Genomic DNA, 56,175 nt, shown 5'->3' with positions numbered 1-56,175 from the left:
GGCTGCGCGACCTGGCCGACCTCGCCTGGACCGCCTGCCCCGGCCGGCAGGCCCCGCCGCTCGGCGGGCGCCGCGAGCCGGACGCCGACGAGGTCAGGCGGCCCACCCTGTTCGAGTCCACGCTGGTCACGCTCATGTCGCGGCCGTTCGCCTGGCTGGTGGTGGCCGAGCGGACCGACCTGCTGGACGCCGAGGTGGCGCACCTGCGCACCCAGCTCAACGTGCTGCGCCAGTACGGCGACGCCTCCGAGCGCTCCCGCTACGACGCCGAGCGCGCCGAGCGGCGCATGCAGGAGCTGGACGCCTTCCGCGAGGCCGGGCTGTGGAGCGTGCGGGTGCTGGCCGGGGCCGCGGGGCCCGAGGAGCTGCGGCAGATCGCGCCGGTCCTGGTCGGCTCGGCCGAGATGAGCCACCACCCCTACCGGCTGCGCAGCGCCCTTTCCGGCCCGGTGTACGGCTTCGCCGAGGCTTTGTCGGTGACCCTCCAGGACCCGGCCGACGGCAGCGCCGCGCCGTTCGCCGCGACCGCGGGGGCGCTGGCCGCGCTCGCCGGGCTGCCGCGCCGGGAGGTGCCGGGGGTCCGGGTGCTCGACGCGGGCTTCTTCGACGTCACCAGCGAGGCGGAGGTCGCCCCCGGGGCCGGGACCGTCGAGCTGGGGGCGATCCTGGACGGCCAGAACCGCGCGGTCGGCTCGTTCCGGGTGCCGCTCGCCACCCTCAACCGGCACGCCTTCGTCACCGGAGCCACCGGTTCCGGCAAGTCGCAGACCGTACGGCACCTGCTGGAGCAGCTCACCGGCGCGGGCATCCCGTGGCTGGCGATCGAGCCCGCGAAGTCGGAGTACGCCGCGATGGGCGGCCGGGTCGAGCACCTCGCCCCGGTGACGGTGATCAACCCGTCGGCCCCCGAGGCGGTGCCGTTCAGCGTCAACCCGCTCGCGCCCGAGCCGGGTTATCCGGTCCAGGCGCACATCGACATGGTGCGGGCGCTGTTCATGGCGGCCTTCGACGCCGAGGAGCCGTTCCCGCAGATCATGTCGCTGGCCCTGCAGCGCGTCTACGAGGCCAACGGCTGGGACGTGGTGACCGGCTGGGCCGCGCCCGGCGCCGCCGTACGGCCGGCCGTGCCGACCCTCGCGCAGCTCCAGCAGCACGCCATGGACGTCATCCAGGAGATCGGCTACGGCCGGGAGGTGCAGGCCGACGTCGAGGGTTTCATCTCGCTGCGGCTGCGGTCGCTGCGGGTCGGCTCGGCGGGCCGGTTCTTCGAGGGCGGCCATCCCGCCGACATCGGCGACCTGCTCCGGCGCAACGTGGTGCTGGCCATCGAGGACGTCGCCAACGACGAGGACAAGGCGTTCCTGATGGGCACGCTGATCATCCGGATCGTGGAGCACCTGCGGATGCGGGCCAGGACCGAGCGGAGCAGCGGCCTGCGGCACGTCATCGTGATCGAGGAGGCGCACCGGCTGCTGCGCGACCGCGGCGCCGGGCGGGCCAGCACCCACGCCGTCGAGCTGCTGGCCGGCATGCTCGCCGAGATCCGCGCGTACGGCGAGGGCATCGTGGTGGCCGAGCAGATCCCCACCAAGCTGGTCTCCGACGTGGTGAAGAACACCGCGCTGAAGGTGGTGCACCGCCTGCCGGCCGAGGACGACCGGCAGCTCGTCGGGGCCGCGATGAACCTCAGCGAGGAGCAGTCGCGGCAGGTCGTCTCCCTCCAGCCGGGGGTCGCGGCGGTCTTCGCCGACGGGATGGACCGGCCGCTGCGGATCAGGGTTCCGCTGGGGGAGGAGCGCGAGCGGGCCGTCCCCGGAGTCCTGGGTCACACGCCGCCGATCAACGGCCGCCGCTCGGCGGCCTGCGGCCAGGAGTGCCGGACCGGCCGGGCCTGCACGCTCGTGGAGCTGCGCGAGGCCGACCTGCTCGCCGACGCCCCCGAGTGGGCATGGTTGCGCATCTGGGCCGACACGCTGGTGCTGGCCTTCTGCGCCGACCGGCCGCTGCCGGGGGTGCCGCGGGCCCTCGCGGACCTGTGGGCGGAGCTGCCGCTGCGGCGCCGCGAGTGCCTGCTGGCCACGGCGGTGGAGCGCGCCGTGGCCCCCAGGGCGTGGTCGCTGCGGACCGTCGCCGACCCGGCGAGGCTGACCGAGCGGGTGGCCGCCACCGCGACCCGGCTGCTCGGCCCGGAACGGGAGGGCACGGAGCGGCCCGGCCCCGAGTGGGTCATCCCGCAGGTCCGCTGGCTGCACGAGGTGGACCGGCTGTTCCCGCACGACCGGCCCGCGCCCGACCCGCGCTCGCCCGCCCCGGCCCTGGACTACCCACTGGTCACGCCTCCGCCGGGCGGCGCCGAGCTGCTCGGGCACCGGGCCAGGGCGCTGCGCCACCACCCGCTGTCCATGGAGGCCGACCGCAACCGGGCGCTGGCCTGGCGGGTCATCCTCGGCGACGACGAGCGCGAGAGCGTGGAGCGGGACATGCAGACGGTGACGATCGGCGTCGATCCCGCCGACCGGCTCCGGCACGTCGCCCAGACGATGGGCGCGGGGTGGCTGGAGACCGTGCTGTCGTGGCCGCGCCGGTTCGTGCTGCCGTTCGACGCCGCCGCGCCGGAGGACGTCGAGCTCGCCTTCACCGACTGACCGCCGCGCGCCGTACGGGGCCTGCGGACGAGGCGCGTCCGGGGGCCCGAAGGGTCCGGCGGCCCGGGCGTCCGGGCGGTCCGGGTGGCTCAGGTGGTTCGGGCGGTCCGGATCGAGTCCCGGCCGGGAGGAGGCGAACCGGACGTGCCGTACGAACGGGACGGACGGTGCGACCTTCGTGATCGGCCCTTTCGCGGGCGTTGCCGGACCGTGACCATGCCGAACCCCGGCTAGGATCGCGGCATGAACGATTCGGCGGACCAGCCCCGGATGCCGAGTCCTCCCGCGACGGGGCCGCTTGGCGAGGAGAGGCGATGACACAGCTTCCGCTGCGGGCTCAGCTCGCGAGCGCTCTCGGACGGACGGCCGCGACCCTGTCCAGGGCCACCGGCCGCGGCGACGGCTCGGTGATCGGTGGCCGGATCGGCCTGGCGCTGGAGCCCGGCCTGCTGAGCCAGCTCGCCCGGGACCGCAGGCTCGCCCTGGTGAGTGCGACCAACGGCAAGACCACCACGACCCGCCTGATCACCTCCGCCCTCCAGGAGCTCGGCGACGTCGCCACCAACGCCTTCGGCGCCAACATGCCCGCCGGGCACGTGTCGGCGCTGGCGTCGGCCAAGGACGCTCCGTACGGCGTGCTGGAGGTCGACGAGAAGTACCTCCCCGCGGTGATCGACGCCACCGGCGCGGGTGTGATCGCCCTGATGAACCTCAGCCGCGACCAGATGGACCGGGCGGGCGAGATCTGGCTGCTCGCCCAGAAGTGGCGGCGGGCCCTGGCCGGCAAGAACACCCACGTGATCGCCAACGCCGACGACCCGCTGGTCGCCTGGGGAGCATCCACCGCCGCCCGGGTGACCTGGGTGGCGGCGGGACAGCCCTGGAAGGAGGACTCCTGGTGCTGCCCCGAGTGCGGCGGCCCGCTCGACCGCAAGGGCGTCGACTACACCCCGCCGGGCGGCCACGTCGCCGGCGCGGCCCCCCTGGCGATGGTCCCGCGCCCGGCCGAGGACGACTGGGCCTGTCGTGAGTGCTCCTTCCGGCGGCCCCAGCCCTCCTGGTTCCTCGACGACGACGCGGTGATCGACCCGCGCGGGCAGCGCTGGGTCCTGGACCTCCAGCTTCCCGGCCGTGCCAACCGGGCGAACGCCGCGATCGCCCTGGCCGTCGCCGAGGCGTTCGGCCTGCCGGTCCAGGCGGCGCTGCCCCGGCTGCGCGAGGTCAGGTCCGTCGCCGGCCGCTACACCACGGTGGAGCGCGACGGCCGCCGCGCCCGGCTGCTGCTGGCCAAGAACCCCGCCGGGTGGCTGGAGGCGTTCGACGTGCTCGACCGCTCGCTGCCGGTCATCCTCTCGGTGAACGCCCAGGGGCCCGACGGCCGCGACACCTCCTGGCTGTGGGACGTCGACTACCGCGTCCTGCGCGGCAGGCCGGTCTTCGTGACCGGGGAGCGGATGCTCGACCTCGCGCTCCGGCTGGACGTGGCGAACGTGCCGTTCCAGCTCGTGGCGTCCTTCGAGCAGGCGCTCGCCGCGCAGCCGCCGGGCAAGGTCGACGTGATCGCCAACTACACCGCCTTCCAGCAGATCCGAGCGGAGTTCGACCGTGCAGTCTGACAGCGTCCTGCGGCTCGTCTGGATCTACCCAGACCTGCTGAGCACCTACGGCGACCAGGGCAACGTCCTGGTCCTGGAACAGCGTGCCCAGCGCCGCGGCATCCCGGTCCAGACCATCCACGTCCGCTCGGCGGACCCGGTGCCGGACAGCGGCGACATCTACCTCATCGGCGGCGGCGAGGACCGGCCGCAGATCCTGGCGGCCGAACGGCTGCGCCGCGACGGCGGCCTGCACCGGGCCATGGCGCGCGGCGCGGCCCTGCTGGCGGTCTGCGCGGGCTACCAGATCATGGGCAGCACGTTCGGCGGCGAGGAGGGGCAGCCGGTCCAGGGCATCGGCCTGCTCGACATCGCCAGCGGCCGGGGCACCGGCCGGGCGGTCGGCGAGCTGGCCGGGGAGGCCGACCCCGCGCTCGGCATCCCGATGCTCACCGGCTTCGAGAACCACATGGGCGTCACCCGGCTGGGACCGGGCGTCCGCCCGCTGGCGCGCACGGCGGTCGGCGTCGGCAACGGCGACGGCACCGAGGGCTGCTACGCCGGGAAGGCCGTCGGCACCTACCTCCACGGCCCGGCGCTCGCCCGCAACCCGGGCCTGGCCGACCTCCTGCTCACCTGGGCGGTCGGCGCGCAGCTCCCGCCGATCGACGACTCGTGGTACGACCGGCTCCGCCAGGAGCGGCTGACCGCGGTCCTGCCCCAGCAGGCCTGACGATCCTCCCTCGGGACGGGCATCGGCCGCCTCCGGTGCCCGTCCTCCTGGGCGGCCCGCTAGTAGACCAGCGCCTGGACACCCTCGGCGAGGACCTCCTCGACGAAGGTGGGGGCGCCCGCGATGCGCACGCCGTCGATCAGGTCGTCCGCCGTCATGTCCCGCCGGGCCGCGCATTGGGTGCACAGCGTCACCCGGCCCCCGGCGAGAACGGCGTCGAGCAGGTCGCCGAGCTGCGCCGCGTGCGGCAGCGCGAACTCCTTGGCCCGGCCGGGCAGGGCGAACCACGACGCCTCGCCGGTCAGCCACAGCGAGACGGGGACCCCGCTCGCCAGCGCCGCCGCGGCCACCGTGAACGCCTGGTTGCAGCGCTCGGGGGCGTCCGCGCCGGCGGTCACCTTTATCACCAGTGAACGTGCCATGGTAGGCAGCCTAATGCGGGCGGGAACCGCGGGCACGGGCCGTACCGGGGCGGTCTCGACGCGCGGCCCGGCGCGGGGGGAACCGGGGGCGCGAGCCGTGTGGGGACGGCCTTAGGCTCGTGTGCATGGACGTTCCCGAGCTGCATCCCGGCCTTGAGCCGATCGCCTTCCTCCTGGGCCGGTGGGAGGGCGCCGGAGTGGGCGGATATCCGACGATCGAGAGCTTCAACTTCGGGCAGGAGATCGTCTTCGGTCACAACGGCAAGCCGTTCCTGACCTACACCAGCCGCACCTGGCTCCTGAACGACGCGGGCGAGCGGGTCCGCGAGCTGGCCACCGAGACCGGCTACTGGCGGCAGCTTCCCGACCGCCAGCTGGAGGTGTGCCTGACGCACCCCACCGGGATCGTGGAGATCTACGTCGGCGAGGTCGTCTTCCACAAGATCGAGCTGCGGACCGACGTGGTCGCCCGTACCGCCACCGCCAAGGAGTACACCGCGGGCCACCGCCTGTACGGCCTGGTCAACGGCAACCTGATGTGGGCCTACGACATGGCGGCCGAGGGGCAGCCGCTCCAGTCGCACATCTCCGCCGAGCTCAAGAAGGTGGCCGACTTCGTGCCGGAGGCAGGATAGGACCGGCTTCGCGCCGGAGGGCAGGAAAAGAAAAGAACCCCGGGCCTGCTCCCGCCGCTCGCGGCGGGGCCGGATGGACCAAAGACGGGATCTTCGTGTCCCGCCCTCCGGCGGCCCGGGGTTCCGGTGATTGCCATGGATTCGCCGAACGTCGCGAGACGTCCGGACAGAGTCCGGAGTCGCGGCGTCCTAGCGGACAGCCACCTCGCTAGCCCTAGAACTGTCAACCATTGTCTGGACCACCTCCTTTCTGCGTGCCCCAAAGCTATGCGGCCGGGTCAGCTCAAGGCAAACGTTTTTCCACCCGTCCCGCCCGGCTACCCGAACAGCTCCCGGCCCCAGTAGTCGCCGGCGTCCCGGACTCCGGGCGGGCAGGCGAACAGGCCGCTGGAGACGTGCTTGATGTACTCGTTGAGCGAGTCGGCCTTGGCGAGACTCGTCTGGATCGGCACGAACTGCTTGCGCGGGTCGCGCTGGTAGGCGATGAAGAACAGCCCGGCGTCCAGCCGCCCCAGCCCGTCGGAGCCGTCGACGTAGTTGTAACCGCGTCTCAGCAGATGCGCGTTGCCGTGCGCCGAGGGGTGGGCGAGCCGTACGTGCGCGTCGGGTTTCATCGCGGTGAGGTCCACCGGGTCGAACTCCTGCTTCCTGCCGACCGGTGCGCCCTCGCCCTTGTCGCGGCCGAAGATGTCCTCCTGCTCCCGCAGGGGGGCGCGGTCCCAGGTCTCGATCATCATGCGGATCTTGCGGGTGACCAGATAGCTGCCGCCCGCCATCCAGCCGGGCCCGTCCGTCGCGGTGGCCCAGAGCTGGTCGCGCACCAGCGCGGTGTCCTCCAGCTTCATGTTGTTGGTGCCGTCCTTGAACCCCATCAGGTTGCGCGGGGTGGCCTGGGCGCGCGAGGTGGAGGAGGTACGGCCGAAGCCGAGCTGGGACCAGCGCACCGACACCCGCCCGAACCCGATGCGCGCCAGGTTCCGGATGGCGTGCACCGCGACCTGGGGATCGTGCGCGCAGGCCTGCACGCAGATGTCGCCGCCGGAGATCTCGGGGATCAGATGCTCACCGGGGAACCTCGGCAGGTCGGCCAGGGCGGCGGGCCGGCGGTCGGCCAGCCCGAAGCGGTCGTCGAACAGCGTGGAGCCGAAGCCGACCGTCAGCGTGAGTCCGGAGGCGGGCAGGCCGAGCGCCTCGCCGGTGTCGTCGGGCGCGCCCTCGGCCGGTCCCCCGACGGCGCCGAACGCCCCGGCCTCCTTGCCCTGGGTGAGGCGGGCGGCGGCGGCCGTCCACTCCTGCAGCAGGTCGACGAGTTCGGACTTCTTGTCGGTGGTGACGTCGAAGGCCACGAAGTGCAGCCGGTCCTGGGCCGGAGTGACGATGCCCGCCTGGTGCTCGCCGTAGAAGGGGAACGGGTCGGAGGCGGATGAGACATGTGCGACCGGTGGGTCGGTCCTGAGCGAGCGGGTGGCGACGGCGGTGGTCCCCGCCGCCGCCACGCCGGCCGCGCCCAGGCCCAGCACCGCTCTCCGGCTCATGCGCTGGTTCATGGCAGAGCCCCTACCCGGCCACGACAGGCGCGATCTTGCTGATCGGCTCGGCCAGCGCGTTGATCACATCCGACAGGCTCTTCAGCTCCTCCTTGGACAGCTCGTTGTGCAGCCTCCAGCCGTTGCCCTTCTGGTGCTTGCCCAGTTCGGCCTCGGCGGCGGCGAACTTCTCGTCCAGGATCTTGACCAGGTCGGGGGAGCGCTCCTCCAGAACGGGACGCAGTGACTGCACCGCCGCCTCGGAACCGGCCAGGTTGGCGGCGAAGTCCCACAGGTCGGTGTGCGACCAGATGTCCTCCTCACCGGTGATCTTGCCTGTGGCGACCTCGTCGAGCAGTTCCTTGGCGCCGTTGGCCAGGTTGAGCGGGGTCAGCTCCGCGGCGTTGGCCTTCTCCACGATGGTCTTGACGTCGGCGATCAGCTTGTCGGCGACCGGGCCGTCCTTGCTGATGTCCTTGGTGACCCACAGATCCTTCTCGATCTTGTGGAAGCCGGTCCACTCCTCACCCTCGGCCAGGTCCGCCTCGCGGGCGTCGATGGCCGGGTCGAGGTCGCCGAAGATCTCCGCGACCGGCTCGATGCGCTCCCAGTAGGTGCGCGCCACCGGGAACAGCTCCTTGGCCTCGTCGATCCGGCCGGCCTTCACCGCGTCCACGAACTCCTGCGTCTTGACCAGCAGCGTGTCGCTCTGGCTCTTGACGTACCGCTTGTAGCCGGCGGTCGCCTCGGCGAGCTTGGCGTCCGCGTTCAGCGGCTTGTGCTCGCCGGTGACCTTCAGCGGGTTGCGGATGCCCTTGCCGGTCATGCCGGGCTTGCACACCGTCTCGTAGCTGCCCGCCGGCAACTCGGCGATCAACTCACGGGTCAGGCCCGGCACGATGTTCTCCACCTCGGCCATCACCCGGTCGCCCGGTGCGTAGACGTAGAACTCGGTGACCTTGCTGCCGCCGTTGGTGATGGAGAACGTGCTGGCGCCGGCGGCGACCTCGGAGACGGCGACCTTGCACTCGGTGTCGCTGGCGGCGACCGTGACCTTCGCGGGCTTGGCCGCCGCGCCGGGGCCGCCGGTGGCAGGGGTCTCGGCCGCACAGGCGGTCAGCGAGGCCAGAGCCAGGGCGCCGACGGCGAGACGGATGATGGCGGACATGATGCTCCTGTTCAGGCCGCGTGCGCGGGAGCGAGCTGCGTGCGTGAAGGACGCAGGAAGAAATAGAGGGAGGGGATCACGTAGGCGGCCCAGGCGATGGTCTCCAGGACGCTGGGCTGCGGGGTGATGTTGAGCATTCCCGACAGCAGCGCGCCGTACCACGAGTCGGCGGGCAGGACGGCGCTGATGTCGAAGGCGTAGGTGTTCAGGCCGGGCAGGACGCCGGCCTCCTGCAGATCGTGCACGCCGTACTTGAAGATTCCGCCCGCCACCAGGATGAGCAGGAGGCCCGTCCAGGTGAAGAAGCGGGTGAGGTTGACGCGCACCGCGGACCTGTACAGGCCGTAGCCGAGCGCGACCGCGGTGAGCAGGCCGAGGGCGATGCCGATCAGCGGCTGGGAGGAGGCGGTGGCGCCCTGCACGGAGGCGAAGAACAGCAGCGCCGTCTCCAGCCCTTCACGCGCCACGGCCAGGAACGCCATGATGACGACGGCCAGGGAGCCCAGCGCCAGCGCTTCGGAGAGCTTGCCGCGTAGTTCGCCGGACAGGGCGCGGGCGGCCCGTCTCATCCAGAAGATCATCCAGGTGACGAACACGACGGCGAGCAGCGAGGTGATCGCCTCGAACAGCTCCCGCTGCTGGAAACCGAGCTGCGCGGCGGTGAAGGTCAGGACCGCTCCGAAGCCGACCGAAAGAGCCACGGCGGTGAGCACACCGACCCAGACGTGCGGAAGCTTGTCCCTGCGGTCGCTCTTGACCAGGAAGGCGACCAGGACCGAGACGACGAGCGTCGCCTCGAGCCCTTCACGCAGGCCGATGAGATAGCTGGCGAACACTGTTGCTCCAACTCCGAGGGTGATGAGCGCGAAATGGCGTTACGGCGTGGCAGGCGATCCGCCTGCGGGGCCCGGATCGCGCGCGGCGATGTTCATGACGGCGAGCACAGCATGCTCCTCAGAGTCGTCGGAGGAGAGCCCGGCCACGGCTCCGCTACTTGCCGTAAAAGTTAACATAGCCTCACCTAACTAACCAGGCGGCCCCCCGGTCGCGCGAGAAGGCCGGCACGCCGGAGCGGTTCCGGCGGATCCCGGGCCGCTTCCCCGCTCCGGCGACCGTTCCGGCCGCCGCCCATCCCGACCTGGGTCGCCGTCTCCTCTCCGGGAGTGTGCGGCCCCGGTCCGCCGGGGTTGCTCCTAGACTCTGGGCATGTCCGAGACGTCGTGGCACGAGCAACTACGGGCGCACGGTTACCGGGTCACCCCCCAGCGCCAGCTGGTGCTGGAGGCCGTCAAGGCCGCCGGGCACGCCACCCCCGAGGAGATCTGCGCCAAGGTGCGGGAGACCGCGCGCGGGGTGAACATCTCGACCGTCTACCGCACCCTCGAACTGCTCGAACAGCTCGGCCTGGTCACCCACACCCACCTCGGGCACGGCGCCCCGACCTACCACCTGGCCGCCGACGCCGACCACGTGCACCTGGTCTGCCACGAGTGCGGTGAGATCGACGAGGTCGAGCCCGAGCTGGTGCGCGACCTCGTGACCAGGTTCGACGAGGAGCTGGGGTTCGCGGTCAACGTCCACCACCTGACGGTGTTCGGGCGTTGCCGTAAGTGCCGCTGAGGGCTCGTAGGCTTGGGACCATGCGAAGCCCTCTGCTGGACACTCCCGGCGCGGTCGCGGCCGAGGCCCCCGACGCCGACGTCGCCGGACACTACGGCGACCCGTTCGCCGAGCAGCGCGCGTTCCTCGCGGGCGAGGCGATGGTCGACCGGAGCAACCGGGAGGTCGTACGGATCTCCGGGCCCGACCGGCTGAGCTGGCTCAACGACCTGACGTCGCAGAAGCTCGACGGCCTGGCGCCCGGCGTGCCGACCCAGACGCTGTTCCTGGACGCCCAGGGCCGCGTGGAGCACCACCTGACGCTCGTCGACGACGGCGAGGCCGTGTGGGCGCACGTCGAGCCGGGCACGTCGGCCGGGCTGGTCGCGTTCCTGGAGAAGATGCGGTTCATGCTCCGGGTCGAGATCGCCGACGTGACCGGTGACCACGCGGTCGTCTCCGTCGCCGAGGGGACGCCGGTCGCCCCGCCCGAGGGGTCCGTCGTCATCGGGGGCGACGTGCTGCTGCCGCGGGCGCTGCTGGCCGACCGGCTGGGCGGCATGGCCCTGGCCGGGTTGTGGGCCTACGAGGCGCTGCGGATCGAGGGGCACCGCCCCCGCCTGGGCTTCGAGACCGACCACAAGACGATCCCGCACGAGGTGGGATGGATCGGCCCGGCGCTGCACCTGAGCAAGGGCTGCTACCGGGGCCAGGAGACCGTGGCCCGGGTGCACAACCTCGGCCACCCGCCGCGCCGCCTGGTCTTCCTGCACCTGGACGGCAGCGTGGACACCCTGCCCCGGCACGGTGACCCGGTGACCTGCGACGGCGCGGAGGTCGGCTTCGTCGGCAGCGCCGCCCGGCACCACGAGCTCGGTCCGGTCGCGCTGGCCGTGGTCAAGCGGACCGTGCCGGTGGACGCCACGCTCCAGGCCGGGGGGGTGGCCGCGGCTCAGGAGGTCGTCGTGCCGCCGGACGCCGGCCGCAACGTCACCATCGACCCCTCCCTGCGCCGCCGCATCCGCTGACACGACCCCGCCCTCCGGCGGCGGGCCCTGAGAGGCGAGCGGCCCGGCCCTCGGCGAAGGGGCCGGACCGCTCGCCGGCCCAGGTCACCGGAAAGGCCCAGGTCACCGGAAAGGCCCAGGTCACCGGAAAGGCCCAGGTCACCGGAAAGGCCCAGGTCACCGGAAAGGTTCCGGCCGCCGGAAGACGGCCGCCGCAGGTCAGAAGGCCAGGGTGTGCAGAAGCGCGGCGGTCAGGGCGGCGCGCTCCACCATGCCGTCCACGCTGATGTGCTCGTGCCGGGCGTGCGCGCCGGCGCCGACCGCGCCGAGCCCGTCGAGGACCGGCAGGCCGAGCGCGGCGGCGAAGTTTCCGTCGCTGGCCCCGCCGACCGACCGCTCGCCCAGGTCGAGGCCGAGCCGGGCGGCCACATCCCGGGCCTGCCCGAACAGCCGGGCGGTGCCCTCGCTCCGCTCCATGACAGGGCGGTTCCACCCGCCGGTGATCTCGATCGAGGCGCGGGGGTCGTGCGGGCGCAGGGCGGCGAGGGCGGCGTCCACCCGGGCCGCCTCACCCTGGCTGGCGACGCGGACGTCCACCTCGGCGCGGGCCGCCCCGGCGACGACGTTGGAGCCCGTTCCGCCCGAGACGACGCCGACGTTGACGGTCGTCCCGGCGTCGAGATCGGTGAGGTCGTGCAGCAGCCGTACGGCCCGCGCCAGCTCGTCGATCGCACTGGCGCCCTTGGCCGGTTCGAGGCCGGCGTGCGCCTCGACCCCGGTGAACTCCAGGCGGAAGATGCCGACGCCCTTGCGTTCGGTCTTCAGCGCCCCGTCCACGCTCGCCTCGAACACCAGCGCCGCGGCGGCGTCGCCGGCCGCCTCCTCGATCAGCGGCCGGGAGGCGGGGCTGCCGATCTCCTCGTCGCCGTTGAGCAGCAGCCGCAGCGGCGGCCGGGGAAGCCCGGCGGCGTCCAGCGCGCGCAGCGCCCAGACGAGCTGGACCAGCCCCGCCTTCATGTCGAAGACGCCGGGGCCGCTCGCCCGGTCCCCCTCGACGGTGAACGGCCAGGCGGCGAGGGTGCCGGCCGGCCACACCGTGTCGTAGTGGGCGAGCAGCAGGATCGGCGCGGTCCCCCGGCCCGGGTAGTCGTTCACCCGGATGTCGCCGTACGGGCCGCCGTCGGCGCGCCGGGTGGCCACGGGGGCGCCCAGCCGTTCGGCCAGGTAACCGTCGAGCCACGCGAGGCCGGTGTCGAGCAGCGCCCTGTCGTTGCTGGGGGTCTCCAGCGAGACGTACTCCGACAGGTCGGCGAGCAGGTCGGCGCGGTGCCGGGAGATCCAGGCGTGCAGCGCCCGCGCGTCCGTCGTGCTCCCCGCGCCTCCCGCGCTCCCCGCGCCTCCCGCGCTCCCCGCGCTTCCCGTGTTCCCCGCGCTCCCCGTGTCCTTCGTGTCCCGCACGTCGCTCACGCCCTCCGCGTCCGCGTCTCCCGCTCCGCTCATGTCCGTGAAGCCTCCCGCATTCATCGGGTGGCCTCCAGGTCGCGCAGGTGGTCCTCGCTCATCGGGACGCGCCCGGCCTCGACGTCGGCGAGGCGGGCGAGCACGCCGCGGGTCAGCGGGGTGGCGACCCCGGCCGCGTCCGCCTCGGCGAAGACGGCCCCGTAGTGGTCGTGCACCTCGACGGGGCGGCGCCGTACGGCGATGTCGCGCCAGATTCCGCTGCGGTCCTTGGGCTGGGTGCGCAGCCAGGCGGTGAGCCGGTCGGTCGCCGCCTCGCGGGCGTCCTCCGGTGCACCGGGCAGGTACGCCCCGGGATCGAACGCGTCGAACGGCTCCAGCCGGTGGCCCAGCCGCGCGGCGACCGCGAACACCTCGGCCACCAGGGCGTACATCAACGGGCGGTGCCGGTCGATCAGGCCGGCCATCGGCGCGTCGGCCAGCGCGGTCGCGGTCAGCATGATCCCGAAGCCCAGCTTGGACCACAGGTAGCCGTTGATGTTCCCGGTGGCCTTGGCGCCCAGCCCGGCGAGGTCGGAGACGACCCGGTCGACCCGGGGGCTCGACTCGCCCGACAGTTCGCCGACCACGAAGGCGCCGGGTCCGCCGTCACGGATGACGCCCGGCTCCACCACGTCGGCGAAGAGGTTGACGAACGCGCCCACGACGCGGTCCGCTCCGACGTGCTCGGCGATGAGCCGCTCGTTGAGCCCGTTCTGCACCGAGACGACGAAGCCGCCGGGGGCGAGCCGGGGCGCGATCCAGCCGGCCGCGCCTCCGGTGGCCTGGGCCTTGACGCACAGCAGGACGTGCCGCAGCGGGCCGTCCACCTCCTCGGGGGTCGCGGCGCGGACCCGCGTGGTCTCGTCGCCCGCCGCCCCCCGGAGCACCAGCCCGTCGCGGCGGACCGCGGCGACGTGCGCGGGGTCGGCGTCGACGAGCAGCACGTCGTGCCCTCCCCGGGCGAGGTGGAAGGCGACGCTCCCGCCGATGGCCCCGCCGCCGACGATCGTGTACGGCGCGCCCGGGGAGACTCCCGCGGCCCCGGTGGTCGCTCCGGCCTCGGCAGTCCCGGCGGCCTCGGCGGTCCCGGTGGTCGCCGCGGTGGCGGGCGCGTGACGTGGCCCGGTCATCAGGTCAGCTCCTTTCCCCTGGTCTCGGGCATGGTGGTGTAGACGATCACGCCGATGAGGGCCGCGGCGACCACGTAGAGCCACACCTGCTCGCGGTAGCCGTTCGAGCTGAGCCAGGTGGTGACGTACGGGGCGGTGCCCCCGAAGACCGCGACGGACAGGGCGTACGGCAGGCCGATGCCGGTGGTGCGGACCTCGGCGGGGAACTGCTCGGCCATGACGACGGCGCAGTTGGCGGAGTAGCCGACCAGGAAGACCATGCCGACGATCTCGATGACGAGCAGGGCCCCGAAGCCGCCGTCGAGGAAGTGGAAGGCGGGCCAGGCGATGACGAGGAAGCCCAGCGCGAAGGCGGTCATCGTGGGCTTGCGGCCGATCCGGTCGGAGAGCAGGCCGCCGAACGGCAGCAGGACCAGGAAGACGACCACCGCGATGGTGTTGGCGAGCAGGGCCTGGTTCAGCGGGATGCCGGTGTCGACGTGGGCGTAGGTCGGCATGTAGCTGACCCAGATGTAGTAGAGCAGGGTTCCGGCGATGGTCACGCCGATGACGCGGAGCGCGGCCCGCGGGTGCTCCCGGAACATCGCGGTGAGCGGGTTGGCGCGGGTCCGGCCGGACGCCTCGGCCTTGGAGAACGCCTCGGTCTCGGGGACCGAGACGCGCAGCCACAGGCCGATCAGGCCGAGCAGGCCGCCGATGGCGAAGGCGATGCGCCAGCCCCAGCTCCCCAGCGCGGCCTCGTCGAGGAAGGAGGTGAGGACGGTGCCGAGCGCCGAGGCGATCAGCACGCCGCCGCCGACCGAGACCTGCTGCCAGGACCCGGCGAACGCGCGCCGCCCGCTCGCGGCCGACTCGATGAGGAAGGCCGACGAGGTGCCGAACTCGCCGCCGGCGGAGAAGCCCTGGACCAGGCGGGCGAGCACCAGGACGATCGGCGCGGCGATGCCGATGACCTCGTAGCCGGGGCAGATCGCGATCACGAAGGACGCCGCCGCCATCAGCGTGATGGTCAGCGTCATGCCCTTCTTGCGGCCGTGCCGGTCACCGTACACGCCGAGGATCGCGCCGCCGATGGGGCGCATGAGGAAGCCCACGGCGAAGACCGCCAGGGTGGACAGCAGGCTCACGGTGGGGTCGCCGGAGGGGAAGAACTGGCGGGAGAACACCGACGCGAAGGTGGTGTAGATGGCCCAGTCGACCCACTCGACGGTGTTGCCGATCGCGCCCGCGACGATCGCCCTGCGCTGTGCCGGGGTGAGGCGCGTGGCGGGCGCTCCGGTGGGTGTCTCGACGCTCATGGTGGTTCCTTCGGTGCGCTCTCGGCCGTCCGGGCCGTCCGGGCCGTTCGGGTCGTCCGGGCCGTTCGGGTCGTCCGGGCCGTTCGGGCCGGCCGTACGGCGGGCGGGGGCGGGGCTCGTCACGTGGGCTCCGGCCGGCGGGCGGGGGCGGGGTCCACGGGGGACTCCCGCAGGACGTACCGGGCGACGTCGGCGTGGGTGGCGTACCAGACGCCGTCGTGCCCGGCGATGTGGTCGAGCAGCTCGGAGAGCGCCGCCATCCGGGAGCGGTGCCCGATGATGTGCGGGTGCATGGTGAGCTGGAACAGCCCGCCCTCGGCGTAGGCGGCGTCGAACTCGTCGCGCCAGATGCCGGCGACGTCCCGCGGCGGAGTGTACGGCCGGAGTCCGCCGTAGCGCTCCATCATCAGGTACGGCGCGTCGTCCCTGATCCACTCGACCGGGATCTCCACGACGCCGGTCGGCTCGCCGTCGGCCAGCAGCTCGTACGGCTCGTCGTCGGCCATCAGCGAGGAGTCGTAGACCAGGCCGAGCTCCCGGGTGATGGCGAGGGTGTGGTCGGAGAAGTCCCAGGAGGGGGTGCGGATGCCGACCGGACGGGTGCCGCTGAGTCGCTCCAGCGTGTCGGCGGCACGGAAGGCGAGCTCCCGCTCGTCGGCCGGGTCGAGCAGCATGTTGCGCTCGTGGATCCAGCCGTGCATGGCGACCTCGTGGCCGGCGGCGACGTAGTCGCGCACCTCGCCGGGGTGCAGCAGCGCGGACACCGCCGGCATGAAGAACGACGCCGGGATGCCGTGACGGTCCAGCAGGCGCAGGACGCGGGGCGTGCCCGCGCGGGCGCCGTACTCCCCCTGGGAGAGCTTGCCGGGCCGGGTCTCGCCCTCGCGCAGCGGGATCGTCTCGTGGTCGGAGTCGAAGGAGAGCGCGACGGCGACCCGGGCGCCGCCGGGCCAGGAGCCGGGGGTGAGACCACGCCCGGCGCGCACCCGGTCGACGTGGCCGCGCCAGGTCTGCTCGGACCACTGCCAGGGCTGCTGCCCGGGGGCTTCGGTGGGGTCGGGGACACAGGCGGTCATGGCGGTCACGGTTCCTTCCGGTCCGGTCGGGCGGCGGGGGTGGGGACCCAGGCCCGCTTGAAGGTGGTGAGCTGGAGGGTGACGTCGGCGGCCCGCAGGCCGGGCAGCGAGCCGACGTCGTCGGTCATGTAGCGGAACAGGTCGCCGTAGTGGCGCAGCGCCACCTGGGCGGCGAGGTTGAAGCGCCCCGTGGTCGCCGACAGGTAGCGGGTCAGGGGGTGCGCGGCGAGCTGCTGGCCCGCGGTCTCCAGCCGGCCGGGCTCGACCTCCAGCCAGAGCATGAACTCCACGGCGTAGCCGAGCACCTCGGGTTCGGCGAGCGTGCGGAACCGCAGGCAGCCCCGCCGGACGAGCGACTCGACCCGCCGCTTCGCCGTCGACTCGCTGCTGCCGACGGCCGCGGCGAGGGCCTTGTACGGCATCCGCCCGTCCCGGCCGAGGGCCTGGACGATCGCCTGCTCCAGCTCGTCGAGCCGTTCCGGGGGGCCGTCCCGGAACCGGTCCTCGAAGGGGAGCTCGGCCGCGTCCCGCAGCTCGGCGGCGGCCTCCGGGGTGAGGACGCCGGGGTTCCAGTCGTGGTTGGAGACGAAGGTCCGGATGACCGCGTGCGTCTCGCTCTCGATGACCCGGTCGCCGCCGGGCACGTCGGCGACCAGCACGCGGCCGAGCGCGGCGTGGTCGGGCACGACGAACTCGGCGACGCAGTCGGCGGCGCCGGACACCACCGCCACGAACCTCGCCTCGGGGCGGGCCGCGATCGCGCCGGCGACGTCGTAGGTGGCGCCGGGCCGGCAGCGGAACCGGGTGAGGACCGGCACGCCGAGACCGCAGCGCAGCACGTCCACCACGCCGATGACGCGGAGCATGCCGCTCTCGCCGAGGACGGCGGCGCGGCGGACCACGGTGGACTCGCTCGCGCCGACGAGGCGGGCGACGAGGCTCCAGGGGGCCCGCCCGTTCAGCTGGAGGGCCGCGACGATCGCGCGGTCGAGTTCGTCGACGGGGACGCCGGGTTGCATGCGACCCAGGATTGCTGACGGAATCCCCCAAAAGCAACCCTAAACTGACGCTATCCACGATTCATGGGTAAAATCTGATGGATAAGGCATGGCGGACAGGGGGTGCGACCGCCCGGGGCCGCCGGTCAGATGTCCAGCACCAGGGTGATGGGCCCGTCGTTGACCAGGGTGACCTTCATGTCGGCGCCGAACACCCCGGTCTCCACCCGGGCGCCCAGCGCGCGCAGCTCGGCGCACACCGCCTCCACCAGCGGCTCGGCCACCGGGCCGGGCGCGGCGGCCTGCCACGTGGGGCGGCGGCCCTTGCGGGCGTCGCCGTACAGGGTGAACTGGCTGACCACGAGCAGCGGCGCGCCCACGTCGGAGCAGGACTTCTCGCCGGACAGGATCCGCAGGCCCCACAGCTTGGCGGCGAGCCTCGCGGCCTCGGCCGGGGTGTCGGTGTGCGTCACCCCCACCAGCACCAGGAGGCCGGGCTCGTCGATCGCCCCGGCCGTCACGCCGTCCACCGTCACAGAAGCGGAACTCACCCGCTGCACCACCGCACGCATCCCCCCATCATCTCGCGCATCCGGTGACCCTAGAATCCACGCGAAAGGAGACAAAGGTGTCTGCTGAGTCGTTGGTTGTCGAAGTCGTCCGTTCGGGGTTCGTGGAGTCCACCCACCGGGCGCGGATGCTGGCCGTCGAGGCCGGCGGGTCCCCGGTGAGGGTGCACGGCGCGGTCGACGCCCTGGTGTCGCCGCGCTCGTCGATGAAGCCGCTCCAGGCGCTGGCCATGGTGCGCCACGGCCTCGCCCTGGAGGGCGAGCTGCTCGCGCTGGCCTGCGCCAGCCACTCCGGGGAGCCGTTCCACGTGGAGGGGGCCAGGAAGATCCTCTCCGGGGCCGGCCTGGACGAGAGCGCGCTGCGCTGCCCGGAGGACCTGCCCGCGGACGACGCCGCCCGCGACGAGCTGCTGCGGTCGGGCGGCGGGCCGTCCCGCGTTCACATGAACTGCTCCGGCAAGCACTCGGCGATGCTCGCCACCTGCGTCGCCAACGGCTGGCCCGTGGAGACCTACCTCGACCCGGCGCACCCGCTGCAGCGGGCCATCCGCGAGGTGGTCGAGGAGCTGACCGGCGAGCGCGTCGCCGCCACCGGCGTGGACGGCTGCGGCGCCCCGCTGTTCTTCGTCTCGATGGTGGGCGTGACCCGGGCGTTCCGCGCGTTCGTGCTGGCCGAGCCCGGAACCCCCGAGCGCCGTGTCGCCGACGCCTTCCGCGCCCACCCCGAGTGGACGTCCGGCACCCGGCGGCCCGAGGCCCGGCTGATGCGCGCGGTGCCCGGCCTGATGCTCAAGGCGGGCGCCGAGGCGTTCGACGCGTTCGCCTTCGGCGACGGGCGCGCCGGAACCGTCAAGATCGAGGACGGCGGCCAGCGGGCGCGGACGCCCGTAACGGTCGAGGCGCTGCGCGCGCTGGGCTTCTCCGGTGACGACCTCGACGAGCTGGCGGCCGGGGTGCTGTACGGCGGCGGCCGTCCGGTCGGCGAGGTCCGGGTGCGCCGCCCCTGACCGCTCGCGATCAGGAGATCCGCCTGCGCCGTCCCTGACCGCTCGCGATCAGGCCGCCCCGGTGGTCACGCGCCGCCGGGGCGGTCAGCTCTCGCGGAGTTCCTCGGCCACCAGGCTGGTCCCGATGCCCAGCAGCCAGACATCCTTGACGATGCCGAGCCCCTCGGGGGTGGGGCGCAGGCTGCCCTGCCGCCGCAGGCCCGGGGTCCGCAGGTACAGGCCCATCAGTCCGCCGGCGAAGGCCGCGAGGGCGGCGCCGGCCAACGCCGACGGCACCACGGGGAGCAGGAGCGCCGCGCCGAGGGCGATCTCCGACCTGGCGAGCCAGCGGGTGAACTCCTGCGGGTCCAGGTCCTTGAGGAACGGGTAGGTTCCGGCGGCCATGCCGTGGGTCTGCCGGGCGCGCTCGTCGTTCGCGGCGGCCATGGACAGCCCGGACTCCAGGATGACGAGCCCGGCGGCGACGCGGGCCGGAAGCTGGTGCGGTCGGGCGGTGATCCTCATGGCGGCTCCTCCCATCGCCGGTGAGACGGGCGGGGGACCGTGGTCCTTCCCCCGCCCGCGAGGCGCACGCCCGATTTGTCCTTTCTTGGCGAGGAGCCGCCCACGGTCCTCCTGACGGGAGGCCGTCCACGGTCCGCCCGGCACGCTCCGGGAGAGGCATGGCCCGGGAGAGGTGCCGCCCGGGAACGGCCTACAGGGAGCGGAGCTGCCGGGTCGCGGAGATCGCACCCGACGTCGTCGTGGTGAACGTCCGCATCGAGTCGGCGAACTTCGACAGGTCCCACTCGGCGGGGCCGTGATACCAGTACAGGTTGTCGGCCTGCTGCCCGTTGCCGGTGACCGAGGAGACCACGCGGGCCCAGCGGTCCACGCTGTCGAAGATCACCGCGTACGGCAGGTAGCGGGAGAACAGCTCCACCCGCTGCGCCGGGGGCACCTCGGAGCCGAGCTCGCCCCGGGCGAGGTACTCCCGGAAGCCGAGGGTGTGGGCCAGGGCCGCGGACCCCCTGGCGGTCTTGGCCGGCATGTACTGCCCGCCCACGGCCAGCGCCGCGCCCGCGATGATCAGGGCCAGGCCGAGCACGCCGTACGTGGTGAACCAGGCGAGCGCGACGGTGGCGAGCACACCGGCGAAGGTGAGCACCACGCCGACGGTCGTCCAGCGGGTGCGGACGGTGTCGGGGCGGCGCGCGAACCAGCCCTGGGTGACCACGTCCCGGTAGAGCGCGTCGCGGACCTTGCCGAGGTTCGCCGCGAACGTTCCCTTGAGCTGGGAGAGCGGCACCGCGTCGCGGCCGTCGAAGATCGCGTCGTAGAGCGCCCGCTCGTACGGCATGAGAGAGCCGACCTGGGCGCCCGGCAGCCGCACGAGCGTCCAGTCGGGGGCGTCGTAGGTCTGGCGCGGCTGCTCGTCGATGCGGAGGTAGCCGCGGACGGCCAGGTCCACGATGGTGGCGGTCACGTCGACCACGTCGGCCTGCTCGTCCACGAGCGTGCCGATCTGGCCGGGGCGCACGCCGTCCGGCGGGGCGAAGTGGCCGTTCTGCACCGCGTCGAGCGCGCCGGCCTCGTGGCCGACCACGCGGGCGTCGCGGCCCCGCGTCCAGTAGAGCAGGCCGATGCCGCCGAGCAGCAGGACCAGCAGGCCCGCCAGCGCGCCGCCGGTGACGGCGTCCAGCGTGAAGGCGTTGGACAGCTCGAAGCGGCGCTCCAGGATCGGCGCGCCCTTGGTGGCGCCCGCCGGGTAGCCGACGACGACGGTCAGCACCTCGTTCGCCCCGAGCTCCTGCTGCTCGAAGTCCGCGGTGGTCCCGGTGTGGTCGGGGGAGGCGGCGGTGCAGCCGATCGCGGAGGTCAGCACGCCCGCGAAGCAGGACAGGCTCTGCAACTGGGCGGGCCCGGTCACCTTCACCGTGGCCAGGTCCACCGGGACCGGCCAGCCGCCCACGGCGTACCAGCGCAGCTCCTGGGCGTCGCCCAGCGGGGTCACCGCGCCCTTGACGTCGTACTCCAGCGTGGCGGGGCTCCGGCCGGTGACGGTGAGGGAGTCGCCCTGCAGGGTGCCGCCCCGCAGGCCGGTGATCTGGTAGATCCGGTCGTGGCCGTCGTCGTAGCGGGTCCGGGTGACCAGCTTGCGGGTCGGTCCGGTCCCCTGGAACTCCAGGGTCTCCTTGACGTGCAGGACGCCGTCCGGCCGCAGCTGGAGCTCGACGGCGTCCTTCGTCACCTTCCCGTCGCGCGCGCTCCGCTCGTTCAGTGTCCCCCGCGCGGCGCGTCCGGGTGCGGCGAGCGGCGCGGTCACCGCGGCCCGCCCGGTCTGTCCGGCCCGGGCTGCCCGCCCGGCCTCCGCGGTCCGTCCGGCCGGTACGGTCGCCGCGCCTGCCACGTCCGTCGCGAGGGCCGGGTCCGCCGCGCCCGCCGTGTCCGTCGCGAGGGCCGGAGAGGCGCCCAGGGTGAGTGCGAGGGTGGCGGCAACGGCCAGGCCCCTCGCCGCTCGGTGCATCAGAGATCCCGCCATGGCTCGGGAGCCTATCGAGAACCGCCCATCCGTGGCGGCCAGGCCATAACCAATTTTTCAGTCCTTAAACGTCTATATAGGGATATCCGCTAGATTGCCGGACGGAGATCATTCGTCGGGAAGGCGGTCACATGCGGTCGCGCGGGTCGAGCCCCCTGGCCTTCGGCGTTCTCGGGCTCCTCGCCACGGCCTTCACCGCGGTCGTGGTCGTCGCCGGTCTGGCGGGCGGGGACGACGCCGAGGCCCCGGCCGCCCCCGGGTCGGGCCCCGTGGCGACCGAGAGCCCCGTCCCCGAGCGGGTCGAGGGCGCCGAGGTCGCCCCGCCCAGCTTCCGGCCCCCGCAGCGGCTGAACCTCGGCTCCGCCTCCGGCTCCCGCGTCGCGCCGGTCGCGGCCCGCCGCCCGGTCGTGGACCTGCGCACCATGCGGCGGGCCGACACCGCCGCCCGCCTCAAGCGCAACCCCCTGTACGGCACCGGCGTGATGCTCCCCACGTCCTGCCGCGCCCCGCGCCCCTCGGTCCGGTCGCAGGACATGCTCGCCTACCTCAACGCCGTCACCGCGTGCCTGGACCGGGCGTGGGAGGGGAAGTTCTCGCAGGCCGGGGCGGTGTTCCAGGCTCCCCGCCGGGTCTACTGGTCCCGTCCGGGCCGCGGCCCCTGCGGCACCTACCCCGCCCCGAACGCCGCCGCCTACTACTGCCCCTCCAACCGGGGCATGTACATCGGCCTGAGCCACGTGATCGAGCAGACAGGCCGGCAGAACCCGGCCGGGAACCACGTGCCCTACCTGACGGTCCTCGCCCACGAGTACGGCCATCACGTGCAGTCCATGGCGGGCATCGGCGGCGCCTGGTGGTGGGAGGTCTCCAACCGGTCCAAGGCCGCCCAGAACGCCTACAGCCGCCGGTCGGAGCTCCAGGCGCAGTGCCTGGCCGGGGTATTCGCCCGCAGCGTCCGCACCCCGCTCGCCATCACCGGCTCACGCTGGCAGGAGGTGCTGGAGTCGGAGTACGGCCGCGGCGACGACCAGAACGGCGCGGGCCTGCGCGACCACGGCAGCGGCGAGCATTTCGCCGCCTGGATCCACCAGGGCTGGCGGTACGCCAAGATCGGCTACTGCAACACCTGGGTCGTCCCCGCCTCGCAGGTCAGCTGACCGATCGCCGGCCCCCTCCGGGACCGTCCCCGTTCCTCATCGTTCCTCACCGGGCGAGCGTGGAGGAGACCACCCGGGGCTTTCCCGACCCGAGGAAGAAGACACCCGGGTAGCCCTCGGTCTCGAACCGGGCGCTGCGGTTGCCCCGCAGGGTGGACCGCTCGACGGTCAGGGTGCCGGTGCGGTCGTTGCTGACGAAGAACACGGCCCCGCCGCCCTCGTTGGCGGCGTTGTCCCGGATGACCGAGCCCGCGATCCGGGTGGTGAACCGGTCGCCGTCGTTGTAGATCGCTCCGCCGCTGCCGCCGCCGGGCGTGCCGCCGCGCGCGGGGTTGGCGCCTCTCCCGACCGCCCGGTTGCCGCTCATGACGCTGTTGAGGACGACCCAGGAGACGCCGATGCTGCTCAGCGCGCCGCCGTTGGAGCACACGCCGCCGGTGAAGGTGCTGCCGACGACGTAGACCGGCAGGTCGCGCGACTGGTCGAGCACCCTGATGGCCGCGCCGCCGAGGTCGGGTCCCGTGGTGTCGCAGCGGTTGCGGACGAAGGAGGAGCCGACGACCTTGAACCGGCCGCCGCGCACGAACACCGCGCCGCCGCCTCCGCCGTCGGTCCGCTGCCCGGTGGCGTCGCCGTCGGCGAACGTCAGGTTCTGGACGGTCAGCCGGGGCGTCTCCTGGTCCTGGCAGTGCGACGTGGTCCACTTCTGGGCCCTGTCGCAGGTGTTCATGTAGAGGATCCGCCGTCTTCCCTCGCCGCTGAGGGTGACCTTTCCGCCGCCGTCGAGGACGACCTGGGCGCTGGTGTTGACCACCTTCGCGGTCGCCTTCATCCTGATCGTCACCGGTTTCGGGCCGCAGGAGAACGTGATGATCCCGCCCGCGGCGACCGCCCGGACCACGGCCTCGGAGGTGCAGCTCGCCGGGGTCCCCCTGCCCACGACCCGGGTCGGGCGGGAGGTGTTCACGGCGCGCGCCTCGGCGGGGACGGGGACCCGGCCTGCGGGGTCGCCCGGGGCGAGGCGTGCCGCGGCGGCGGGCGCTCCGCCGGAGGCGACGCGATCCACGGCCGCCGTCGCGGGAGCGCCGGTCATCCCCGCGGTGAGGAGGGCGGCGGACGACGTCAGGGAAACGGCGCCGATGAATCCGTATGAGGAGCGCATGGCGGGACATTACTGCGTTTCCACCCGGCCGGGCGGGGCTTCGCCGTACTCGGCCGGTGGGGCGGCCATGCCGTACGGTGCCTCCCTGAGGCGGCGACCGTTTTGTACGGCTTCGTACGGCGCGACGGCCGTACCGGATGCTCGACGACGGCCCCGTACGGCGCGGTGGCCGTTCCGGGACAGAGCGGACCCGGCGGGTGTGGGCGGACGACGCGGCGGGCATGCCGCCGGGGGACGAGTACGGAGATCGTCGAATGCGAGGGACGGCATGCTGAAGGTGATCGGCGCGGGGTTCCCGCGCACCGGGACCAGTTCCACGAAGGCCGCTCTGGAACGGCTGGGGTTCGGCCCCTGCTACCACATGTTCGAGATCCTCTCGAACCCGGACCACGTCGACCGGTGGCTGCCCGCCGCCTCCGGCGAGCCGATGGACTGGGAGCGGGTGTTCGAGGGCTATCGGTCGACCCAGGACTGGCCGGCCAGCTTCTTCTGGCGCGAGCAGGCGGAGGCGTATCCGGACGCCAAGGTCGTCCTGACCGTGCGCGACCCCCACCGCTGGTACGACAGCATGGGCAACCTGCTCGCCAACGGACCCGGCAGGGAACTGCCGCCGGGCATGCCGGAGAGGGCCGTCGCCGTGTTCGAGGGGATGGCCAGGCTCCGCCCGGTCCTGGACATGATCGGGGGATCCGTCTTCGGCGAGCGCTGGGGTTTCGGGGAGGGACTGCCGAGCGAGGAGATCGCCGTGGCGGCGTTCCACCGCCACGTGGACGCGGTGCGGGAGAGCCTGCCCGCCGACCGGCTGCTGGTCTTCGACGTCCGCGAGGGCTGGGAGCCGCTGTGCCGGTTCCTGGAGGTCGACGTCCCCGAGGGGGAGCCGTTCCCGCACCTGAACGACTCCGACACCATGCGGCGGATGATGGAACGCCTGGTGACCGAGGGAAGGGTCGAGAGCCCCTTCGGGGGAGGCCGCCGCGGCTGAACCGGCCTCCGGAACGCGGGGCGTACGGCGGGCCGGGCTGGGGAGCGGCGCGGGCGGACCGGACGGGCGCGTCGCCGGCGGGGCGGAGTTGGACGGGCCGCCCTACCGGTACTACGGGGTGGCGGTGACCACGACACGAGGCTGGGATAGGGGGCCCGTAATGCCAGATATTGCCTATTTAGGATCCCTTGGGCAAGGCCCAACCTGCAATATTTCAAAAATCTACCCCTAGCGGCAGATCAGGTGAGGCGTGGGTGAACGGAAGGGACTCGGGAGGCGGTCTCCCTCCGGAGATCGTCCCCCCGGGCATCCGCGGCTCGGAGCCCGGCGGCCCGGTGCCCCGGCGGCCGGGCCCGCGCCGGGGAATTCCCCGATCAGCGGACCGGCGCTCCCGGCCCCGGTTAGGATTCCGGTCTGCTCATGACGGTCCCGCCGGGCAGCGCGAGCCGCCGCGCCCGCAGGACCGGCACTCCCGCCGGCGTCCGTGCCGGCACCCCTGTCGGCAGCCCTGAGACCCCCGAGGTGGCATGCGCGGGCCCGTGCCTGGACGACCCCGAGCATGGATACTCGCCCTACTTGTCGGGATTTACTGTCTTATTTCGGGATGTGCGCTCGGGGAAAACCGGGCCGTCGGACCGCCGGGGACACCGGGAACGCTGAGGACACAGAGGGGGCCGGGGGACGGCCCCGGGCCCGGCCGGGCGGCGGCCCCGCTGGTCATGATCCTCGGCGACAGCTTCACCGCCGGCTCCGGACCGGTGAAGCCGTGGCAGACCTACGCCGCCGAGACGGCCCGCGAGCTGGGCTGGCAGCTCGTCACCGCCGGGGCGCCCGGGACGGGCTACGTCAACCCCGGCAGGGTGGGGCGCACGTTCTTCGACTCCTTCGTCCTGGAGCTCTCCTGGCGGCCGGCCCCCGACCTGCTGATCGTCTCCGGCGGGCACAACGATCGAGGGGCCTTCCGTGACCAGGCCGGTCAGGCGGCCAGGGCCCTGCTGGAGACGGTCCGGGCCCGCTGGCCGGGCACCAGGATCGCCGTGGTCGGCCCCATCTGGATGACCCCGGCGCCCCCGTGGGCCTACGGGGTGCGCGACGCCGTCGCGGCCGTCGCCGCGGGGGAGCGGGCGCCCTTCCTGGACCCGATCGACCGGCGCTGGGGCGATGACGCGCTGCTGCCCGACGGGGTCCACCCCACCCGCGAGGGCCACGTCCGCCTCGCCCACTGGCTCGTCGCCGCGCTTCGCGAGCACGGGATCGGCCGGGACGTCTACTGACGTCCCCGCACACGCCGGACCGCCGCGCTCCCCATCCTCCGGCCCCGGACCCCGGACCCCGGACCCCGGACCCTTGGGCTCCTGGCCCCTCCGGACCCGCGGGTCCGGAGGGCGGGGGCGGCCGGTCCGCCGGGCCAGGACGCAAGCCGCGTGCAAACCGATCCCAGCTCCTCCGCAAGTCGCCGCCGTGAGGATGGGCGGCGCGAAAGAAGAGGAGAGATCATGACATTCGGGGACGACCTGCGACGCACGATCAGAGGACGGGTGCTGGTCGCCGGGGACGAGGGGTTCGAACAGGCCGGGAAGGCGTGGAACCTCTCGGTGGACCAGCGGGTCAGGGCCGTGGTGGAGGCGGAGGACGCCGACGATGTGGCCGCGCTGGCCGCCCACGCCCACCGGGCGGGACTGTCGGTGGCCGCCCAGCCGAGCGGTCACGGCGCGTCCGGTGACACGGACGGGGTGATCCTGCTGCGTACCCGGCGGCTCGGCGGCGTGGAGGTGCGGCCGGAGCGGCGCACCGCCCGGGTCGGGGCGGGCGTGGCGTGGGGCGAGGTGCTGGCGGCGACGAGCCCGTACGGCCTGACCGGTCTGGCGGGCAGCTCACCCGCGCCCAACGTGGTGGCCTACACCCTCGGCGGCGGCCTGAGCTGGTTCAGCCGCAGGTACGGCTTCGCCGCCGACGGCGTCCGCGCCTTCGAGGTCGTCGACGCCGAGGGCCGCCGGGGCACCGTGACCGCCGACTCCGACGCCGAGCTGTTCTGGGCGCTGCGCGGCGGCGGCGGGGACTTCGCGCTGGTCACCGCCATCGAGTTCGACCTGCACCCGGCGCCCGCCCTGTACGGCGGGCGCGTCATGTGGCCGGCCGAGCGGGCCCCCGAGGTGCTGGCCGCCTTCCGGGAGATCACCGGGGACGCCCCCGAGGAACTGACCGTGTGGTTCCAGCTGCTGAACCTCCCGCCGCTCCCGGAGCTCCCGGAGTTCCTGCGGGGCCGGTCGGTGGTGACCGTGGACACCACGTTCCTGGGTGAGGCGGATGAGGCCCAGGCGCTGCTGCGCCGCCTCGACAAGATCGACGGTTCGATCATGGACGGCCGGGGGACGCTCCCGGTGGCCGAGCTGGGCGGCGTCTGCGCCGAGCCCACCGCCCCGTCGCCCACCCTCTCCCGGGGGGAACTGCTGACCGCCCTGGACGACACGGTGGCCGGGGCGCTGCTGGCCGAGCCCACCGCCCCGCTGTCCGTCGTGCAGCTCCGCCACCTGGGCGGGGCGCTGGCCCGCCCGGCCGAGGGCGGCGGCGCCTGCGGCCACCTCGCCGAGCCGTACATCCTCGGCCTGATCGGTGTCGTGCCGGATCCCGGGCTGGCGCCCGCGGTGGCGGACCGGCGGGAGGCCATCGTGGCCCGTCTCGGGCGGTACGTCAGCGGGCGCAAGCCGTTCACCTATCTCGGGAGCGGGGAGCGGGCGGCGGCGGCCTTCCCGGACGACGTCCTGGCCCGGCTCCGCGACGTCAAGCGGGCCCGCGACCCGCGCGGGGTGTTCCGGAGCAACCACCCGGTCCTGGGCTGAGGCCGGAAGAACGCGCCCGGCGCGGTCGTCTCCGCGGGAGGCGGTGGCGGCCGCGCCGGGGCTCAGCGGGGGGACATCAGGAGAAGGTGGGCACGGGCGGGGTGCCGGTGCCGTTCCAGGAGCCGATGTAGCCGAAGGTCGTGGAGCCTCCGGCGGGGATCGTGCCGTTCCAGTCGGCGTTGGCGAAGGTGTAGGCGGACCCGGCGGCGGTCATCCTGGCGCTCCAGACCTGGGTGACGCCGACCCCGGAGGGGTAGGTCAGCGTGGTCTTCCAGGAGGTGACGGCGCTCGTGCACCTGATCGTGATCTCGCCCTGGAAGCCGCCCTGCCAGGAGTTGACCAGCTTGTAGGAGGGCGTGCAGCCGCTCGCCTGGCCGGCCAGGGTGGTGAAGCCCACCGTTCCGGACGCCGGGGAGGTGTTGCCCGCGGCGTCGCGGGCGACGACGTGGACGGTGTAGGCGGTGCTCGGGGAGAGACCCGTGAGGGTGAGGGTGGTTCCGGTGGCCGAGCCGAGTTTGGTGGTTCCGGAGTAGACGTCGTAGCCGGTGACGCCGACGTTGTCGGTCGCGGCGGTCCAGGTCAGCGCCGCTCCGGAGGAGGTGACGGACGACACCGACGGCGTGCCCGGCGCGGTCGGCGGCGTGGTGTCGGAGGGGTCGGGACCGCCGGCGGCCAGCGCGTCGTGGATCGCGGTGTAGGCGGGCTTCCTGCCGTAGTTCTCGTCGTACGGCAGGGCCGCGCCCTCCCCCGGGAAGGTATCGGGCACCCAGGAGTACTTGTCGGTGAAGCCCCAGATCGTGACCCCCACGCACCGGCTCACCGCGAGGCAGGCGTCCATGATGTTGCGGTAGTAGGTGGCCTGCTGGGCGTCCTTGGACGAGTCGCGGGGGGTCTTCATCCGGATGTCGATCTCGGTGAACCGGACGTCGACCCCGAGGTCGGCGAAGCGCTGGACGTTCTCCTTGACCTGGCCGGGGAAGCCGTACTGCAGGGAGAGGTGGCCCTGGAAGCCGACGCAGTCGATCGGGACGCCCTGCCCGCGCAGTGTCTTGACCAGGTTGTACATTCCGGTGCTCTTGGAGTTGACGCCTTCGACGTTGTAGTCGTTGATGCACAGCTTGGCGTCGGGGTCGGCGGCGCGGGCGGCGCGGAAGGCGTCGGCGATGTAGCCGCTGCCGAGCTTCCGGTACCAGAACGAGTCGCGCATCGTCCCGTCCTCGTTGAACGCCTCGTTCACGACGTCCCAGGACTTGACGACGGGGTTGTCGGCGTAGCGTCCGACGACCTTGGCGATGTGGTTGTTCATCGCCGAGCGCATGCCGGTGGCGTCGAGGTTCTCCACCCAGCTCGGTGTCTGGCTGTGCCAGACCAGGGTGTGCCCGTGCACCTGCTGGCCGTTCTGCTCGGCGAAGGCGACGACGGCGTCCGCGCCGGAGAAGGTGAACTGGTTCGGGTTCGGCTCGGTGGACTCCCACTTCATGGCGTTCTCGGCCGTGATCTGGTTGAACTCGGTGGCCGCGATGGTCCGGTAGGACGGCTCGTTCGCCAGCTGGCCGGTGGCCACCGCCGTGCCGATGAACCTGCCGCGCGCCTCGGCGTGCGCGCGCAGCGGCTGTGAGGCGTGGGCGGGGGACGCCGTGACGACGGCCGCGACGAGGGCCGGGGCGATCGGCAGGAGGGCGATCGCTCCGGCTGTGATCGCCCTGCGCGTTCGTGACATGGGTGTTCCTTCCTGGGGGGAGACGGGTCCGGGACCCACGGATCGGAAACTTGTGGCACGCCGCCGAAACTTTCAGAATCGGCGTGAGGTGAGGGGGTACGGCCGGGGCCGTACCCCCTCACCGGAGGGAGCCCGTCGGCGGTGGTCAGGGACCGCCGGGGGCCGTCAGGGACCTTGAGGGGCCGTCAGGGACCTTCAAGGGTTTGAGAGCCTTCAGGGGAAGGTGGGCGCGGGCGGGGTGCCGGTGCCGTTCCAGGAGCCGATGTAGCCGAAGGTGACCGACCCGCCGGTGGGGACCGAGCCGTTGTAGCCGACGTTGGCGAAGGCGTAGGTGGACCCGGCGGCGGTCATCGTGGCGTTCCAGACCTGGGTGACGCCGACCCCGGAGGGGTAGGTCAGGCTGGTCTTCCAGGAGGTGACGGCGCTCGTGCACTTGAGGGTGATCTCGGCCTGGAAGCCGCCCTGCCAGGAGTTGACCAGCTTGTAGGAGGGCGTGCAGCCGCTCGCCTGCCCGGCCAGGGTGGTGAACGAGGCGCTGTCGGAGGCGTCGGAGACGTTCCCGGCGGCGTCGCGGGCGACGACGTGGACGGTGTAGGCGGTGCTCGGGGAGAGACCCGTGAGGGTGAGGGTGGTGGTCGTGGCCGAGCCGAGCTTCGTGGTGCCGGAGTAGACGTCGTAGCCGGTGACGCCGACGTTGTCGGTCGCGGCGGTCCAGGTCAGCGTGGCGCCGGAGGAGGTGATCCCGGAGACCGCGGGCTTGCCGGGCTTGCCGGGCTTCTGGGTGTCGGGGTCGGGGTTCGGGCCGCCGTAGATCGTGGCCTCGCGGGAGGTCGACGCGATGCCGTCGGCCCCGTTGAAGAGGCGCTGGCCCCAGCTCGTCAGGCTGGCGGAGTTGAAGTTGTTGACCTGGTCGAGATACTCGACGCCGCCGCCGTTGCCGCTCCAGGACCAGCCGAGGTAGCCGAGGCCCCGGGACTGCGCCTGGGCCATGATCGTGTCCTCGTCGGGGTTGCCGTCGGAGTGGTTGAACCCGAACTCACCGATCACCAACGGCAGGTTCGCCGTCTGGAAGCGCTGCATGTAGTCGGTGACCTCGGAGGCGGTGTCGAACACGCCGTACATGTGGACGGAGAAGACGGTGTTGCGCTGCGGGTCGGCGGCGAACACGGTCGCCGCGTTGTCGCGCATGGTGAAGCTCCAGTCCTGGCCCCAGTTGGGGGCGTCGACCATGAGCAGGTGCTGGAACCCGGCATCCCGCATCCGCTTGACCGCGGCGGAGGTCGCCTGGGTCCAGCCGGGGGTGGTGGCGGTGTTGCCGAACGGCTCGTTGCCGATGTTGATGACGACGTAGTCCTCCTGGCCGGTGACCGCGCTCTTCACACTGACCCAGTAGTCGACGGCCTGGTCGAGGGTGTAGGCGCCGCTCTGCTCGCCGTACCCGGTGGTGTCGTGGTTCTCCAGCACGCAGATCAGCTTGTTCTGCTTGCACAGCGAGACGACATTGGCCACGTCGGAGGCGGCGTTGGGGGTCCAGCGCCCGCCGCTCAGCACCACGCGGACGGTGTTTGCGCCGTGGGACTTGATGCCGGCGAAGGAGCCGGTCTGGGCCGGGTACCAGGTGTGCGCGTGGCTGGTGCCGCGCATGACGAACGGGGTGCCGTTCCCCTCAAGGATCTTGGTGCCGCTCACGTGGAGCCCGGTGGCGGCGTGGGCGGCGGGGGGCGCCCAGACGAAGAACGATGCCAGGAGCGCGACGAGGAATGCGAGTCGTATTCTCATACCTGCCTCTTCCGGGATGACCCGGAGGTCGTGCGAGGGTGGGGGTGTCGTAGGGGCCGGGGGAGAGGGGCCCGGCCGGACGGAGGGGTCCGTCACGTCCGGCCGGGGGCCCGGGGCCGCGCCCGCGGCGAGAGTGGGAGAACCGGGGCACGGCGGTCAGGGGTGGATCCGCCGCGCGGTGCGGGAAGGACTCACCGCGCGGCGGGCTCACGGGGTCAGTTCGCGGTGCAGGTGACCGCGGGGACCGCGTTGGTGCCGTTCTGGGTCCCGGTGAACCCGAAGGCGGCCGTGGCGCCGGGCGCCAGGTTGCCGTTCCAGGAGATGTTCCTGACGGTCACGTCCGCCCCGCTCTGGGTGTGGGAGCCGTTCCAGAGCTGGGTGATCGTCTGGCCGTTCGCGAACTTCCAGTTCAGGGTCCAGCCGCTGATGGCCGAGGCGCCCTCGTTCTTGACCGTCACGTCGGCCTGGAAGCCGCCGCCCCAGGAGCTGGTGATCTTGTAGGCGGCGGTGCAGCCGCCGGCCGGGGGCGCCGTCGTGGTGAACGACGTGGTGGCGGACGCGGGGGAGACGTTTCCGGCGGCGTCGCGGGCGATGACGTGGACGGTGTAGGCGGTGCTCGGGGTCAGGCCGGTGAGGGTGAGGGTGGTGGTCGTGGCCGAGCCGAGTTTGGTGGTGCCGGAGTAGACGTCGTAGCCGGTGACGCCGACGTTGTCGGTCGCGGCGGTCCAGGTCAGCGCCGCTCCGGAGGAGGTGACGGACGACACCGACGGCTTGCCGGGCGCGGTCGGCGCGTCCTTGTCCTCCGCGGGGGCGGGGGACGTGGTGAACGACGTGGTGGCGGACGCGGGGGAGGCGTTCCCGGCGGCGTCGCGGGCGATGACGTGGACGGTGTAGGCGGTGCTCGGGGTCAGGCCGGTGAGGGTGAGGGTGGTGGTCGTGGCCGAGCCGAGTTTGGTGGTGCCGGAGTAGACGTCGTAGCCGGTGACGCCGACGTTGTCGGTCGCGGCGGTCCAGGTCAGCGCCGCTCCGGAGGAGGTGACGGCGGAGACGGCGGGCTTGCCGGGCGCGGTCGGCGCGGTCGTGTCCGGCACCGGCGGCGGCTCGTCACCGGGCGGGTCGCCCCACACCTTGGCCGTCCCCGCGTACAGGGTGATGTTCGACGTGCGGACCGGCGTCGCGCCCGGGGTGGTCGGGATGTTCTTGTACGACCAGTCGTTGGACGGGTCCCACGTGCCGGTGCTGGCGATGCGGAACTGCACCTCGCGCCGGTGCTGCGACTGGCCCGCCGGGGCGATCGAGGTGCCCGAGCAGTCCACGGTGACGTAGTAGGTCTTCCCCGACAGCAGGGTCGGCCCGGTGGGCGCCTTGCACTGGTTGTAGGCCGAGGTGACCGTGACCTGGCTCGCGGTGGTGTCGCCGTCGAGGGTGAAGTAGTAGCGGAACGAGCCGTTGTCCAGGACGCGGGCCGGCCAGGCGGACTGGTTCCTGACGATGGCCTTGATCTCGGTGAACGTCGTGCCGGAGGCGTTCACCCCGGCCTCCACGAACATCTCCGGGCCGTCGGGCGTCTCGGCCTTGGGGAAGCCGGCCGACGGGGCTCCGCCGTACTCGGAGTACAGGCGGGCGAGCGCGCTGGTGAAGCCGGCGTTGTAGTCGGTGGCGACCTCGTTCATCACGTAGTCGTCGCGCTTGTCGCTGTAGGCGTCGTCGGGGTCGGGCGGGCCGCCGACGAGCGCGCCGTACAGGGTGTGGCGGGTCTCGACCGGGTTGGTCATCTGGTCGGTCCACGAGCCGTGCGCGGTGCGGTGGTGCGGGTTCTTCGGCGGGTTGTTGCCGAAACCGATCACGTAGGAGGAGTTGCGCGGGTTGTCGCCGAGCGCGTAGTCGATCTGGCGCTTGGCGAAGTCGTGGTAGCGCGCCTTGCGGGTCGGGTCGGTGATCGTGTCGGCGTGGACCAGCGCCGCGAACGAGGTGTTGGCGGCGTAGCGCAGCGACCCCCACCGGTCGAGTACGGCCTGGCCGCCCGGCGAGTACTTCACCCGCTGGCCGTTGACGCCGACCGTCCAGTAGTCGAGCCAGCGGTTGGCGTCGTCGAGGTAGCGCTGCTTGCCGGTCAGCTTGTTCAGCAGCACGTAGGCGCCGTACGACTTGTCGTCCCAGGCGATCGTCCACTTGTACGACTTCGTTGTGGACTGCGGCTCGGTGCCGAGGTTGTCGTAGTAGGACTCGGCCTTGGCGAGGTAGGAGGCGTCCTTGGTGGCCCGGTACAGCCAGATGGCGCCCCAGACCAGCTCGTCGTTGTAGCCGCTCCAGGAGTTGTAGTAGCCCTGGGCGTCGGAGATGCAGTCGCTGTACTTCTTCCGCACGGTGTCGGCGAAGGTGTACAGCTGCTTGGCGTGCGTCAGCAGCGTGTCGGCGTAGGACGGGTTCGTCGGGCGGAAGACCATCGAGGAGGCGGCCATCGCGGCCGCGGTCTCCCCGGCGAGGTCGGATCCGCCGCAGGAGGCGTCGATCTTGTAGGCGGGTCGCTCCATCTGCATCGCCTCGGCCGGACCCCACCAGGCGTGGTCCTTGCCGCCGTTGCCGACCTGCCCGTAGAGCACGTTCGGCGACGGGTGGGCCTTGATGAAGTAGTCGTTGACGAACTTCAGGTTGTTCAGCAGGTGGGTGAGCTGCCCGGAGGAGTCGTAGGCGTCGCGGTACTCCACCGCCCCCCAGGCCAGCATCGTCGTGCTGGCCGCCATGGGCAGGCCGAACTTGACGTGGTCGCCGGCGTCGTACCAGCCGCCGGTCAGGTCGAGCCCGGCGTCCTTGCCGTCGTTGAGGGCCGAGTCGCCGCGCCAGCCGACGCGGTTCCAGCTCGGCAGCTTGCCGGACTGCTGGGCCTCGTAGAACCAGATGGACTTCTGCAGGGCGTCGCCGTAGGCGAACGCCGGGGCGGCGCTCGCCGGCGCCGCCTGGACCACGGCGGGCAGCGGGGCGGCGACCACGGCCGCCAGGCCGAGTGCCGCCAGGTGTTTCCTCATCGGGGGGTGCCTCTCGGGAGACGAGACGGTGCTTGCGGATGAGACGGGGCCGCGGGCCGGCCGGCGCCGGGGGTACGGCGGGCCGGTGTCGGGTGGGACACGGCCGGGCGGGGGAGCGGGGGAAGGGTGCGGCGTGTCCGCCGATGGATGGTGCTCGGGGCGTGACAGCAGGTCAGGGGTGCCGTCACGCCCCGAGGTCTATGGGGAGTACGGCCGGCCGGGAGCCGGCCGTACTCCGTCGGGGCGGGGAGCGGGCCGGCCGGGGCGCCGGCCCGCTCCCTCAGGGAGGTCAGCCGAAGAGCCGGCCGTACTCCGCCAGGGCGACGGCCACGTCGACCTGGGCCCAGAACCGGTGGTAGTTGAAGGTCGGCGCGGGACCGGTGCCCTTCAGGAAGGCGTCCACCTTCGGCCAGCTCGGGTCGTTCTTGTAGAAGGACCGGATCGACATGAAGGTGGAGTTGGAGTCGATCACGTCGCCGTTCGGCATCTTGCCGGTCCAGCCGGCCGGGACGTAGACCGGGTCGTTGAGGCGGCTGTAGTCGGCCTTGGTCTCCGGGGTGGAGACGCCCTTGGCGTCCTGGTCGTTCTTCCACATGCCGTCGAGCAGCGCCTTGGCGATGCCCTGGGCCTTGGTGTCGCCCGCCTTGGCCGCGTAGTACATCAGCACCTTGGCGTAGGAGCCGGCCACGCCGACGTCCGAGGTGTAGTCGCGGATGCTGACGTGCAGCTTGGTGTTGTCACGCGGGTTGTTCGGGTCCCAGGTCTCCGGCTGGCCGGTCCACACCAGGGTCGAGGGGATCTGGTAGGTCCCGTCGGCGTTGATCGTGGTGTTGTCGGTCGCCCACTTGACCCACTTGTCCAGGACGAGCTTGGCGTCGGCGTTGCCGGTCGCGTAGTACAGCTCCGCGACGCGCTCCATGGACCAGGCCTGGAAGCCGAACCACTGGTTGGACGGCGGGTCGTGGTAGACCGGCTGCCAGTCGTAGGCCATGCCGTAGAAGGTCGGCAGGGTCGACGGCGGGGCGGCGTAGTGGCCCTGCCAGCTGTTGGTGGCGCCACCGGCGATCGCGCCCTCGGTCGACTGCAGCCAGCGGTAGAACTCCATCTGCCGCTTGGTGCTGGTGGTCCAGTCCTGTACGGCGGTCGCGCCCTTGGGCTTGAGGGCGTCCACGCTGGACAGGGCCCAGGCGGCCATCGGGTTCTGGTAGCCGGAGTGGTTGTGGCTGGAGCCGATCCGCCAGGCCCAGCCGGCGGAGGTGTCGAGCGCGCCGCCCCAGGCGTAGTACCAGCTCAGCAGGTACGCGGAGCTGTCCTTGCCGGTGCCGGCCGCGCAGGAGGTGCTGGTGCAGCCCTGCTTCTTGAAGTACTTGTCGTACATCGCGTAGCGCAGGTAGTCACCCATCTTCGCGGCCTTGGTGACCGAGCCGGCGACCTGCGACTCCTTGCCCTGCTCCTTGGCCCAGGTGTGCGCCCAGTAGGCGACCTGGACGGCGCGGGCGTCGGCGTCGGGGGCGTTGGTGTACTTCCACTGCTTGGCGTAGCTGCTGTCCCCGGTGAACAGGTCGAGGAAGCCGTTCTTGCCGCCGTGCTTGAAGGTGTCGCAGGACGGCTGCGGGATGGTCTCGAAGACCGACTCCTCCGGGCCGCGCTGGTAGGTGTTGATGTAGGCGGGCTTGGTGGTGCCGTCACCGCAGCGGCCGAAGCCGTAGGTGTTGTCGACGTCCAGCAGCCAGTGCATGCCGTAGATGTCGCTGGTGCCGTAGGCGCTCTTCAGCTCGTTCGCGAGCGGGTCGACGCCGACGCTCACACCGCCGTCCAGCTTGGACGGGTACTGCTTGATGTCGTCCCACTCGCCGGCGTAGGTGGCGGGCTTGGACGGGTTGTAGAAGGAGTTGGTCGGCTGGTCCGCGGTGGCGGGGATGATGTACTTCTCCATCGAGGCCCAGGCGGCGTTGAACTTGGTCCAGTCGCCGGTCACCCTGCCGTAGGCGGCCTCCAGCCACAGGTAGTAGCTGTAGGCCTCGGAGGTGGTCTCGTGCCCGTGGTCGGGCGCCTCGACCATGAAGGTCTCCACCGAGTGGTACGGCACGCCCTCCGGCGAGAAGTAGCCGTTGGCCGGGTCCTTGAGCTTGTTGTACATCGTGGTGAAGCGCTGGATGTACTCGTTGTCGCCGCCGGCGGTGTCGTTGTCCACCTCGGTGACGGTCGCCTTGGCCGAGGTGTGGCCGGCGGCGGTCGAGGTGAACTCGGCGGTGCCGGAGGTCTTGTCGGCGTCCTCGGCTGCGGCGATCTTCACCGTCTGGGCGGTGTTCCAGTTGGCCGGGGTGAAGGTGAGCGTCCCGCCGGAGGCGACCGTCAGGTCGGTGTCGCCGCTGGTCCTGGTGGTCGTCACGGTGACGTTCGAGGCCGGGGCCTTGGAGAGCTTGACCGACAGGTTCGCGCTGCCGCCCTCGGGGACGGCGAGGGTCGCCGGGCTCAGGACGACCGCGGGGGCGCTGTCGGCCCGCACGCTGATCCCCACGGGATCGGAGGTGCCGGAGGCGCCCTTGTCGTCGGTCGCCTTCGCGGTGATCGAGTAGTCGCCCGCCGCCACGCCGGTCCAGCTGTAGGAGTACGGCGCGGTCGTGTCGGTGCCCAGCAGGGTGTTGCCGTTGTAGAACTCGACCTTGGAGACCGTGCCGTCGGAGTCGGCCGCGTCGGCGGTGATGTCCACCGTGGCGGGCGCGGTGAAGCTGGCGCCCGCGACCGGCTTGGTGACCTTCGCGGTGGGCGCCTGGTTGACGGGGCCGGAACCGCCGCAGGTGGCGCCGTTGATCGAGAAGCTGGTCGGCTTGGGGTTGGACCCGGACCAGGTGCCGTTGAAGCCGATGTTGGTCGAGGCTCCGGTGGCGAGGCCGCCGTTCCAGTCGAGGTTCTTCGCGGTGACGTTCTGGCCGCTCTGCGACCAGGTGGCGCTCCAGCCCTGCTGGATCTTCTGCGCGGCGTTCGGGAAGGCGAACCCGAGAGTCCAGCCGTTCAGTGCGTCACCGAGGTTCTTGATCGTTATACTGGCGGTGAAGCCGCCCTGCCAGTCGTTGGTGGTGTAGGTGACCTCACAGGCGACGGCCGCCTGCGCGGGCGCGGCGGCCAGCGCGGTGGTCATCCCGGCCGCCACGCTGAGCAGCGCCAGTCCGGCGATCCGTCTCCGGAAGCGTGGGAGCGCTCCCGTTCTACGCGGGGATTGAGGCATCGGGAAGGTCCTCCAGGGGGTGGGTCGGCGCAAAACCGCTGGTTGCGGTCACGCACCGGTTGGAGCCGGGGGAAAGGGGGGTGGGAGCGCTCCCAAAAGGGATTTTTTGAGGCTGGGTGTCCGGATGTCAATGGGATGGATTCCGGGTTACACCCGTGTTTCACGCCGCGGGCCGTCAGGCTGCTGAGATCCCTGCGGGGAATTTCCCGCCGGGTGAAACTTTCATGCGCCCGAGACGGCCGACGGGGGCCCGTTCCTCCGGGACGGAGCCGGCCCGCGGGCTCGGAAGGAGCGCGCGGGCCGAGGGCCGAGAAGGCCGGAGAGGCCGGGGAAACCAGGGGACGGAGAGTCGAGGCCGAGGGAACCGGGGCCCGGGAGCCGGAGAGACGGGGGAGGCCGGAGAGCCGGGGGAGCCGGGGAGGCCGGAGGGTCGGGCGTCCGGCTCCCCGGGACACAGCCGGCCCGCGGGGGCCCGGTCGCCGGGGAAGGACGGGACGCCGGGCCCCGGGAAGCCGCCCCGGGGCCCGGCGTCTCCGGGAAGGGATCAGGAACCGGAGCAGGTGACGCCGGACGGCTGGCCCGCCGTGCCGTTGGCGGTGAAGCCGACGGTGACCGACTGCCCGGCGCCCAGGTTCCGCGCCCAGTCGGGGCCCTGCGCCGTCCAGGTCGTGCCGGAGGCCGTGACGACGGCGTTCCACGCGCTGGCGAGCGTCACGCCCGAGGGCATCGTCCAGGTGGCCTTCCAGCCGTTCAGCGCCGAACCGCCGGAGTTCTTGATGGTCAGCTCGCCCTGGAAGCCGCCCTGCCAGGAGTTGACGAGCTTGTACGACGAGGTGCACGAGGACGGGTTCCCCGTGGGGGTGGCGGTGGGGTCGCCGGACGGGGAGGGCCCCGGGGTCCCGCCGTTCCCGCCCGACGGCGGGATCAGGTACGGCTGGAGGATGGACTGCTTGGCCTGGTCGACCGTGGTCCAGTCGTCCTTGAGGATGCCCCCGGTGTCACCGGAGTTGGGGTTCCACGACCAGTAGGTGAACGACATGCCGTTCACCCCGGTCCCGGTGTACTTCATCAGCTCCTGGAGCCAGACCTTGTCGATCGGGGACTGCAGGGTGGTGCCGAACTCGCCCATCATGATCGGCGCGATGTTCTGCTTGTAGAGGTAGCCCCAGTACCTGTCCCAGATCGCGGGCATGTTCGCCGGGTAGGACGGGTCGTCGAACCACGCCTGGTGGTAGACGGACGTGGCGTACTCGTGCGGCGAGTAGACCAGCCGGTTCGGCACGCTGAGCCGTACCGGGAACTGCCCTGCCTTGGACAGGTTGCCGCCCCACCAGCCGCAGTCCTCGTCGTTGCTCGGGTCGTTGTCCCAGATGTTGGACATGCCGCCGCTCGGGCAGCTCACGCCCTCGACGAAGATCAGCCAGTCGGGGTTGACCGACAGGACCGCGTTGCCCGCCCGCTCGGCGGCCAGCCGCCAGTCGCGCGCGGGGTCGCCGCAGCCCCAGCAGGACCCGGTGGCCGCCGGATTGGTGCCCTCGGCGTGGGGCTCGTTGTGCAGGTCGGCGCCGATCACCGTGGTGTTGCCCGCGTAGCGCCGGGCGAGCGTCTTCCAGTCGTCGATCCACGTGCTCTCCGGCGTCGCGGAGACGTACCACAGGGCCGACTGTCCGGCGGAGGTCGGGCGGTGCCGGTCGAGGATGACCCGCATGCCCTTGCCGCCCGCGTAGGCGATGACCTTGTCGAGGATCTGCAGCGGGCTGTTCCCGACCAGGTCGGGGTTGACGAAGTCGTTGATGCCGGTGGCCGTCGCACCGGCCTTGAGCGCGTCGTTGGAGAACGGCACGCGCAGGGTGTTGTAGCCGAGCGAGGCCATCTTGTCGATCTGGCTCCGCCACGGGTTGCTCGACCACAGGCCGTGGAAGGTCCTGTTGTCGGTCTCCATGCCGAACCAGTTGATGCCGGTCAGCCGGACGGTCGCCCCCGTACTGTCGACGATCTTGTTGCCGGAGGTGTGCAGGTAGCCGGTGCCGGTGCCGCCCGCCGCGCCTGCGGGGGAGGAGACGAACGCGACCGCCAGCGCCGAGGTGACGACGAGCGCCGCCAGCGCCGCCATCCACCTGCGAACACGCAGGACTCTCATCGGGTGCCCTTCGAGGAGTCGAGGACGGATCTGCCCGCGGGGGGATCCCCGCGAGGGAGGGTGGAGGGTGCGGCCGGTCGCGTCGTCATGCTTGGACGCCCGGCGGACGCGCGTCAACCGCCCGCCACCGGCTCCGTCTCCCCCGCGGACCGTGTGACCTGCGCCGTCCCGGCCCCGTACGGCTCCCGCCTTCCCTCCGGTTCCGTGAAAGTTTCACCGGCCGCGCCCCGCGGGACGCGGTGCGGACCGGTCCCGATGCCCGCGGCACCGGTCCGCGCCCCCGGTACGGCGGGACGCGGCCGGTGGTGGCGCCCGCGCCGGACGTCACGGGCCGGAGCCGCGCCCCGGGCGGTCACCGGCGGGACGCGGCCGGCCGGTCAGCCGACCAGCGCCAGTGCCACGTACCGGAGCTGGGCCTTCAGCGCGTCACGGAACTCGTCCGACAGGGCGCCCTCCCGGTACCGGGTGTCGATCTTCTCCCGGACCGCGGTGAGCTCACCGGAGCAGCAGACGACGTTGTCCAGCACCTGGCGCAGGTCCAGCGCCACATCCGGACGTATGCCGCCCCTGCTCTCCCCCTCGGCGAGCAGCGCGTTGAAGCCGCGCACGCTCCCTTCCAGGTCCGGCAGTCGCGACACCTCCGCCACGGGGGCGGTCTCCAGCGACCCGCGGTCCGGCGGCGACCGCCGCGCGTGGGTCTTCCGGTCCGCATGCTGCGGCTCCCCCGAGGATCGCTCGGGGGAGCCGACGGGTCCGTCCCCGCCGTCCGCGGACCGGTCAGGGGGGTCCGCGGACGGCGTGGAAAGGTCCGCGGGCTGGTCAGGGGAGCCCGCGGACCGGTCTGGAGAGACAGGGGAGGAGGGGTCGGGGGAACGGGCCCGGCCCGGGGTGGGAGAGGCGCCGAGACGCGGGGTCGCGGACGGGGCGGGCCGGGTGGCGGGGCCGAGCGCCGTGCCCGGTCCGTGCCGCTGGCTTCCCGGGCCGAACATCTGGTGCCACGTCAGCGCGCCCGCCGCCAGCAGCACCGCGGCCGCCACCAGCGTCCATCGCACGATCACGGTCCGCGCCGTCGTACGGATCGTGGACGGCAGCCGGGCGAGCCGGTCGGCCACCTCGCGCGCCTTCGGCCGCTTCGCCGGATCGGCCGACAGGCAGCTCCGGCAGAGCGCGGCGACCTCGGGCGGCAGGCCCGGCGCCTGGACCTCCGGCGGGGGTCCCTCCCGTCTCGCGTTCTCGATCTCCTCCCAGGTCCGCTCCGGGTACGGCGGGCCGCCGGTGAGCATCTCGAACAGCAGCACGCCGAGCGCGTACACGTCGCCGGCCGGGTCGGCCGTCGTGCCGGTCAGCCGCTCCGGCGCGACGTAGGGAGGGGTGCCGTAGTCGGAGGTGTGGTCGTCGTCGTCCTCGCCGATGAACGCGGCGATGCCGAAGTCGAGCAGCTTGGCGCCGTCCGCGGTCAGCAGCACGTTCTCGGCGGTCACATCGCGGTGGACGATGCCGCGGGCATGGGCGGTGGCCAGCACGGCGGCCAGCCGGGCGGCGATGGCCGCCGCCTCCCGCCACGGCAGCGGCCCCTCGGCGATCCGGTCGGCCAGCGGCCGGCCCTCCAGCAGGCGCATGACCACGTAGGCGGCGAGACGGCCCCGGGTGGTGACCGTCTCGCCGTAGTCGTACACCTCGATCGCGTCCGGGTGGATGAGACGCGCGGTGGCGCGGGCCTCCCGGCGGATCAGCTCCCGGTCTCCCCGGTCGGAGCCGATCTCGCCGTCCAGCACCTTGACCGCCACCTGCCGCTGCAGGGACCGGTCGAAGGCACGCCAGATGACGCTCATGCCACCGGCCGCGATCGGCTCCACCAGGTCGTAGCGGCGGGCGAGGACGTCTCCCGCCCGGAGTCCGACGGGCTCAGGCGGACTCACGGACCACCAGCTCGGTGGGCAGGACCGGGTTGTTGCCCGCGCCGCCGGCCGTGGACGGCGACGACATGGCCAGCAGCAGCAGGCGGGCGGCCAGGGCGGCGAACTCCTCCACGGGTTGACGCACGGTGGTCAGCGGGGGAGAGGTCCGCCGGGCGATGGGGGCGTCGTCGAAGCCGATCACGGCCACGTCGTCCGGCACCCTTCGTCCGGCCCGCCGGAGCGTCTGGACGGCCGCGGCGGCCATCACGTCGGAGGCCGCGAACACCGCGTCCACGTTCGGCATCCGGCGCAGCAGCCACTGTGTGCCGTGCACGCCCGAGTTGTGGCTGAAGTCGCCGTAGGCCACCGGCACCCCGGTCATCCCGGCGAGGGCGAGTGTCTGCAGGAAGCCGTCGAGCCGGTCCCGCGCCGCCGGAAGGCCGGGCGGGCCCGCGATGACGGCGATGGACTTGCGTCCGCCGAGCAGCAGGTGCTCGGCGGCCTGCCGTCCGCCATCGCGGTTGTCCATGTCGACGTGCGGGAGTTCGATGCCCTCCGGCGGCTTGCCCAGGCACCGCACCGGTACTCCGGAGGCCGCCAGGGTGACCGCGAGCGGGTGCCGCTCCCTCGCGCCGATGAGGAGGACGCCGTCGACGCCGCCCGAGACCAGCGGTGGGGTGGCGATGGTCGAGGTGGCGGCGGTGGCCGTCATCATCGCGAGGGGGACGCCGTGGCGGGTGAGCACCTCCTCCGCCGCGGTGATCAGTCTGGCGTAGAACGGCTCGGTGAACAGACGATGCACCGGTTCGCAGAGCACCACGGCCACCATGTGGTCGCACCGGCGTCCGGCTCCGCCCCGGGGGGCGCGGTGCCGTACGTAACCGAGACGTGAGATCGCGTCGTGCACCTGCCTGCGGGTCGACGTGCTGACCCGCACCGATCCGGTGAGTACCCGGGACGCCGTGGCGGGGGAGACCCCCGCTTCAGCCGCGACCTGGGCAAGTGTGGGTAGATCTGACATAACTTCCTCCACACCAAGGTTCCGCACAGGTGGGAGCGCTCCCAGTGAACGTAGCATTGTTTCGGAAGTGTCAAAAGATGTTTCCAAAAAATCACTACATGTATGTCAATCTTCCCTGACTCGCCAGTCAGGGGCGAGTACCGCCATGGCGATCGAGTCATGCCAACCCCCGTCCCAGCGCAGGGCGTCGCGGTGCACGCCCTCCTGGACGAACCCGGCTTTCTTGTACACGTGCAGGGCCCGCTCGTTGAAGGCGAAGACCTCCAGGTGGATCCTGTGAAGCGGCGTGGTGGTGAAGGCGTGGCCGAGCACCAGCCGGATCGCCTCGCCGCCATACCCCCTGCCGAACACCTTGGGCCCGATCAGGGCGATGCGCAGGTTGCAGGAGAGGTTGTCGGTGTCGAGGTCGTTGAGGACGACCTCCCCGACATAGGCGCCGTCCTGGTCGTTGGCGCAGATCGCCAGGTCCAGCCGGTCGCCGTGCTCACCGCGGGTGGCGTACCAGCGCTTCGTCGCCTCGTGGTTGGGCGTCGCGTGCGAGCCGGTCAGCCGGCGGGTCTCCGGATCGTTGACCAGCTCCCACAGCCCCTCGACGTGCTCGGGCCCGACGGGGCGGAGCGTCACGCGGTCCCCGGGCAGGGTGGGTTTGTCGGCGAACATCATCCGGAATGTCTACCGGGCACGTCACCCGCCGGACAAGGGGGTTACGGCCAAGAGCCGTCAGGGGTTGGGGACAGGGATCACCAGGGGCCGCGGGTCCGGGTCGTGCCGGCGGGGCCGGCGACGCGGGCGCACGGCCGGACGGCCGGGGGTCGCGGGGCCCCGGCCGCGTCGCCGGCGAGCCCGGCGGCGCGCGCCCGGGTCACCAGGGGCCGTAGGGGCCCGAGTTGCCGCCCCGGCCGACCTCGCCGACGGCGGGCTTCACGTCCGCGAGGTAGATGCCGGCCGCGATCACCGCGGCGATGGCGAAGATGTTGAGCTGGCCGAGGCCGATCCCGAAGTAGCCCACCGCCGAGGCGAACGAGAAGAGGGCGGCCAGGCCCAGCACGATCAGCCAGAACTTCTTGCTCTTCTTGCCGGCGACCGCGAACGCTCGCGCCGACGTCCGTACGGCGTGGAAGAGGGCCCAGGCCGACATGGCGAACGCGGCGATGGAAAGCACCCAGAAGATCAGGTCCAGCACGCCGTGGATCTGAAACATCGCCTCTCCTAAACGCTCGCCTTGCCGCTGCATCTCAGACTAGTGCCGCCGGAACGCGCGTGCGGCACGCGAACAGAGATGGACAGAGGCGCATGGACAGAGGCGCCCGCCCCGCGTCCCCGCCGCGAGGAGCGGGCGGGGACGCGGGGCGGGCGCGGTGCCGGCGTCAGGAGCGCGCGGCGTTGTTCGGCTTGGTGGTGCGGGTGGTCTTCCTGGGCGAGGCGTTGGTGGCCGACGCGGCGATCGCCGGCTCGGCGGCCTCGGAGACCTCCTCCAGCTCCAGCGCGGCCTCGCCGGTCGTCCGGGAGACGACCTTGCGGCCCCGGGTGGCGAACTCCTCGTAGAGGCCGGTCGCCATGCTGGTGAACTGGTCGGCGTAGACGCGGGCCTTCTCCGGGAAGTCCTTGGCGTAGACCTCGGCCTTGCCGGCGAACGTCCTGGCCCGGTCGGGCAGGTCCTTGGCGGCCTCGCGGATCTCCTCGCGGCGACCCTGGAGCCGCTGCAGCTGGTCGGGGAGCTCGCGGAGCTTCTCGACCGCGAAGTCGCCCGCGCCCGCCACGGCGTAGAACGGCTTGGAGTCAGCCAGCTTCTTGACCTCGGTGGTGAACGTCATTGATCGGTCCTCCTGGTTTTCCGGTTCGATGTCCTGGGTTTCGCCGCCGCCTTCGGAGACCCGCCGTCCTCCGGCGTGGCCGGGCGGTCCCCCGGTGAGGGGACGGTCGCGGGACCTCCCGGAGAGGGAGTGGTCACGCGGTCCTCCGGCGAGGGCGTGCCGTCGGGCGAGGAGTCCGCGGCGCCCCCCGGAGACTCCGCCGCCGGGTGCGCGTCCCGCTCGGCACGCGCTCCCTCGGCCGGCGCCTCCGCCCGGTTCTCCTTGCGAAACGACTCGTAGATGTCGATCAGCACCTGGCGTTGCCGCTCGGTGATGCTGTGATCGGCTCTTATGGCGGTCAGCACGTCACTGTCGGGCACACGGTCCTCGATGAGGCCGGCCTGAACGTAAAGTGCCTGGGAGGAGATCTGCAGGCCCTTGGCGATCTGGTTGAGGATCTCCGCGCTGGGCTTGCGCAGGCCCCGCTCGATCTGGCTGAGGTAGGGGTTGGAGACCCCGGCCGAGGCGGCCAGCTGGCGCAGAGAGATCTTCGCCTGCGTGCGCTGCTCCCGGATGTACTCGCCGATCGAACCGACCTTCGGTAATGCCATGCCTCCAGTGTGCATCACACTGCTTGCAAATGCAAACACGATGGCTAACACCAGCAAACGGGGCCGGTGCGGTCTAGTGCGGGAGCAGCCAGAGCAGCGGGGCCGAGGAGGTCAGCGTGACCGAGAAGACGACGATGGCATAGCGGATCCGCCGGGGCAGGTCCGGAGCCGGGGTGACCAGGCGCTGCACCCGGGCCATCACCGCGTCGCAGGTGCCCGCCGCGCCGAGCGTGCCCTGCGGGGCCGGGACGCTGCCGGCCGTGCCGAAGCGCAGCAGGGCCGTGGCCAGGCGGCGGGGAGAGCAGTAGCGGCGGGCGGCGTCGTCGGCGGCCATCTCCACCAGCAGCCCGACCTCGCTCTGTATCCGCCTGACCAGCCGGGACCAGGGCAGCGCCCGGTGCAGGGCGGCGAACGGCAGCAGCACCAGGTCGTGGCGCTCACGGACGTGCGCGCTCTCGTGGGCGAGCACCGCGGTCAGCTCGTCGGGGGACAGCAGCTTCAGGGTGCCGGCGCTGACGACGACCTGGGAACGCAGGCCGGGCACGCAGTAGGCGGTGGCGCCGGGATGGTCGAGGACCCGCACCCCCGGGACGCCGGGATCGTCATGGGAGACGAGCGCCAGCAGGACGCGGTGGCGGCGCCGGGCGCGGAGCGTCTGGGAGGCCGCGGTGAGCAGCACGACGACCAGCACGGCCAGCGCGGTCAGCCCCGTGATGAGGGCGAGGATCCTCGGCACGTCGTAGGGGCCGGGGGCGTCGTAGCCGCCGTCGAAGGCCGAGCGGACGAAGGAGAGGAGGCCGTGCAGCACTCCCTGCCGGTAGGGCTCCAGGGCGTAGGCCAGCAGGGCGCCCGTCCCCGCCAGGCCCCAGGTCACTCCGAGCGCCTGCCACAGGACGATGGCCACATGGGGGGCGCGGTAGGTCCACCGCGCGTGGGTGAACCGCCAGGCTCCGACCGCGCAGACCACGGCGAGTATCGCCAGGGCTGCAGCGGTTATCACTCGTCCTCCAGCTCCGAAAGGGCTCTGAGCAGGATCTCCGCCTCGCTGCCGGAAACGGCCTGGGCGAACCTGGTGAGCGCGGCGGACCGGTCTCCGGTCATGTCCAACGCCTCAAGCATAAGCTCCGCGACGTACGCGTCGCGGCTCTCCGCCGGTTCGTAGCGCCAGGCGCGCCCGGAACGGGTGCGCACGAGGAAGCCCTTGCGGGTCAGTCGGTCGAGGACGGTCATCACGGTGGTGGGCGCGAGGTCGCGGTCGGCGATGAGACGCCCGACCTCGCGCGCCGTCACCGGAGATGACTGCGCCCAGATGATGTCCATGATGCTGCGTTCCAGCTCGCCCAGACCCTTCACGGGAACAAGCCTAGCTCCCGCACCACGAGGGGTAGTACTACGGGTTGTCGAGTCACCTCGGGTCACGCGGAAATGGCCTTCCCGTCAGGGTTCCCGGTCCCGGTCCCGGTCACTGCCCCGGCCCCGGTCACTGCCCCGGTCACGGGTTCCGGGGGGCGACCGCCGCCCAGTCGAGGGTCAGCTCACCGAGCCGCCAGCGGCCCTCGCCCCCGAGCGGCGGGCGCTCGGCCACCGGCCAGGACGCGGCGAGCGTCCGGGCGGCGGCGATCCAGCGCTGGCGCGCGCCGTGGGCGCCGAGCGCGGCGTTGACCGCCCAGGCCCGGTCGAAGTCGCGCAGGAAGGCGTGGACGGGCTCACCGGGGACGTTGCGGTGGATCAACGTCTTGGGCAGCCGCTCGGCGAGGTCGGAGGGGCGGTCGAAGGCGTCGAACCGGGCCGCGAAGGTCAGCGTCCGCGGCCCGTTCCCGTCGAGCCCCACCCAGGTCGCGCGGTGCCCCACCTCGGAGCAGGTGCCCTCGACGATCATCCCGCCCGGCGCGATCCGGCTCCGCAGCAGCGCCCAGTGGTCCCACGCCTCGGCCTCGCCGTACTGCCGCAGCACGTTGAAGGCCCGCACCAGCAGCGGCGGCCTGCCCACCGGCAGCTCGAAGCCGCCGAGCGCGAAGGACAGCCCCGGCCGCTCGTACGGCCTGGCCGCCGCCACCCGGGCCGGGTCGATCTCCACCCCGACGACCTCGACCGACGGGCAGACCGCGCGCAGCCGCCCGAACAGCTCCAGGGTCGTGACGTGCGAGGCCCCGTAGCCGAGGTCGACCACCAGCGGGCGGTCCGCCGACCGCAGGAGCCGGCCGCAGGCGGCGGTGATCCACCGGTCCACCCGCCGCAGCCGGTTGTGGCCCGTGGTCCCCCTGGTGATCTCCCCGACCGGTTTCGCCATCGTCAGACGCGGTGGACCTTGTGCTGGGCGGCCTGGGCGCGGGGCCGGATGACCAGCCGGTCGACGTTCACGTGGGCGGGGCGGGTGACGCACCAGGCGATGGCGTCGGCGACGTCGTCGGCCGACAGGGGGCCGGGGACGCCCTCGTAGACGCGGTCGGCGGCGGAGGAGTCGCCCCGGAAGCGGTTCAGCGAGAACTCCTCGGTGTGCACCATCCCCGGGGCCACCTCGACGACCCGGACCGGCTCGCCGCACAGCTCCAGCCGCAGCACCTCGGTCATCGAGCTCTGGGCGTGCTTGGCCGCGACGTAACCGCCGCCGCCCTCGTAGGAGACCAGCCCGGCCACCGAGGTGAGCATCAGCAGCACGCCGTCGCCCGAGGCGATCAGGCGGGGCAGCAGCGCCCGGGTCATCCGGAGCGAGCCGAGCACGTTGACGTCGTACATCCGCTGCCAGTCGGCCAGGTCGGCGCCGGCCACCGGTTCGAGGCCGATCGCGCCGCCCGCGTTGTTCACCAGGACGTCGCAGCGGTCGAGCGAGGCGGCGAGTCCGTCCACCGACTCCTGGGAGGTCACGTCCAGCGTCACCGGGCGGATCCCGGGCACCTCGGCCGCCAGCTCGTCGAGACGGTCGCGGCGGCGCGCGCCCGCCACCACGTCGAATCCCTCCGCGGCCAGCCGGCGCGCCGTGGCCGCGCCGATCCCGCTGCTTGCACCCGTGACGACCGCTGTCTTCCTCATGGCGTCCCATCCTGCCAGGGCGGTTCACCGGTACCCCCGGGGAGTCCGGATGCTGGGAATGTTGCGAAGTATTGAGTGGTTAAAGCGTTTTCGGAGGTGGTGTCCGTGAGGCGACGGCGGGTCAGCCGGATCGCGACGATCAGCATGCACACGTCCCCCCTGGACCAGCCGGGGACCGGGGACGCCGGCGGCATGAACGTCTACATCGTGGAGGTGGCCAAGCGCCTGGCCGATCTCGGGATCGAGGTCGAGATCTTCACCAGGCAGACGGCTCGTGAACTTCCCCCGGTCGCCGAGATCGTCCCGGGCGTCTCCGTCCGTCACATCACCGCGGGACCGTACGAGGAGCTCGACAAGGGCGACCTGCCCGGCCAGCTCTGCGCGTTCCTGTCGGGCGTGCTGCGCACCGAGGCGATGTACGACCCGGGACGCTACGACCTGATCCACTCCCACTACTGGCTGTCGGGCCAGGTGGGCTGGCTGGCCAAGGAGCGCTGGGGCGTGCCGCTGGTGCACACCATGCACACCATGGCCAAGGTGAAGAACCTCCTGCTGGCCGAGGACGACAAGCCCGAGCCGACCGGGCGGGTGCTGGGCGAGGAGCAGGTCGTCCAGGTCGCCGACCGCCTGGTGGCCAACACCCCGACCGAGGCCCGCGAGCTCGTCGACCTGTACGGCGCCGCCTCCGGCCGCGTCGCCGTCGTCAACCCCGGGGTGAACCTCGGCGTCTTCCGGCCGGGATCCCGCAGGGCGGCCCGCCGCAGGCTCGGCCTGCCCCGCGACGCCCACGTGCTGCTGTTCGTGGGCCGGGTGCAGCCGCTCAAGGCCCCCGACGTGCTGCTGCGCGCCGCGGCCCGGATGCTCGCCGAGCGCCCCTCGCTCCGGGAGAAACTCGTCGTCGCCTGCGTCGGCGGCCTCAGCGGCAACGGCCGGAGCCGTCCCTCGTACCTGTCCGACCTGGCCGCCTCCCTGGACATCGAGGACGTCGTCAGGATCGTCCCGCCAGCGCCCCAGCCCGAGCTGGCCGACTGGTACCGCGCGGCCGACGTCACCGCCGTCCCCTCGCACAACGAGTCGTTCGGCCTGGTCGCCCTGGAGTCGCAGGCCTGCGGCACCCCGGTCGCCGCGGCCTCCGTGGGCGGCCTGCGCACCGCCGTGCGCGACGGCGTCTCCGGCGTGCTCGTCGACGGCCACGACCCGTACGACTGGGGACGGGTGCTCACCCGGTTCGTGGACCGGCCCGCCTGGCGTGACGCGCTGTCGGCGGGCGCGGTGAACCACGCGGCGGCCTTCGGGTGGTCGGCCACCGCCGCCCGCCTCTCGGAGGTCTACGCCGGGGCGATGGCGCACCTGCACCGGGTCCCGATCGCCGTCTCCTGCTGATCCCGCGCCCCGCCGCCCGTACGCCGTACGGCGGGGCACGCCTCTCCGGGGCTCCCCGTCCCGCCCGTCGTCCCTCCGCCGTACGGCGGGGCACGCCTCTCCGGGTTCCCCGTCCCGCCCGCCGTCCCCCGCTCCGCGTCCCTCCGCGCGGGCGGCTCGTAGGGTGGACGCATGCGCGAAGTGATCGAGGCGGCGCTGAAAGGCGCAGAGGTCTCCTACGAGGAACCCCGGCCGGGGGCGTTCCTGGTCAAGCTCCCCGGCCAGCACAAGCTCGCCACCATGACGTGGTTGATCGTCGGTGACCAGGCGTTGCACGTCGAGGCGTTCTTCTGCCGCCAGCCGGACGAGAACCACATCGAGTTCTACCGCTGGCTGCTGACCAAGAACGGCTCCATGTACGGCGTGCACTTCGCCCTCGACCCCGTCGGCGACGTCTACCTCGTCGGCCGGGCGCCGCTCGGCGCGGTCTCCGAGGAGGAGATCGACCGGCTGCTGGGCTGCGTGCTGACCTACTCCGACGAGGGCTTCGACCGGGCGCTGGAGCTGGGCTTCGCCTCCTCGATCCGGCGCGAGTGGGAGTGGCGCGCCAAGCGCGGCGAGTCGCTGGCCAACCTCAGGGCGTTCGCCCGGTTCGCCGAACCCGGCGACTGATCCCCCGCCGGACGTTTCGGCCGGCGCCGAAGGGTTCCGCGCCTAGCGTGCGGGTCATGACCTCTCAGCCGAACAGCACGGCCCGGCCGGCCCAGCCGATCGTCGTGAGCCGCTACGACGAGGTGCGGGCGCTCCTGGCCGACCCCGCCCTGACCGTGCCCGAGGTGCCGCGACCGCCCTTCTCGCTGACCGTCGCCTGGTTGCGCGGCGCGGTCGGCCGTTTCGCCGACGGCCCCGTGCACGCCGCCCGCCGGGCCGCGGCGGTGCGCGTGCTCGACGGACTGGACGAGCGGACGCTGCGCGCCGAGGCGTTCCGCCGTACGGCGGGGCATTCCAGCCCGGAACTGGTGCCGGTGGAGGTGCTGGCCGTCGCGCTGGGCGTTCGGGCCGAGGACGGCGCGCGGGCGGCGCGGGCGGTCGCGGCGCTCGCCCCCGCCTATCCGCCCCCCGCGACCCCGCCCACCTCACCTGTCCAGGCCGCCCCGTCCACCCCTGCGGACGACGACGCGGCCGACGCGGGCCTGGCCGAGCTGTCACGGCTGCTCGGCGACCCTGAGCCGGAGCGGCTCGCCGTACTGGCCGGGCTGCTCGCCCAGGCGTGCGCGGCCACCGCGGGTCTCGTCCGGAACGCCCTGGCGGCGGATGGACCCACCCGGAACACGCCGGGAGCGGGCGGAGCCGCTCGGAAAGCGCAGGGAACCGCCGATCCCGACGGGAGTACGCCGGAGGCCGGCGCCGGCCTCTGCCCGGTGGAGAGCCTGCTGACCGAGACGCTGCGCCACGACCCGCCCGTGCGGATGCTGCGCCGCGTCGCCGTACGGCGGGCCGCCGGGGGAGTCCTGGCCGGGACGACGGTTCTGCTGGACGTGGCCGCGGCCAACCGGGACCCGCGCGTGTTCGACGATCCGGACCGCTTCCGGCCCGGCCGCTCCCCGCGGCACCTGACCTTCGGCGCCGGACCGCGGCCCTGCCCCGCCGAACGGATCGCGCTGGCACTGGCGGCCGGCGTGGTCGAGGCGGTACGGCGATGACGGCGGAGACGGTGTTCGAGCGCTTCAGGGCGCTGCACCACGGCCCCGAGCCGCTGGTGCTTCCCAACGCCTGGGACCACGCCTCGGCCGCGGTGCTGGCGGCGGCCGGGTTCGCGGCCGTGGGGACCACCAGCCTCGGAGTGGCGGCCGCGGCGGGCAAGCCGGACGCCGCGGGCGCGACCCGCGCCGAGACGCTGGCGCTGGCCCGCCGGATCGCGCACCTGGACGTCCCGGTCACGGTGGACATCGAGGACGGCTTCGGCGGCTCGCCCGCCGAGGTCGCCGAACTGGCCGGGAACCTGGCCGCCATGGGGATCGCGGGCGTCAACGTCGAGGACGGCCGCGGCGCCCGGCTGGCCGGTCCCGCCGAGCAGGGGAGGCTGATCAGAGCGATCAAGGACAGCGCGCCGGACCTGTTCGTCAACGCCCGCACCGACCCGTTCTGGCTGGGCATGCCCGGCGCCCTCACCGAGGCCGTACGGCGGGCGCGGATCTACGCCGACTCCGGAGCCGACGGGGTGTTCGTCCCGGGTGCGACCGCCGGACGGGACCTGGAGGCGCTCGCCACGGCGGCCGGGGTGCCGCTGAACGTGCTCGTCCAGCCGGGGGTGCCGCCGTCCCGGCTGGCGGAGGCGGGGGTGCGGCGGATCAGCTTCGGCTCGCTGCTGTTCCGCGCGGCGCTGGGCGCGGTCACCGGTACGGCGCTGGCCGTCGCCGCGGGCGGCCACCCGGTGGCCGAGGCGCCCTCCTACGAGGAGGTCGAGCGGCTGGCGGGTCCCGGTGACGGGGAGGGCCCGGCGGCCGACGGGCTCCGGTGGTGAGGAGGGTTCCGATGCGGTGGCCGCTCCGTGCCGGGGTGCGGGCACGCTCTAGGCTTGGCCGCATGGCGACTTTGGTGCTGCTGCGGCATGGCGAAAGCGAATGGAACGCCAAGGGGCTGTTCACCGGATGGGTGGACGCCGGGCTGTCGGAGAAGGGCGAGGAGGAGGCACGGCGCGGCGGGCGGCTGCTGCTGGAGGCCGGGGTGCGGCCCGATGTGGTCCACACCTCGGTGCTGACCCGGGCGATCCAGACCGCGAACCTCGCGCTGGGCGCCGCCGACCTGCTCTGGCTCCCGGTCAACCGCTCCTGGCGGCTCAACGAGCGTCACTACGGCGCGCTCCAGGGCAAGGACAAGGCGCAGACCCGGGCCGAGTTCGGCGACGAGCAGTTCATGCTCTGGCGCCGCTCCTACGACGTCCCGCCGCCCCCGATCGCCGACGACGACGAGTTCTCGCAGGCCGGCGACCCGCGCTACGCCCTGCTGCCGGGTGAGCTGCTGCCGCGGACCGAGTGCCTCAAGGACGTCGTCGAGCGGATGCTGCCCTACTGGTACGACCGGATCGTTCCCGACCTGGCGGCCGGCCGTACCGTCCTGGTCGTCGCGCACGGCAATTCGCTGCGGGCGCTGGTCAAGCACCTCGACCGGATCGGCGACGACGAGATCGCCGGGCTCAACATCCCCACCGGCATCCCGCTCCGCTACGAGCTGGACGACGACTTCCACCCGGTGACCAAGGGCGGCGAGTACCTCGACCCGGAGGCCGCCGCCTCCGCCATCGAGGCCGTGGCCAACCAGGGCAGGTAGCCCGGGCCGCGGGAACACGCGAGGAGAGAACGAAGGGGAAGGGCCCGCCGCGACGGCGGGCCCTTCCCCTTCCCCCGATCTTCCTCGATCTCCCCGATCCCGTGCCCCGGCTCCCGTGGTGACGGGCTCCGGGCCCCGATCCCGAGTTCCGCCGCAGGGCGCCTACAGAACGCCGTCCTGCGGACGGGAGCCGGTCACCAGGTAGACCACGTCGTTGGCGACGCGGACCGCGTGGTCGGCGTAGCGCTCGTAGTAGCGGCCGATCAGCGTCACGTCGATGGCCGGCTCGACGCCGTGCTTCCAGTCGTCCGCCAGCAGGGTCTTGAACAGCCTGCGGTGCAGCCGGTCCATGGCGTCGTCGTCGCCGTGCATCTCCATGGCGGACTCCACGTCGCGCGAGGCGATGCAGCTGCCGGTCTTGGTGACCAGGCGCTCGGCGACCTGGCCCATCTCCAGGATGGTGGCGCGCAGCTCCGGCGGGATCGCCGACTCCGGGTGGCGCAGCCGTACGACCTTGGCCACGTGCTCGGCGAGGTCGCCCATCCGCTCCAGGTCGGTGCCCATCCGCAGGGCGGCGATGATGATGCGGAGGTCGACGGCCACCGGCTGCTGCCGGGCCATCAGGTCGAAGATCGACGCCTCCATCTCCGTGAAGAGCCGGTCGACCTCCTCGTCCTGGGAGATGACGCTCTCCGCGAGCTGGAGGTCGGAGTCCAGCAGTGCGGTGGTGGCCCGGGAGATCCCGGATCGCACCAGGCGGGTCATCTCGATCAGCCGGTCGGTGAGGGCGTCGAGTTCTTCGTGGTAGAGGTCGCGCATGGCCCTCAACGTACGCGGGCGACGGTGAACGAACCCCGACCGTAAAGTGAACATTGTGGGAAAGGCCGTTGTAGTGCCGCTCTGAGCTGCCTGAAGAGGAAAACGCCCGCCTACCATCGGGACCGTGAAGCCTACAGGAGGACCCTATGGGTGAGCTGCTGGCGAGCCTGGCCGCGCTGGCCGGCTTCGTCGTCGGGGCGCTGGCCGTGATGGTCGTCCGGCACAACGTCGAAAGCCGTCGTGTCGTGCTGACGCCGGTGGACGACGTCGCGCCCGGCGCGCTGCCGCCGGGCGTCGCCTCCGTGCTGGCCGTACTGCCGTCCTCGGCGGTCGTGCTCGACAGGGACGACCGGGTGCTCCGGGCCAGCTCGGCCGCGCGGGCGTTCGGTCTCGTCAAGGGCGACCACCTGGTGGTGGCCGAACTCCTCGCGATGGCCAGGCGGGTCCGCCGGGACGGCGAGATCCGGGAGAGCGAGATCGAGGTCGCCGGGCACAAGTTCGGCCAGGACTCCACGTCGTTCGCGGTCCGGGTCGCCCCGCTGGGCTCCTACGGCCAGGTGCTCGTGCTCGCCGAGGACCAGACCGAGCACCGCCGGGTCGAGGCGGTGCGCCGCGACTTCGTCGCCAACGTGAGCCACGAGCTCAAGACGCCGGTGGGCGCTCTGTCACTGCTGGCCGAGACCATCCAGGACGCCGCCGACGACCCCGAGGCGGTCACCCGCTTCGCCGGGCGGATGCAGCACGAGGCCGCACGCCTGAACTACCTCGTCCAGGACCTCATCACGCTCTCCCGCATCCAGGGGGCCGAACCCATCCCCACCCCGGGGCCCGTCCCGGTCGACGACGCCGTGCACGAGGCCGTCGACCGCTGCAACACCACCGCCGCGGCCAAGAACATCAGCCTGGTCACCGGCGGCGTCGAGGGCCTGCGGATCTGGGGTGACGACGAGCTCCTCGTCACCGCGCTGCGCAACCTCATCGACAACGCGGTCGCCTACAGTCCCGAGCAGACCCGGGTCGTGGTCAGCGCGCGGGCCGTCGGCCCGCACCACGAGTCGGTCGAGATCAGCGTGAGCGACCAGGGGATCGGCATCCCGGAGAGCGCCCAGGAGCGGATCTTCGAGCGGTTCTTCCGCGTCGACGCCGCCCGCTCACGCGCCACCGGCGGCACCGGCCTCGGCCTGGCCATCGTCAAGCACGTCGCCGCCGCCCACAACGGCGCGGTGACGGTGTGGAGCAAGGAAGGCTCCGGCTCCACCTTCACCCTCCGCCTGCCCGCCTTCGGCGGGACGGCGGTGGCCGTACCCCGTACCACCCCGATCCCCCTGGAGGCCGCGCAGTGACTCGCGTGCTTGTCGTCGAGGACGAGGAGTCCTTCTCCGACGCCCTGTCCTACATGCTGCGCAAGGAGGGCTTCGAGGTCGCGGTAGCGGCCACCGGCCCCGAGGCGCTGGACGCCTACGACCGCAACGGCGCCGACCTGGTGCTGCTCGACCTGATGCTGCCCGGCCTGCCGGGGACCGAGGTCTGCCGCTCGCTGCGCCAGCGCTCCAACGTCCCGGTGATCATGCTCACCGCCAAGGACAGCGAGATCGACAAGGTCGTGGGGCTGGAGCTGGGCGCCGACGACTACGTGACCAAGCCGTTCTCCTCGCGGGAACTGGTGGCCCGCATCCGCGCGGTGCTGCGCCGCCAGGGCGACGCCGAGGAGCCGGAGTCGGCCGTGCTCGCCGCCGGCCCGGTCCGGATGGACGTCGACCGGCACGTCGTCGCCGTCCGCGGGGACCAGGTCCAGCTCCCGCTGAAGGAGTTCGAGCTGCTGGAGGTGCTGCTGCGCAACGCCGGCCGGGTGCTCACCCGGGGCCAGCTCATCGACCGGGTCTGGGGCGCCGACTACGTGGGCGACACCAAGACCCTGGACGTGCACGTCAAGCGGCTGCGCGCCAAGGTCGAGGCCGACCCCTCCAACCCGCGTTGCATCCTCACCGTCCGCGGGCTGGGCTACAAGTTCGACCCCGTGGAGAGCTGACGCCGCCCGCGGGCTCCGTCCCCGCGTACGGCCGGGGTCCGTCCCCGGCCCCGCCCACGGCCGCGGCGGGGCCGTGAGGAGGACGTGGAGAACGGGAGAGGGGCGGGCGGGGTGATCCCCCGTCCGCCCTTTCGCATGCCGGTCGGGGCCCGCTCCGCCGGCTCCGGCGTGCGGGCCGCCGGTCACTCGGTGGTCGAGGGGCTGGGGGACGGCGACGCCGTCGCGCCCTCCGTGGGGCTCGCCGAGGGGCTCGCCGACGGCGTGGCGCCCTGGCCCCCGCCCGACGCCGGCGCCAGGGTGGCGAACTCGCGGCTGCGGGTGATGACCGGAACCGTCACCGGGATGATGCCGGCGTTGGCGAACTGGAGCTGGATCTTGATGCTCTCCCCGCCGCGCAGGGGCTGCTTCAGACCGTCCACCACGATGGTGGGCGTGGGCGTGCCGATCCGCACTCCCTGGCCCGGCTTGAGCTCGACCGGCGAGGGGATCTTCGCGGTGCCCACGGCCGGGTCGACGCCGACGCCGACGAGCTGGTCGGGGGCCTGCGCGCTGTTGACCAGCGACATGTACAGGGGGGTCGCCCCGCCGGCCGCGATCTGCGAGCCGGGCTCGGGGCCGAGGAAGAACGCCTGGGAGACGTCGATGCCGTTCTGCCGGACGGTGACGGCCTCGGTCGCGTGGTAGGGCCTGCTGGTGTTGGCGTCCATTCCGGTACCGCAGCCGGCCAGGACGGGGGCGGCGGCGAGGAACGCGGCGGCGACGGTCGCCCAGCGACGGCTGTTGCGGGTCACGGTACGGGGTCTCCTTGTCACACTGGA

48 protein-coding genes (1 of these 48 cut by a window edge) are annotated in these 56,175 nt (G+C 72.7%); 18 read left to right on the top strand and 30 right to left on the bottom strand.

Going from position 1 to position 56,175, the window contains the following annotated elements; genetic code table 11:
* The 3 genes from ACZ6W9_RS31580 to ACZ6W9_RS31570 all read left to right on the top strand — a co-directional run.
* Positions 1-2,645: the 3' portion of an ATP-binding protein gene (locus tag ACZ6W9_RS31580; protein WP_389962127.1), read on the top strand. Its footprint begins 343 nt before the window's first position; only the last 2,645 of its 2,988 coding nucleotides appear in the window; the start codon falls outside the window, past its left edge; it ends in the stop codon at positions 2,643-2,645.
* A 314-nt stretch (positions 2,646-2,959) separates the two neighbouring features.
* Entirely contained in the window at positions 2,960-4,261 is a 1,302-nt protein-coding gene (locus ACZ6W9_RS31575; protein ID WP_362940801.1) for a MurT ligase domain-containing protein, read from the top strand.
* Entirely contained in the window at positions 4,251-4,973 is a 723-nt protein-coding gene (locus tag ACZ6W9_RS31570) for a type 1 glutamine amidotransferase (protein ID WP_389962125.1), read from the top strand. Before ACZ6W9_RS31575 ends, ACZ6W9_RS31570 begins: the two co-directional genes overlap by 11 nt.
* Before the next feature lie 59 nt (positions 4,974-5,032).
* Here the strand turns inward: ACZ6W9_RS31570 and ACZ6W9_RS31565 are convergent, their stop codons facing one another.
* On the bottom strand, positions 5,033-5,395 hold the full coding sequence (locus tag ACZ6W9_RS31565) for a DsrE family protein (RefSeq protein WP_362940795.1): 363 nt from the start codon (positions 5,393-5,395) through the stop codon (positions 5,033-5,035).
* 125 nt (positions 5,396-5,520) lie between these two features.
* Here ACZ6W9_RS31565 and ACZ6W9_RS31560 point away from each other — a divergent pair, with 125 nt between their 5' ends.
* The gene (locus tag ACZ6W9_RS31560; protein ID WP_389962122.1) at positions 5,521-6,030 is read left to right on the top strand and encodes a heme-binding beta-barrel domain-containing protein; all 510 of its coding nucleotides are present in this window, start codon (positions 5,521-5,523) and stop codon (positions 6,028-6,030) included.
* Between the two features lie 317 nt (positions 6,031-6,347).
* Here ACZ6W9_RS31560 and efeB read toward each other — a convergent pair whose 3' ends face one another.
* From efeB to efeU, 3 genes are read right to left on the bottom strand one after another with little or no spacing between them, the layout of a single operon-like run.
* Positions 6,348-7,565, bottom strand: a complete 1,218-nt coding sequence (gene efeB / locus ACZ6W9_RS31555; protein ID WP_470120992.1) for an iron uptake transporter deferrochelatase/peroxidase subunit — start codon at positions 7,563-7,565, stop codon at positions 6,348-6,350.
* Positions 7,566-7,587: 22 nt separating this feature from the next.
* Complete coding sequence (efeO, locus tag ACZ6W9_RS31550) at positions 7,588-8,724, bottom strand: iron uptake system protein EfeO (RefSeq protein ID WP_389962118.1); 1,137 nt, start codon at positions 8,722-8,724, stop codon at positions 7,588-7,590.
* Positions 8,725-8,735: 11 nt separating this feature from the next.
* Positions 8,736-9,560, bottom strand: coding sequence for an iron uptake transporter permease EfeU (efeU, locus tag ACZ6W9_RS31545; RefSeq protein WP_470120989.1), 825 nt, complete (start codon positions 9,558-9,560; stop codon positions 8,736-8,738).
* Between the two features lie 370 nt (positions 9,561-9,930).
* Between efeU and ACZ6W9_RS31540 the strand changes: the two genes are divergently transcribed.
* A complete protein-coding gene (locus ACZ6W9_RS31540; protein ID WP_389962114.1) occupies positions 9,931-10,344 on the top strand; it encodes a Fur family transcriptional regulator in 414 nt (137 codons plus the stop codon).
* Between the two features lie 20 nt (positions 10,345-10,364).
* The gene (gene ygfZ / locus ACZ6W9_RS31535; RefSeq protein ID WP_389962112.1) at positions 10,365-11,351 is read left to right on the top strand and encodes a CAF17-like 4Fe-4S cluster assembly/insertion protein YgfZ; all 987 of its coding nucleotides are present in this window, start codon (positions 10,365-10,367) and stop codon (positions 11,349-11,351) included.
* A gap of 198 nt (positions 11,352-11,549) precedes the next feature.
* Here ygfZ and ACZ6W9_RS31530 read toward each other — a convergent pair whose 3' ends face one another.
* From ACZ6W9_RS31530 to dtd, 6 genes are all read right to left on the bottom strand, one after another.
* Positions 11,550-12,830 carry a M20 family metallopeptidase gene (locus tag ACZ6W9_RS31530; protein ID WP_470120987.1) on the bottom strand — a complete coding sequence of 427 codons (1,281 nt, stop codon included), beginning with the start codon at positions 12,828-12,830 and terminating at the stop codon, positions 11,550-11,552.
* Between the two features lie 20 nt (positions 12,831-12,850).
* The gene (locus tag ACZ6W9_RS31525; protein WP_470120985.1) at positions 12,851-13,960 is read right to left on the bottom strand and encodes a ketopantoate reductase family protein; all 1,110 of its coding nucleotides are present in this window, start codon (positions 13,958-13,960) and stop codon (positions 12,851-12,853) included.
* Positions 13,960-15,258, bottom strand: coding sequence for an MFS transporter (locus ACZ6W9_RS31520; RefSeq protein ID WP_389962107.1), 1,299 nt, complete (start codon positions 15,256-15,258; stop codon positions 13,960-13,962). The genes ACZ6W9_RS31525 and ACZ6W9_RS31520 overlap by 1 nt, the downstream gene beginning before the upstream one ends.
* A 119-nt stretch (positions 15,259-15,377) precedes the next feature.
* Positions 15,378-16,334, bottom strand: a complete 957-nt coding sequence (locus tag ACZ6W9_RS31515; protein WP_470120982.1) for a polysaccharide deacetylase family protein — start codon at positions 16,332-16,334, stop codon at positions 15,378-15,380.
* A gap of 5 nt (positions 16,335-16,339) precedes the next feature.
* A complete protein-coding gene (locus tag ACZ6W9_RS31510) occupies positions 16,340-17,353 on the bottom strand; it encodes an Lrp/AsnC family transcriptional regulator (RefSeq protein ID WP_389962104.1) in 1,014 nt (337 codons plus the stop codon).
* A 125-nt stretch (positions 17,354-17,478) separates the two neighbouring features.
* Positions 17,479-17,904: a D-aminoacyl-tRNA deacylase gene (gene dtd, locus ACZ6W9_RS31505; RefSeq protein WP_389962102.1), complete on the bottom strand. Its 426-nt coding sequence runs from the start codon at positions 17,902-17,904 to the stop codon at positions 17,479-17,481.
* Between the two features lie 71 nt (positions 17,905-17,975).
* Between dtd and ACZ6W9_RS31500 the strand changes: the two genes are divergently transcribed.
* Entirely contained in the window at positions 17,976-18,908 is a 933-nt protein-coding gene (locus ACZ6W9_RS31500) for an asparaginase (protein ID WP_470120980.1), read from the top strand.
* Between the two features lie 84 nt (positions 18,909-18,992).
* Here the strand turns inward: ACZ6W9_RS31500 and ACZ6W9_RS31495 are convergent, their stop codons facing one another.
* Positions 18,993-19,412, bottom strand: a complete 420-nt coding sequence (locus ACZ6W9_RS31495) for a hypothetical protein (RefSeq protein WP_470120978.1) — start codon at positions 19,410-19,412, stop codon at positions 18,993-18,995.
* A gap of 190 nt (positions 19,413-19,602) precedes the next feature.
* Entirely contained in the window at positions 19,603-21,429 is a 1,827-nt protein-coding gene (locus tag ACZ6W9_RS31490) for a DUF2207 domain-containing protein (RefSeq protein WP_470120976.1), read from the bottom strand.
* A 131-nt stretch (positions 21,430-21,560) separates the two neighbouring features.
* Here ACZ6W9_RS31490 and ACZ6W9_RS31485 point away from each other — a divergent pair, with 131 nt between their 5' ends.
* Complete coding sequence (locus ACZ6W9_RS31485; protein WP_389962094.1) at positions 21,561-22,586, top strand: neutral zinc metallopeptidase; 1,026 nt, start codon at positions 21,561-21,563, stop codon at positions 22,584-22,586.
* Between the two features lie 46 nt (positions 22,587-22,632).
* Here the strand turns inward: ACZ6W9_RS31485 and ACZ6W9_RS31480 are convergent, their stop codons facing one another.
* Complete coding sequence (locus ACZ6W9_RS31480; RefSeq protein WP_470120974.1) at positions 22,633-23,748, bottom strand: hypothetical protein; 1,116 nt, start codon at positions 23,746-23,748, stop codon at positions 22,633-22,635.
* Between the two features lie 268 nt (positions 23,749-24,016).
* Between ACZ6W9_RS31480 and ACZ6W9_RS31475 the strand changes: the two genes are divergently transcribed.
* From ACZ6W9_RS31475 to ACZ6W9_RS31465, 3 genes are all read left to right on the top strand, one after another.
* Entirely contained in the window at positions 24,017-24,730 is a 714-nt protein-coding gene (locus ACZ6W9_RS31475) for a sulfotransferase family protein (protein ID WP_470120972.1), read from the top strand.
* Between the two features lie 719 nt (positions 24,731-25,449).
* The gene (locus ACZ6W9_RS31470; protein WP_389962088.1) at positions 25,450-26,004 is read left to right on the top strand and encodes an SGNH/GDSL hydrolase family protein; all 555 of its coding nucleotides are present in this window, start codon (positions 25,450-25,452) and stop codon (positions 26,002-26,004) included.
* Between the two features lie 222 nt (positions 26,005-26,226).
* Positions 26,227-27,570, top strand: coding sequence for an FAD-binding oxidoreductase (locus tag ACZ6W9_RS31465; RefSeq protein ID WP_470120970.1), 1,344 nt, complete (start codon positions 26,227-26,229; stop codon positions 27,568-27,570).
* 76 nt (positions 27,571-27,646) lie between these two features.
* On the opposite strand, the gene ACZ6W9_RS31460 is transcribed toward ACZ6W9_RS31465, so the two are convergent.
* The 15 genes from ACZ6W9_RS31460 to ACZ6W9_RS31390 form a co-directional block, all read right to left on the bottom strand.
* Complete coding sequence (locus ACZ6W9_RS31460; RefSeq protein WP_470120968.1) at positions 27,647-29,290, bottom strand: endo-1,4-beta-xylanase; 1,644 nt, start codon at positions 29,288-29,290, stop codon at positions 27,647-27,649.
* Between the two features lie 213 nt (positions 29,291-29,503).
* On the bottom strand, positions 29,504-31,069 hold the full coding sequence (locus ACZ6W9_RS31455; protein ID WP_470120966.1) for a cellulase family glycosylhydrolase: 1,566 nt from the start codon (positions 31,067-31,069) through the stop codon (positions 29,504-29,506).
* A 215-nt stretch (positions 31,070-31,284) separates the two neighbouring features.
* Positions 31,285-34,095, bottom strand: coding sequence for a glycoside hydrolase family 9 protein (locus tag ACZ6W9_RS31450; protein WP_470120964.1), 2,811 nt, complete (start codon positions 34,093-34,095; stop codon positions 31,285-31,287).
* 289 nt (positions 34,096-34,384) lie between these two features.
* The gene (locus tag ACZ6W9_RS31445) at positions 34,385-37,324 is read right to left on the bottom strand and encodes a glycoside hydrolase family 48 protein (RefSeq protein WP_389962078.1); all 2,940 of its coding nucleotides are present in this window, start codon (positions 37,322-37,324) and stop codon (positions 34,385-34,387) included.
* Positions 37,325-37,868: 544 nt separating this feature from the next.
* Positions 37,869-39,464 carry a cellulase family glycosylhydrolase gene (locus tag ACZ6W9_RS31440; protein ID WP_389962076.1) on the bottom strand — a complete coding sequence of 532 codons (1,596 nt, stop codon included), beginning with the start codon at positions 39,462-39,464 and terminating at the stop codon, positions 37,869-37,871.
* A 377-nt stretch (positions 39,465-39,841) separates the two neighbouring features.
* Positions 39,842-41,383: a serine/threonine-protein kinase gene (locus tag ACZ6W9_RS31435; protein ID WP_470120962.1), complete on the bottom strand. Its 1,542-nt coding sequence runs from the start codon at positions 41,381-41,383 to the stop codon at positions 39,842-39,844.
* A complete protein-coding gene (locus ACZ6W9_RS31430) occupies positions 41,370-42,383 on the bottom strand; it encodes a LacI family DNA-binding transcriptional regulator (RefSeq protein WP_389962072.1) in 1,014 nt (337 codons plus the stop codon). Before ACZ6W9_RS31430 ends, ACZ6W9_RS31435 begins: the two co-directional genes overlap by 14 nt.
* A 105-nt stretch (positions 42,384-42,488) precedes the next feature.
* Entirely contained in the window at positions 42,489-43,046 is a 558-nt protein-coding gene (locus tag ACZ6W9_RS31425; protein WP_389962069.1) for a GNAT family N-acetyltransferase, read from the bottom strand.
* 199 nt (positions 43,047-43,245) lie between these two features.
* Complete coding sequence (locus tag ACZ6W9_RS31420; protein ID WP_389962067.1) at positions 43,246-43,584, bottom strand: DUF2516 family protein; 339 nt, start codon at positions 43,582-43,584, stop codon at positions 43,246-43,248.
* A 166-nt stretch (positions 43,585-43,750) separates the two neighbouring features.
* Positions 43,751-44,197, bottom strand: coding sequence for a hypothetical protein (locus tag ACZ6W9_RS31415; protein WP_389962065.1), 447 nt, complete (start codon positions 44,195-44,197; stop codon positions 43,751-43,753).
* Positions 44,194-44,787: a helix-turn-helix domain-containing protein gene (locus tag ACZ6W9_RS31410; protein WP_389962063.1), complete on the bottom strand. Its 594-nt coding sequence runs from the start codon at positions 44,785-44,787 to the stop codon at positions 44,194-44,196. Before ACZ6W9_RS31410 ends, ACZ6W9_RS31415 begins: the two co-directional genes overlap by 4 nt.
* A 73-nt stretch (positions 44,788-44,860) precedes the next feature.
* A complete protein-coding gene (locus tag ACZ6W9_RS31405; RefSeq protein ID WP_389962061.1) occupies positions 44,861-45,787 on the bottom strand; it encodes a M56 family metallopeptidase in 927 nt (308 codons plus the stop codon).
* Positions 45,784-46,140: a BlaI/MecI/CopY family transcriptional regulator gene (locus tag ACZ6W9_RS31400; RefSeq protein WP_179819823.1), complete on the bottom strand. Its 357-nt coding sequence runs from the start codon at positions 46,138-46,140 to the stop codon at positions 45,784-45,786. Before ACZ6W9_RS31400 ends, ACZ6W9_RS31405 begins: the two co-directional genes overlap by 4 nt.
* 139 nt (positions 46,141-46,279) lie before the next feature.
* Positions 46,280-47,077 carry a class I SAM-dependent methyltransferase gene (locus ACZ6W9_RS31395; RefSeq protein ID WP_470120958.1) on the bottom strand — a complete coding sequence of 266 codons (798 nt, stop codon included), beginning with the start codon at positions 47,075-47,077 and terminating at the stop codon, positions 46,280-46,282.
* 2 nt (positions 47,078-47,079) lie between these two features.
* On the bottom strand, positions 47,080-47,817 hold the full coding sequence (locus ACZ6W9_RS31390) for an SDR family NAD(P)-dependent oxidoreductase (RefSeq protein WP_389962057.1): 738 nt from the start codon (positions 47,815-47,817) through the stop codon (positions 47,080-47,082).
* 99 nt (positions 47,818-47,916) lie between these two features.
* On the opposite strand from ACZ6W9_RS31390, the gene mshA reads away from it, so the two are divergent.
* From mshA to ACZ6W9_RS31365, 5 genes are all read left to right on the top strand, one after another.
* Positions 47,917-49,200, top strand: coding sequence for a D-inositol-3-phosphate glycosyltransferase (mshA, locus tag ACZ6W9_RS31385; RefSeq protein WP_389962055.1), 1,284 nt, complete (start codon positions 47,917-47,919; stop codon positions 49,198-49,200).
* A 171-nt stretch (positions 49,201-49,371) separates the two neighbouring features.
* Positions 49,372-49,851 (top strand): type III secretion system chaperone family protein, encoded by a 480-nt coding sequence (locus ACZ6W9_RS31380; RefSeq protein ID WP_389962053.1) that lies wholly within the window; start codon positions 49,372-49,374, stop codon positions 49,849-49,851.
* A gap of 56 nt (positions 49,852-49,907) precedes the next feature.
* Positions 49,908-50,882, top strand: a complete 975-nt coding sequence (locus ACZ6W9_RS31375; RefSeq protein WP_389962051.1) for a cytochrome P450 — start codon at positions 49,908-49,910, stop codon at positions 50,880-50,882.
* Positions 50,879-51,703 carry an isocitrate lyase/PEP mutase family protein gene (locus tag ACZ6W9_RS31370; RefSeq protein WP_389962049.1) on the top strand — a complete coding sequence of 275 codons (825 nt, stop codon included), beginning with the start codon at positions 50,879-50,881 and terminating at the stop codon, positions 51,701-51,703. Before ACZ6W9_RS31375 ends, ACZ6W9_RS31370 begins: the two co-directional genes overlap by 4 nt.
* A gap of 62 nt (positions 51,704-51,765) precedes the next feature.
* The gene (locus tag ACZ6W9_RS31365) at positions 51,766-52,509 is read left to right on the top strand and encodes a phosphoglyceromutase (protein WP_389962047.1); all 744 of its coding nucleotides are present in this window, start codon (positions 51,766-51,768) and stop codon (positions 52,507-52,509) included.
* 162 nt (positions 52,510-52,671) lie between these two features.
* Here ACZ6W9_RS31365 and phoU read toward each other — a convergent pair whose 3' ends face one another.
* Positions 52,672-53,328 carry a phosphate signaling complex protein PhoU gene (gene phoU, locus ACZ6W9_RS31360; RefSeq protein ID WP_362940680.1) on the bottom strand — a complete coding sequence of 219 codons (657 nt, stop codon included), beginning with the start codon at positions 53,326-53,328 and terminating at the stop codon, positions 52,672-52,674.
* Between the two features lie 146 nt (positions 53,329-53,474).
* Between phoU and ACZ6W9_RS31355 the strand changes: the two genes are divergently transcribed.
* Positions 53,475-54,671 (top strand): sensor histidine kinase, encoded by a 1,197-nt coding sequence (locus ACZ6W9_RS31355; protein ID WP_389962044.1) that lies wholly within the window; start codon positions 53,475-53,477, stop codon positions 54,669-54,671.
* Positions 54,668-55,357 (top strand): response regulator transcription factor, encoded by a 690-nt coding sequence (locus ACZ6W9_RS31350; protein WP_362940674.1) that lies wholly within the window; start codon positions 54,668-54,670, stop codon positions 55,355-55,357. The genes ACZ6W9_RS31355 and ACZ6W9_RS31350 overlap by 4 nt, the downstream gene beginning before the upstream one ends.
* A gap of 182 nt (positions 55,358-55,539) precedes the next feature.
* On the opposite strand, the gene ACZ6W9_RS31345 is transcribed toward ACZ6W9_RS31350, so the two are convergent.
* Entirely contained in the window at positions 55,540-56,148 is a 609-nt protein-coding gene (locus ACZ6W9_RS31345; RefSeq protein ID WP_389962041.1) for a copper chaperone PCu(A)C domain-containing protein, read from the bottom strand.
* Positions 56,149-56,175: the final 27 nt, after the last annotated feature.

Source organism: Streptosporangium sp. NPDC053982 (assembly GCF_055585205.1).
Note: the sequence above shows the minus strand (reverse complement) of the source record. Positions and strands in the feature narration are given on the sequence as shown.

What these genes read in the sequence shown, in the direction of transcription:
- ACZ6W9_RS31430 (WP_389962072.1), bottom strand. Translation starts at nt 42,383, where the DNA reads ATGTCAGATCTACCCACACTTGCCCAGGTCGCGGCTGAAGCGGGGGTC.
- ACZ6W9_RS31490 (WP_470120976.1), bottom strand. Translation starts at nt 21,429, where the DNA reads ATGGCGGGATCTCTGATGCACCGAGCGGCGAGGGGCCTGGCCGTTGCC.
- ACZ6W9_RS31575 (WP_362940801.1), top strand. Translation starts at nt 2,960, where the DNA reads ATGACACAGCTTCCGCTGCGGGCTCAGCTCGCGAGCGCTCTCGGACGG.
- ygfZ (WP_389962112.1), top strand. Translation starts at nt 10,365, where the DNA reads ATGCGAAGCCCTCTGCTGGACACTCCCGGCGCGGTCGCGGCCGAGGCC.
- ACZ6W9_RS31540 (WP_389962114.1), top strand. Translation starts at nt 9,931, where the DNA reads ATGTCCGAGACGTCGTGGCACGAGCAACTACGGGCGCACGGTTACCGG.
- ACZ6W9_RS31440 (WP_389962076.1), bottom strand. Translation starts at nt 39,464, where the DNA reads ATGAGAGTCCTGCGTGTTCGCAGGTGGATGGCGGCGCTGGCGGCGCTC.
- ACZ6W9_RS31485 (WP_389962094.1), top strand. Translation starts at nt 21,561, where the DNA reads ATGCGGTCGCGCGGGTCGAGCCCCCTGGCCTTCGGCGTTCTCGGGCTC.
- ACZ6W9_RS31470 (WP_389962088.1), top strand. Translation starts at nt 25,450, where the DNA reads ATGATCCTCGGCGACAGCTTCACCGCCGGCTCCGGACCGGTGAAGCCG.
- ACZ6W9_RS31480 (WP_470120974.1), bottom strand. Translation starts at nt 23,748, where the DNA reads ATGCGCTCCTCATACGGATTCATCGGCGCCGTTTCCCTGACGTCGTCC.
- ACZ6W9_RS31450 (WP_470120964.1), bottom strand. Translation starts at nt 34,095, where the DNA reads ATGAGGAAACACCTGGCGGCACTCGGCCTGGCGGCCGTGGTCGCCGCC.
- ACZ6W9_RS31465 (WP_470120970.1), top strand. Translation starts at nt 26,227, where the DNA reads ATGACATTCGGGGACGACCTGCGACGCACGATCAGAGGACGGGTGCTG.
- ACZ6W9_RS31445 (WP_389962078.1), bottom strand. Translation starts at nt 37,324, where the DNA reads ATGCCTCAATCCCCGCGTAGAACGGGAGCGCTCCCACGCTTCCGGAGA.
- ACZ6W9_RS31520 (WP_389962107.1), bottom strand. Translation starts at nt 15,258, where the DNA reads ATGAGCGTCGAGACACCCACCGGAGCGCCCGCCACGCGCCTCACCCCG.
- ACZ6W9_RS31370 (WP_389962049.1), top strand. Translation starts at nt 50,879, where the DNA reads ATGACGGCGGAGACGGTGTTCGAGCGCTTCAGGGCGCTGCACCACGGC.
- efeB (WP_470120992.1), bottom strand. Translation starts at nt 7,565, where the DNA reads ATGAGCCGGAGAGCGGTGCTGGGCCTGGGCGCGGCCGGCGTGGCGGCG.
- ACZ6W9_RS31420 (WP_389962067.1), bottom strand. Translation starts at nt 43,584, where the DNA reads ATGTTTCAGATCCACGGCGTGCTGGACCTGATCTTCTGGGTGCTTTCC.
- ACZ6W9_RS31365 (WP_389962047.1), top strand. Translation starts at nt 51,766, where the DNA reads ATGGCGACTTTGGTGCTGCTGCGGCATGGCGAAAGCGAATGGAACGCC.
- ACZ6W9_RS31390 (WP_389962057.1), bottom strand. Translation starts at nt 47,817, where the DNA reads ATGAGGAAGACAGCGGTCGTCACGGGTGCAAGCAGCGGGATCGGCGCG.
- ACZ6W9_RS31565 (WP_362940795.1), bottom strand. Translation starts at nt 5,395, where the DNA reads ATGGCACGTTCACTGGTGATAAAGGTGACCGCCGGCGCGGACGCCCCC.
- dtd (WP_389962102.1), bottom strand. Translation starts at nt 17,904, where the DNA reads ATGCGTGCGGTGGTGCAGCGGGTGAGTTCCGCTTCTGTGACGGTGGAC.
- ACZ6W9_RS31510 (WP_389962104.1), bottom strand. Translation starts at nt 17,353, where the DNA reads ATGCAACCCGGCGTCCCCGTCGACGAACTCGACCGCGCGATCGTCGCG.
- ACZ6W9_RS31515 (WP_470120982.1), bottom strand. Translation starts at nt 16,334, where the DNA reads ATGACCGCCTGTGTCCCCGACCCCACCGAAGCCCCCGGGCAGCAGCCC.
- ACZ6W9_RS31475 (WP_470120972.1), top strand. Translation starts at nt 24,017, where the DNA reads ATGCTGAAGGTGATCGGCGCGGGGTTCCCGCGCACCGGGACCAGTTCC.
- ACZ6W9_RS31410 (WP_389962063.1), bottom strand. Translation starts at nt 44,787, where the DNA reads ATGGCATTACCGAAGGTCGGTTCGATCGGCGAGTACATCCGGGAGCAG.
- ACZ6W9_RS31530 (WP_470120987.1), bottom strand. Translation starts at nt 12,830, where the DNA reads ATGAGCGGAGCGGGAGACGCGGACGCGGAGGGCGTGAGCGACGTGCGG.
- ACZ6W9_RS31415 (WP_389962065.1), bottom strand. Translation starts at nt 44,197, where the DNA reads ATGACGTTCACCACCGAGGTCAAGAAGCTGGCTGACTCCAAGCCGTTC.
- ACZ6W9_RS31425 (WP_389962069.1), bottom strand. Translation starts at nt 43,046, where the DNA reads ATGATGTTCGCCGACAAACCCACCCTGCCCGGGGACCGCGTGACGCTC.
- ACZ6W9_RS31455 (WP_470120966.1), bottom strand. Translation starts at nt 31,069, where the DNA reads ATGAGAATACGACTCGCATTCCTCGTCGCGCTCCTGGCATCGTTCTTC.
- efeO (WP_389962118.1), bottom strand. Translation starts at nt 8,724, where the DNA reads ATGTCCGCCATCATCCGTCTCGCCGTCGGCGCCCTGGCTCTGGCCTCG.
- ACZ6W9_RS31525 (WP_470120985.1), bottom strand. Translation starts at nt 13,960, where the DNA reads ATGACCGGGCCACGTCACGCGCCCGCCACCGCGGCGACCACCGGGACC.
- ACZ6W9_RS31375 (WP_389962051.1), top strand. Translation starts at nt 49,908, where the DNA reads ATGACCTCTCAGCCGAACAGCACGGCCCGGCCGGCCCAGCCGATCGTC.
- ACZ6W9_RS31355 (WP_389962044.1), top strand. Translation starts at nt 53,475, where the DNA reads ATGGGTGAGCTGCTGGCGAGCCTGGCCGCGCTGGCCGGCTTCGTCGTC.
- ACZ6W9_RS31560 (WP_389962122.1), top strand. Translation starts at nt 5,521, where the DNA reads ATGGACGTTCCCGAGCTGCATCCCGGCCTTGAGCCGATCGCCTTCCTC.
- ACZ6W9_RS31460 (WP_470120968.1), bottom strand. Translation starts at nt 29,290, where the DNA reads ATGTCACGAACGCGCAGGGCGATCACAGCCGGAGCGATCGCCCTCCTG.
- ACZ6W9_RS31380 (WP_389962053.1), top strand. Translation starts at nt 49,372, where the DNA reads ATGCGCGAAGTGATCGAGGCGGCGCTGAAAGGCGCAGAGGTCTCCTAC.
- ACZ6W9_RS31395 (WP_470120958.1), bottom strand. Translation starts at nt 47,077, where the DNA reads ATGGCGAAACCGGTCGGGGAGATCACCAGGGGGACCACGGGCCACAAC.
- phoU (WP_362940680.1), bottom strand. Translation starts at nt 53,328, where the DNA reads ATGCGCGACCTCTACCACGAAGAACTCGACGCCCTCACCGACCGGCTG.
- ACZ6W9_RS31495 (WP_470120978.1), bottom strand. Translation starts at nt 19,412, where the DNA reads ATGAGGATCACCGCCCGACCGCACCAGCTTCCGGCCCGCGTCGCCGCC.